The organism is Candidatus Kaelpia imicola (assembly GCA_030765505.1).
GTDB lineage: Bacteria > Omnitrophota > Gorgyraeia > Kaelpiales > Kaelpiaceae > Kaelpia > Kaelpia imicola.
The window spans coordinates 1-57,671 of the sequence record JAVCCL010000018.1 but is presented as its reverse complement, the minus strand read 5'-3'; the positions used below and the strand labels follow the sequence as shown (position 1 = coordinate 57,671).

59 protein-coding genes and 1 pseudogene (1 of these 60 running past the window's edge) are annotated in these 57,671 nt (G+C 39.0%); 4 read left to right on the top strand and 56 right to left on the bottom strand.

The annotated features are described in order from the left end of the window. The 5 genes from P9L98_02875 to P9L98_02855 all read right to left on the bottom strand — a co-directional run. On the bottom strand, positions 1-600 hold the beginning of the coding sequence (locus tag P9L98_02875) for a ShlB/FhaC/HecB family hemolysin secretion/activation protein (GenBank protein ID MDP8216251.1). The gene continues 1,170 nt to the left of window position 1, outside the view; only the first 600 of its 1,770 coding nucleotides appear in the window; the start codon lies at positions 598-600; the stop codon falls past the left edge of the window. Beyond that, positions 601-3,042, bottom strand: a complete 2,442-nt coding sequence (locus P9L98_02870; GenBank protein ID MDP8216250.1) for a hypothetical protein — start codon at positions 3,040-3,042, stop codon at positions 601-603. It lies immediately after the preceding gene. 199 nt (positions 3,043-3,241) lie between these two features. Continuing rightward, the gene (locus tag P9L98_02865; GenBank protein ID MDP8216249.1) at positions 3,242-3,430 is read right to left on the bottom strand and encodes a DUF378 domain-containing protein; all 189 of its coding nucleotides are present in this window, start codon (positions 3,428-3,430) and stop codon (positions 3,242-3,244) included. A gap of 46 nt (positions 3,431-3,476) precedes the next feature. After that, complete coding sequence (locus P9L98_02860; protein MDP8216248.1) at positions 3,477-3,821, bottom strand: hypothetical protein; 345 nt, start codon at positions 3,819-3,821, stop codon at positions 3,477-3,479. Continuing rightward, entirely contained in the window at positions 3,821-4,180 is a 360-nt protein-coding gene (locus P9L98_02855) for a hypothetical protein (GenBank protein MDP8216247.1), read from the bottom strand. Before P9L98_02855 ends, P9L98_02860 begins: the two co-directional genes overlap by 1 nt. 192 nt (positions 4,181-4,372) lie before the next feature. On the opposite strand from P9L98_02855, the gene P9L98_02850 reads away from it, so the two are divergent. Further along, positions 4,373-5,392, top strand: coding sequence for a DUF4325 domain-containing protein (locus P9L98_02850; GenBank protein MDP8216246.1), 1,020 nt, complete (start codon positions 4,373-4,375; stop codon positions 5,390-5,392). Positions 5,393-5,413: 21 nt separating this feature from the next. Here P9L98_02850 and P9L98_02845 read toward each other — a convergent pair whose 3' ends face one another. The 37 genes and pseudogenes from P9L98_02845 to P9L98_02665 form a co-directional block, all read right to left on the bottom strand. Beyond that, positions 5,414-5,752 carry an OsmC family protein gene (locus tag P9L98_02845; GenBank protein MDP8216245.1) on the bottom strand — a complete coding sequence of 113 codons (339 nt, stop codon included), beginning with the start codon at positions 5,750-5,752 and terminating at the stop codon, positions 5,414-5,416. A gap of 129 nt (positions 5,753-5,881) precedes the next feature. Next, positions 5,882-6,841 carry an L-lactate dehydrogenase gene (locus tag P9L98_02840; GenBank protein MDP8216244.1) on the bottom strand — a complete coding sequence of 320 codons (960 nt, stop codon included), beginning with the start codon at positions 6,839-6,841 and terminating at the stop codon, positions 5,882-5,884. 81 nt (positions 6,842-6,922) lie between these two features. Next, positions 6,923-7,399, bottom strand: a complete 477-nt coding sequence (locus P9L98_02835) for a hypothetical protein (GenBank protein ID MDP8216243.1) — start codon at positions 7,397-7,399, stop codon at positions 6,923-6,925. Positions 7,400-7,473: 74 nt separating this feature from the next. Beyond that, positions 7,474-7,608 (bottom strand): hypothetical protein, encoded by a 135-nt coding sequence (locus P9L98_02830; GenBank protein ID MDP8216242.1) that lies wholly within the window; start codon positions 7,606-7,608, stop codon positions 7,474-7,476. 441 nt (positions 7,609-8,049) lie between these two features. Further along, positions 8,050-8,271 carry a NifU family protein gene (locus tag P9L98_02825; GenBank protein ID MDP8216241.1) on the bottom strand — a complete coding sequence of 74 codons (222 nt, stop codon included), beginning with the start codon at positions 8,269-8,271 and terminating at the stop codon, positions 8,050-8,052. Between the two features lie 43 nt (positions 8,272-8,314). Continuing rightward, positions 8,315-9,415, bottom strand: coding sequence for a SufD family Fe-S cluster assembly protein (locus P9L98_02820; GenBank protein ID MDP8216240.1), 1,101 nt, complete (start codon positions 9,413-9,415; stop codon positions 8,315-8,317). Continuing rightward, complete coding sequence (locus P9L98_02815) at positions 9,400-10,149, bottom strand: ATP-binding cassette domain-containing protein (protein MDP8216239.1); 750 nt, start codon at positions 10,147-10,149, stop codon at positions 9,400-9,402. Before P9L98_02815 ends, P9L98_02820 begins: the two co-directional genes overlap by 16 nt. Next, positions 10,109-10,540 (bottom strand): Fur family transcriptional regulator, encoded by a 432-nt coding sequence (locus P9L98_02810; GenBank protein ID MDP8216238.1) that lies wholly within the window; start codon positions 10,538-10,540, stop codon positions 10,109-10,111. The genes P9L98_02815 and P9L98_02810 overlap by 41 nt, the downstream gene beginning before the upstream one ends. Positions 10,541-10,667: 127 nt before the next feature. Further along, positions 10,668-11,237, bottom strand: coding sequence for a DUF4143 domain-containing protein (locus P9L98_02805; protein MDP8216237.1), 570 nt, complete (start codon positions 11,235-11,237; stop codon positions 10,668-10,670). A gap of 189 nt (positions 11,238-11,426) precedes the next feature. After that, positions 11,427-11,690: pseudogene (locus P9L98_02800) on the bottom strand (AAA family ATPase). 210 nt (positions 11,691-11,900) lie between these two features. After that, complete coding sequence (nadA, locus tag P9L98_02795; GenBank protein MDP8216236.1) at positions 11,901-12,806, bottom strand: quinolinate synthase NadA; 906 nt, start codon at positions 12,804-12,806, stop codon at positions 11,901-11,903. Then, entirely contained in the window at positions 12,803-13,858 is a 1,056-nt protein-coding gene (mnmA, locus tag P9L98_02790) for a tRNA 2-thiouridine(34) synthase MnmA (protein MDP8216235.1), read from the bottom strand. Before mnmA ends, nadA begins: the two co-directional genes overlap by 4 nt. 24 nt (positions 13,859-13,882) lie before the next feature. After that, the gene (locus tag P9L98_02785) at positions 13,883-15,085 is read right to left on the bottom strand and encodes a homocysteine biosynthesis protein (GenBank protein MDP8216234.1); all 1,203 of its coding nucleotides are present in this window, start codon (positions 15,083-15,085) and stop codon (positions 13,883-13,885) included. 12 nt (positions 15,086-15,097) lie between these two features. Further along, positions 15,098-16,018, bottom strand: a complete 921-nt coding sequence (cysK, locus tag P9L98_02780) for a cysteine synthase A (GenBank protein MDP8216233.1) — start codon at positions 16,016-16,018, stop codon at positions 15,098-15,100. A gap of 73 nt (positions 16,019-16,091) precedes the next feature. After that, on the bottom strand, positions 16,092-18,506 hold the full coding sequence (locus P9L98_02775) for a glycosyl hydrolase family 65 protein (protein ID MDP8216232.1): 2,415 nt from the start codon (positions 18,504-18,506) through the stop codon (positions 16,092-16,094). A gap of 1 nt (position 18,507) precedes the next feature. After that, positions 18,508-20,127, bottom strand: a complete 1,620-nt coding sequence (gene otsB / locus P9L98_02770; GenBank protein MDP8216231.1) for a trehalose-phosphatase — start codon at positions 20,125-20,127, stop codon at positions 18,508-18,510. A gap of 87 nt (positions 20,128-20,214) precedes the next feature. Further along, positions 20,215-21,003, bottom strand: a complete 789-nt coding sequence (locus tag P9L98_02765; protein MDP8216230.1) for a hypothetical protein — start codon at positions 21,001-21,003, stop codon at positions 20,215-20,217. Positions 21,004-21,057: 54 nt separating this feature from the next. Continuing rightward, positions 21,058-21,204, bottom strand: a complete 147-nt coding sequence (locus tag P9L98_02760) for a hypothetical protein (protein ID MDP8216229.1) — start codon at positions 21,202-21,204, stop codon at positions 21,058-21,060. A 20-nt stretch (positions 21,205-21,224) separates the two neighbouring features. Then, entirely contained in the window at positions 21,225-21,470 is a 246-nt protein-coding gene (locus P9L98_02755) for a hypothetical protein (protein ID MDP8216228.1), read from the bottom strand. A gap of 282 nt (positions 21,471-21,752) precedes the next feature. Then, complete coding sequence (locus P9L98_02750; GenBank protein ID MDP8216227.1) at positions 21,753-22,904, bottom strand: ATP-binding protein; 1,152 nt, start codon at positions 22,902-22,904, stop codon at positions 21,753-21,755. Positions 22,905-23,072: 168 nt separating this feature from the next. Beyond that, a complete protein-coding gene (locus tag P9L98_02745; GenBank protein MDP8216226.1) occupies positions 23,073-24,761 on the bottom strand; it encodes a cation:proton antiporter in 1,689 nt (562 codons plus the stop codon). 70 nt (positions 24,762-24,831) lie between these two features. Next, complete coding sequence (gene lipA, locus P9L98_02740; protein ID MDP8216225.1) at positions 24,832-25,692, bottom strand: lipoyl synthase; 861 nt, start codon at positions 25,690-25,692, stop codon at positions 24,832-24,834. Further along, on the bottom strand, positions 25,661-26,494 hold the full coding sequence (locus P9L98_02735; protein MDP8216224.1) for a biotin/lipoate A/B protein ligase family protein: 834 nt from the start codon (positions 26,492-26,494) through the stop codon (positions 25,661-25,663). Before P9L98_02735 ends, lipA begins: the two co-directional genes overlap by 32 nt. Beyond that, positions 26,479-27,930, bottom strand: coding sequence for an aminomethyl-transferring glycine dehydrogenase subunit GcvPB (gene gcvPB / locus P9L98_02730; GenBank protein ID MDP8216223.1), 1,452 nt, complete (start codon positions 27,928-27,930; stop codon positions 26,479-26,481). Before gcvPB ends, P9L98_02735 begins: the two co-directional genes overlap by 16 nt. Next, positions 27,921-29,258 (bottom strand): aminomethyl-transferring glycine dehydrogenase subunit GcvPA, encoded by a 1,338-nt coding sequence (gene gcvPA / locus P9L98_02725; protein ID MDP8216222.1) that lies wholly within the window; start codon positions 29,256-29,258, stop codon positions 27,921-27,923. The genes gcvPB and gcvPA overlap by 10 nt, the downstream gene beginning before the upstream one ends. Further along, on the bottom strand, positions 29,255-29,644 hold the full coding sequence (gcvH, locus tag P9L98_02720; GenBank protein MDP8216221.1) for a glycine cleavage system protein GcvH: 390 nt from the start codon (positions 29,642-29,644) through the stop codon (positions 29,255-29,257). The genes gcvPA and gcvH overlap by 4 nt, the downstream gene beginning before the upstream one ends. Beyond that, a complete protein-coding gene (gene gcvT, locus P9L98_02715) occupies positions 29,631-30,740 on the bottom strand; it encodes a glycine cleavage system aminomethyltransferase GcvT (GenBank protein ID MDP8216220.1) in 1,110 nt (369 codons plus the stop codon). The genes gcvH and gcvT overlap by 14 nt, the downstream gene beginning before the upstream one ends. 112 nt (positions 30,741-30,852) lie before the next feature. Then, on the bottom strand, positions 30,853-31,194 hold the full coding sequence (locus P9L98_02710; protein ID MDP8216219.1) for a carboxymuconolactone decarboxylase family protein: 342 nt from the start codon (positions 31,192-31,194) through the stop codon (positions 30,853-30,855). Positions 31,195-31,218: 24 nt separating this feature from the next. Continuing rightward, complete coding sequence (locus tag P9L98_02705) at positions 31,219-33,141, bottom strand: NADH-dependent [FeFe] hydrogenase, group A6 (GenBank protein MDP8216218.1); 1,923 nt, start codon at positions 33,139-33,141, stop codon at positions 31,219-31,221. Beyond that, positions 33,134-34,336, bottom strand: a complete 1,203-nt coding sequence (locus P9L98_02700) for an NADH-ubiquinone oxidoreductase-F iron-sulfur binding region domain-containing protein (GenBank protein ID MDP8216217.1) — start codon at positions 34,334-34,336, stop codon at positions 33,134-33,136. Before P9L98_02700 ends, P9L98_02705 begins: the two co-directional genes overlap by 8 nt. Next, positions 34,333-34,812 carry an NAD(P)H-dependent oxidoreductase subunit E gene (locus P9L98_02695; GenBank protein ID MDP8216216.1) on the bottom strand — a complete coding sequence of 160 codons (480 nt, stop codon included), beginning with the start codon at positions 34,810-34,812 and terminating at the stop codon, positions 34,333-34,335. Before P9L98_02695 ends, P9L98_02700 begins: the two co-directional genes overlap by 4 nt. Positions 34,813-34,826: 14 nt before the next feature. Next, entirely contained in the window at positions 34,827-35,195 is a 369-nt protein-coding gene (locus P9L98_02690) for a response regulator (protein ID MDP8216215.1), read from the bottom strand. A 2-nt stretch (positions 35,196-35,197) separates the two neighbouring features. Further along, positions 35,198-35,863 carry a redox-sensing transcriptional repressor Rex gene (locus tag P9L98_02685; GenBank protein ID MDP8216214.1) on the bottom strand — a complete coding sequence of 222 codons (666 nt, stop codon included), beginning with the start codon at positions 35,861-35,863 and terminating at the stop codon, positions 35,198-35,200. 52 nt (positions 35,864-35,915) lie between these two features. Further along, positions 35,916-36,881 carry an NAD(P)-dependent oxidoreductase gene (locus P9L98_02680; GenBank protein MDP8216213.1) on the bottom strand — a complete coding sequence of 322 codons (966 nt, stop codon included), beginning with the start codon at positions 36,879-36,881 and terminating at the stop codon, positions 35,916-35,918. 10 nt (positions 36,882-36,891) lie between these two features. Continuing rightward, entirely contained in the window at positions 36,892-37,284 is a 393-nt protein-coding gene (locus P9L98_02675) for a hypothetical protein (protein MDP8216212.1), read from the bottom strand. Between the two features lie 24 nt (positions 37,285-37,308). Further along, positions 37,309-37,734 (bottom strand): flavodoxin family protein, encoded by a 426-nt coding sequence (locus P9L98_02670; protein ID MDP8216211.1) that lies wholly within the window; start codon positions 37,732-37,734, stop codon positions 37,309-37,311. A gap of 124 nt (positions 37,735-37,858) precedes the next feature. Beyond that, positions 37,859-39,439 (bottom strand): DEAD/DEAH box helicase, encoded by a 1,581-nt coding sequence (locus P9L98_02665; protein ID MDP8216210.1) that lies wholly within the window; start codon positions 39,437-39,439, stop codon positions 37,859-37,861. A gap of 216 nt (positions 39,440-39,655) precedes the next feature. Here P9L98_02665 and hflK point away from each other — a divergent pair, with 216 nt between their 5' ends. Beyond that, a complete protein-coding gene (gene hflK, locus P9L98_02660) occupies positions 39,656-40,651 on the top strand; it encodes an FtsH protease activity modulator HflK (GenBank protein ID MDP8216209.1) in 996 nt (331 codons plus the stop codon). Next, on the top strand, positions 40,651-41,601 hold the full coding sequence (hflC, locus tag P9L98_02655) for a protease modulator HflC (protein MDP8216208.1): 951 nt from the start codon (positions 40,651-40,653) through the stop codon (positions 41,599-41,601). Before hflK ends, hflC begins: the two co-directional genes overlap by 1 nt. A 45-nt stretch (positions 41,602-41,646) precedes the next feature. Here the strand turns inward: hflC and ychF are convergent, their stop codons facing one another. The 14 genes from ychF to P9L98_02585 form a co-directional block, all read right to left on the bottom strand. Beyond that, complete coding sequence (gene ychF / locus P9L98_02650) at positions 41,647-42,708, bottom strand: redox-regulated ATPase YchF (GenBank protein ID MDP8216207.1); 1,062 nt, start codon at positions 42,706-42,708, stop codon at positions 41,647-41,649. A 217-nt stretch (positions 42,709-42,925) separates the two neighbouring features. Beyond that, positions 42,926-43,258, bottom strand: a complete 333-nt coding sequence (locus P9L98_02645; protein MDP8216206.1) for a hypothetical protein — start codon at positions 43,256-43,258, stop codon at positions 42,926-42,928. Next, positions 43,255-43,596, bottom strand: coding sequence for a DUF5674 family protein (locus P9L98_02640; protein ID MDP8216205.1), 342 nt, complete (start codon positions 43,594-43,596; stop codon positions 43,255-43,257). Before P9L98_02640 ends, P9L98_02645 begins: the two co-directional genes overlap by 4 nt. A gap of 172 nt (positions 43,597-43,768) precedes the next feature. After that, positions 43,769-45,112 (bottom strand): tetratricopeptide repeat protein, encoded by a 1,344-nt coding sequence (locus P9L98_02635; protein ID MDP8216204.1) that lies wholly within the window; start codon positions 45,110-45,112, stop codon positions 43,769-43,771. A gap of 253 nt (positions 45,113-45,365) precedes the next feature. Continuing rightward, on the bottom strand, positions 45,366-46,160 hold the full coding sequence (locus P9L98_02630) for an alpha/beta hydrolase (protein MDP8216203.1): 795 nt from the start codon (positions 46,158-46,160) through the stop codon (positions 45,366-45,368). A gap of 34 nt (positions 46,161-46,194) precedes the next feature. Beyond that, positions 46,195-47,220, bottom strand: a complete 1,026-nt coding sequence (gene pyk / locus P9L98_02625; protein ID MDP8216202.1) for a pyruvate kinase — start codon at positions 47,218-47,220, stop codon at positions 46,195-46,197. Between the two features lie 18 nt (positions 47,221-47,238). Further along, positions 47,239-48,423: a glycosyltransferase family 4 protein gene (locus P9L98_02620; GenBank protein ID MDP8216201.1), complete on the bottom strand. Its 1,185-nt coding sequence runs from the start codon at positions 48,421-48,423 to the stop codon at positions 47,239-47,241. Then, positions 48,423-50,765: a glycosyl hydrolase family 65 protein gene (locus P9L98_02615; protein MDP8216200.1), complete on the bottom strand. Its 2,343-nt coding sequence runs from the start codon at positions 50,763-50,765 to the stop codon at positions 48,423-48,425. The genes P9L98_02620 and P9L98_02615 overlap by 1 nt, the downstream gene beginning before the upstream one ends. A 216-nt stretch (positions 50,766-50,981) precedes the next feature. Then, positions 50,982-53,123 (bottom strand): hypothetical protein, encoded by a 2,142-nt coding sequence (locus tag P9L98_02610; GenBank protein ID MDP8216199.1) that lies wholly within the window; start codon positions 53,121-53,123, stop codon positions 50,982-50,984. Between the two features lie 212 nt (positions 53,124-53,335). Next, positions 53,336-54,187 (bottom strand): patatin-like phospholipase family protein, encoded by an 852-nt coding sequence (locus P9L98_02605; protein ID MDP8216198.1) that lies wholly within the window; start codon positions 54,185-54,187, stop codon positions 53,336-53,338. A 140-nt stretch (positions 54,188-54,327) separates the two neighbouring features. Next, entirely contained in the window at positions 54,328-54,960 is a 633-nt protein-coding gene (locus P9L98_02600) for a site-2 protease family protein (GenBank protein MDP8216197.1), read from the bottom strand. Between the two features lie 74 nt (positions 54,961-55,034). Beyond that, the gene (locus P9L98_02595) at positions 55,035-55,604 is read right to left on the bottom strand and encodes a LemA family protein (protein MDP8216196.1); all 570 of its coding nucleotides are present in this window, start codon (positions 55,602-55,604) and stop codon (positions 55,035-55,037) included. A 28-nt stretch (positions 55,605-55,632) separates the two neighbouring features. Next, positions 55,633-56,415, bottom strand: coding sequence for a TPM domain-containing protein (locus P9L98_02590; GenBank protein ID MDP8216195.1), 783 nt, complete (start codon positions 56,413-56,415; stop codon positions 55,633-55,635). Between the two features lie 8 nt (positions 56,416-56,423). Beyond that, positions 56,424-57,173: a hypothetical protein gene (locus tag P9L98_02585; protein MDP8216194.1), complete on the bottom strand. Its 750-nt coding sequence runs from the start codon at positions 57,171-57,173 to the stop codon at positions 56,424-56,426. A 422-nt stretch (positions 57,174-57,595) separates the two neighbouring features. On the opposite strand from P9L98_02585, the gene P9L98_02580 reads away from it, so the two are divergent. After that, positions 57,596-57,671, top strand: a 76-nt coding sequence (locus P9L98_02580) for a cold shock domain-containing protein (protein MDP8216193.1), incomplete at its 3' end; no start/stop codon positions are given.

Below are 57,671 nucleotides of genomic sequence, written 5' to 3'. Positions count from 1 at the left end.
TCTTACATCACGCTGAAGTCTTTCATAATTAAGGACCTGACCCTCTTCAATCGTAATTCTCTTGGCCATTGTCTCTTTCTTAAAGTACTCTCCGCCTTCCAATTCAATATTACCTACTCTACCCTCTATTACCCTAAACTCAACAGTCTCATTCTCAATCTCCTGAGTCGGAGCATAGGCAAGAGATGTAATATAACCTTTAGAACGGTAGAACGCTGTTAACTCATCGGATATAGTCTTTAAGTCGCTTATTCCTAACTCTTTACTCCTGTACTTCTTAAGTACAGGCTCAAAGTCTATCGGATCAAAGAGATTTACACCGCTTAAGACAAAATTACTGACAACAACCTTAGGCTCAGGCGGTGCCATAGCTTTCTTAACCTCCGGTACCATCTCACCTAATTTATCCAGAGCCTGATTCTGCCTCTTAATCACTTCATCCTGCTCTTTGACCTTACTCTCAAGTTGAGTTACCTTACCCTGAAGCTGGTCCAATCTATCAAGAATCTGCTGCATATCCCCCGCACTAGCTGCTTCATCCGCATAGACCGGGACACTCAATATAAGAGCATAGGCAATAAGCAAGTTAATAAACTTCATCTATTTTATATCTCCCTGAATTTCCTCTTCTTTTTCCTGCTTCTTCTCTTCTCTTTCAGCTTTAATGCGAGCCTTCTCAGCTTCTTTATCAGCTAACCTCTTTTCTTTCTCTAATTTCTTAGCCTGTTTTTGAGCCTCTTTTTCAGCACGCTTCTTCTCTCTCTCTAACTTCGCTGTTTCTTTTTGAGCCTCTCTCTCTGCTATCTCAGCCTGCTTCTTAGCCTCTCTATCAGCACGGCTCTTCTCTTCTATTTTATCTTTACGTAATTTAGTTTTATTTTCTAAATTCTCAAGCTGCTCTTTTCTTGCAGGAATCTTAACGTCTATAAACTTCCTGGCTCTTTTTTCATCAGGTGAGAATCCTAAGATCTCATTAAACTTAGCCTCTGCTTCATCAAACTTATTATCATAATATAATGAAAGCGCTTCTCTATAGAGGTCGTTTATCTTTCTACTATTCTCTTTCTTTTGAGTACGCTGCTCTCTCTTAGCCTCTATCTTGGCACGATGAGTCTCATGCTTTTTCTTCACTTCCTGCTTATACTCGTCTCTTGCCTTCTGCTTATCTTTCTTCTTTATCGCCTTTAAAGCAGCTCTCTTCTTAAGCGCAATCTCTTTCCTGATTGATTTATCTTTTGTTACATCTAACGCGTAGTTATATAGAGCGATAGACTCTTCTTCTCTTTTAGCCTCAACAAAAGCATCTGCATCCTGAACCAAGCCAGGCGTAGTAACAACTCTGTTTATAGTAATGAAATCGCTCTGCGTAGCTGCAATACGGGCTTCTTCTTCAACTCTTATTTTATCTTCTCTTGTCTTAATTTTCTCAGCTTTCTTATCTTCCAGCTTCCCTTTTTTCTTGGCAAGCTTTGCTTCCCTGGCCTCTCTTTTCTTTCTAAGCTTCTCTTCTACCTCTGCTTTTCTCTTAAGCTTATCTTCACTGATTACTCGAGGAGCCTTCTCTTTTTTCTCTCTTACCTCTTTAACTTCCTCCTCTACTCCTTCTGCTTTTGCAAGTTTCTTAGCTTCTTTCTTAGCTATTTTTGCCTGTTTTCTGGCTTCTTTCTCTGCTATCTTAGCCTGCTTCTTAGCTTCTTTTTCAGCCAACCTCTTCTCTTTTTCTAACCTTGCTGTCTCTCTCTTAGTATCTATACTGGCGCTTTTTTGCTCTATCTCTAACTTTTTAGATTCCTTTTGAGCCTCTCTCTCTGCTATCTCAGCCTGCTTCTTAGCCTCTTTTCCAGCCAACCTCTTCTCTCTCTCTAATTTCTTAGCCTGTTTTTGAGCCTCTTTTTCAGCGCGCTTCTTCTCTCTCTCTAACTTCGCTGTTTCTTTTTGAGCCTTTTTCTCTGCTATCTCAGCCTGCTTCTTAGCCTCTTTTCCAGCCAACCTCTTCTCTTTTTCTATTCTCTTGGCATGCTTCTCGGCTTCAGCCTCAGCAAGCTTCTTCTCTCTCTCTATTCTCTTGGCCTGCTTCCCGGCTATAGCTTCAGCAAGCTTCTTCTCTTTGGCCAGCTCTCTCTCTTGAGCTTGAGCCTCTTTTTGGGCTCTCTCTTTTAATTTAGATAGTTCTTTCTCTTTCTCTACTCTCTGACTCTCTCTTTCGCGCTCTGCAATCTCATTAAGGCGCTCTCTCTTAGCAGGAATCTTATTATTTAAGTAGCTCTCTGCTCTCTTATTATCCGGATCTAATTTAAGAACCTGCTGGAATGAATTTATAGACTGGTCTATATTACCTTCTTTGTAATAAGATAGTGCTTCTTCACAAATCTCACCTACTCTATCCTGCCTTGCTCTTTTAGCTTCTTTCTCTGCGCGTTTTCTCTCTAATTCTGCTTCCTTATCAGCACGCTTCCTCTCTCTCTCTGCTGTCTTAGCCTGCTTCTCTTCCTCTATGCTCTGTCTCTCTCTTATACGCTCTGCTTCACGCTGGGCACGTTCTCTCTCAAGCTCTGCCTTTTTCTGGTCACGCTCCTGCTCTTCTATCTGTCTCTTAGCCTCTCTCTCTGCCCTGGCTCTTAAACGCTTAAGCTCCTCTTCCCTCTTCTTTGCTTCTCTCTCTGCCTCTCTCTGTTTTAACTCTACTAACTTTTCAGATCTTGCAGGAATCTTACTCTCTATAAAACTATTTGCTTTTTTCTCATCCGGAGCTATAAGGAGAATCAATTCAAATGTCTCCTGAGCTGCTCTTAGATTATCTTCGTAATAGAAAGAGAGTGCTTCTTTATAAAGGCTGTTTATTCTGGCCTGCTTCTCACGCCTATCTTCCTTCTCTTCCTGCTGGATTAACTTCTGAGCCTTTGCTCTCTCCTCTTCAATGGAAGAGTCTCTACCGGCAGCATATAATGCAGGGCTTAAGGAAGTTAGTAAGAGAGCTGCTAAAAGAAAAACCAGAAGTCTCTTTGCTTCTGGTCTATATTGTAAGCTTGTTTTTTTTCTCATATATTAAGATTACTAATATGTTTATATATAACTGTTAAGATAATAATTTAAATTATGCTACTACGTCAAGAAAAAAAATCATCTTCTAAAACTTTTTTTCATTCTTTTGACCGCTTAAAATCTGACTCAAAACTAAACTCGTCTCTTATACTGTATATATAAAGGAAGGAAACTCTCTGAAGAACAAAAATCACTTAAATTAATTTACCTTTCTCTTAAGTGAAATAATAACCAGGTGAAGTGCTGAGAGGCCTATAAGGGCATAGATAACCCTCGATACCGTTGAGAACCCGCCGAAGATTCTGGCAACAAGGTCTAGATTGAAAAAACCAACCAGCCCCCAGTTTAAACCTCCGACTACTACTAAAAACTGAGCCAGCTTTTTCATCTCTATACCTCCTTTTTAACCTATTCAAATCTAACCTATTTAAAGATTATTCTACAGTCAAATTTTCAATTAGCTCTCCCCCTCTATTACAAAAGGCCATAACATCTATAAAATCTCCTTTTTTCAAAGGGGGAAGACTAAGCCTTACAATCTGGAGATCGTCTGTTTGAGTAGAAAACTCCATGTCCGCATGTCTGATGCCATTTAAGTATACATCTATTCTCTCTATATAATGCTCTTCAGGGTCAGCCACCTCATGATATACAGTTACCTCTATATCTTTACCCCGGGTCTCTATTGTTATCTTCCAGGGAGGATGGGCAAAACTAACAGTTAAGAGCAAGGAGGATAAGCAGAAGACCAAAACCGTAATCTTTCTTATTCTAATCATCAATTCGGAGCTATTATTGATTTATCTATTCTTCCCTTTCTACTGCAATGGGCTATTACCAGAAGTACATCTTTGGCTTTTAAGTCCGGGATATTAAAGACCGCCTCTTGATAACTGTCATACTGCTGGGAGAAGAAACGCTGCTTAGCAACCCACTTCCCATTTACATATACGTTAATATATTTTACATAATGCATATTTGTATTTCCCACGCTATGGTATACCTTAATTTTAAGCAGGCTGCCTACGAATTTAATCTCTACCCGTTCGGGGGAATGTGCAGAAGATACTTCATTAAAAATAAACGATAGGCAGCAAAAGATTAAAAACAAAGAGATAAAAACCTTGCCATTTCTCATAATACTTCTCTCTCCTCTCTTTAAATCAAATCCTATCTCTACTATCCAATACTCTCATATGTAAAATACTCCTAAGCAACCATCAAAACAAGTAAAATCTCATCTTATAGAATCTGTATATACATCAAGGAGTTGACAATAATATTTAATGCAAGGTTGACAATAAGTTTACAATATGTTAAAATTATTACCGTGAATATTAAAAATAGAATTTTAAGCAGGTTGGGACAACAAGAATATATTACAATAGAAGAGATAGCTAAAGCTACGGGGTTAACTAGACAAGGAATACATAAACATATCAAACGACTAATCGCTGAAGGGGTAATAAAAAAAATCGGCACCACTAGGGGCGTAAAGTATGCACTAAAAGATAAAAAAACAGACAACTTAACGATAGAGCTAAGTAGAGATTGTTTACTTCATAATTTAAAAGAAGATAGAGTTTTTAATAAAATCAATGTTCAATATGATTTAAAACATCTACTGAGAAAAAATATATTTGATATCCTATCCTATGCCTTTACAGAAATACTTAATAATGCAATCGACCATTCTAAATCAAAAAGATCCAAAGTTAAATTAAAAGTTGATAACTATAATATAAACTTTGTAATAAACGACCAAGGGATAGGAATATTTGAAAACATTAAAAAAAAATTCGGCTTAGAGGATGAGTACGAAGCTTTACAAGAATTGATCAAAGGCAAAACTACTACGGCAAAAAAATACCATTCCGGAGAAGGATTGTTTTTTACATCAAAAGCATCTAATAAGCTTCTCATAAAGAGCCATAACATAGAGGTTACCTTTGATAACATAAAAAATGATCTATTTACACAAAAGATAAAATACAAAAGAGGAACTTCAGTCAATTTCACAATCAGCAAAAACTCCAAAAAGAGATTAAAAACTATTTTTGATGAGTATAGTAACGAAAAATACGATTATAAATTTTCTAAAACCGCTGTAACTATAAATCTTTTCACTAAGGAGAAAGACTCCTATCTCTCCCGCTCTGAGGCTAAAAGATTATTATTCAATTTAAAAAAGTTTAAAGAGATAAGACTTAACTTTAAAGGAGTTAGAGGCATAGGACAAGGTTTTGCAGATGAGATATTTAGAGTTTTTAAAAATAACTATCCAAGTATTGAAATAGAGACCATAAATACCAATAAAGCTATTGATGCAATGATAAAACATATTGGTTGACAATAATATTAGACCGAATGTTTACAATAAGTTTACAATTGATTTCAATAAATAAGATAGTCTAATCAAAAACCAGAGAGTCTGCTGCTCTTTTAAGACAATATCTATTTTATCTGTATTTAAAATAGTATTATCTATCGGGCATCTGTGCATGAACCTTAAGAGAGCTTCTCTGCGGTCTGCTAATTCCGCGTCGGTATCTAAAGATACAACTATATTATCCAGCTTCGTACTTCCTTCCTGTATTAGGCTAGGCTTAACATTAATATTCAATCTATTAAAATTAATCTTTGCTCCTTTAAAATATTTAACCGCAAATACTCCCAGGCAGGATGCAAGTGAAGATAGAAATAGTTCCAGTGGATTAGGTTTACTCTAATTCTCTTTTCTAAAACCGATTTTAAAACTTACTCCGCTGCTCTTTGACTTAACATCAAACTCCTCTTCCTTCAATTTAAGATCAAGATCTAAATACATAAAACTCTCTTTTTAAAATCCTACTTTAACTAAATTCTCTTTTATAACCTTTGCAGAGTTCTTTAATAACTTCTGCTCTTCCTGATCAAGTTCTATATTAAGTATAAAGTCTAAACCTTCTCCGTTAACGACGGCGGGCAAGCTTAGATAGAGATCCTTAAGTCCAAGATAGCCCTGAATAAGAGATGATACAGGAAGTATCGCATTCTCATTATTCAGAATCGCTTCTGTTATTCTGACCAAAGCAAGGCCGATACCGTAGGAGGTCTCACCTTTTTTCTCTATTATCTTATAAGCAGAGTTCTTTACCTCTTTAGATATCTTACCCAGCTCTTCTTTATGGTTGCAGTATTCACCTCTCCTGCAGCACTTAAGGCAATAATCTTTAAACAGAACTCCCCCAACCATAGCCTTACTCCAGACAGGAAATTCGCTATCGCCATGTTCACCTAAGATATAGGCATGTACATTTCTAGTATCGACTCCAACATGATGAGCAAGTAAATTTCTGAACCTTGCGGTATCTAAGACAGTACCTGAACCTATAACCTCATTTGATAGTTTAGATGAAAGTTTATAACTTACATAGCTTAGCAAGTCAACCGGATTTGTAACATTTAAAAACACTGCTTCCGGAGTATACTTCATAAGAAGCGGTATTATTTTTTTAAATAATCCCACATTGGCTTTAATGAGCTCAAGCCGGCTCTGTCCAGCTCTCTGCTTCGCTCCGGCAGTAATAACAACCAGATCAGAACCGGCAGTATCTGAGTAGTCTCCTCCAATAATCTCAACAGGAGATACGTATGGTGCTGTATGAGATAGGTCCATGACTTCACCGCTGAGCCTCTCCTTATCAAGGTCAACTATAACGATCTCTCTGGCTAAACCTTTTATTGTAAGAGCATAGGCATAGCGCATGCCTACATTACCAGCACCTATAATAGATATCTTCGGATTTAAGCTATTCATCATCTACTATCTCCTAATTAATAACGATTATTTTATAATAATTATTATTCTAAAGAGTATAGAAGTCAAGCAAAAACTGTGCTATTTAAACAGCTGCGATGCCATAATGCCCAGATAGTGACTCAAAATGAGAACAACAGCTGCAACAGATAAATGTTCAGTTATTGTCCTTAAGGGTGATATCTTCTGCTTAAGCGCCAGATAATGACTAAAGAGTGTAAGTATCAAAAAACCTAATCCGATACTTACATAGACGGCAGTCTGAATCGAAAAGAAGATAACCGGAATTATAAAGATAGAAGCGAAGAGAGCTTTAGCGAAGAATGTTGATATAGTAGCCAGCCATACTTCAAGAGGACTATGTTTTACCTCAGACTCCTCAGACATATGTATCCCTAAGGCATCTGAGAATGCATCCGCAACTGCAATTATCATTACCCCTCCTGCTACTGCAATCTTGGAATGGGTTGTAGAGTTTAATCCTACCATAACGCCTAGAGTCGTTATGACTCCAGAGGTAAGACCGAAACTTATCCCTGTTTTAAGAGAGTGTTTTATATCCATATGACCCTAAAAGAGCAAAGGAGGCTTTAAAGCCTCCTTTAACCCTATTCTATCTTGATACTAAAATCCTATTTTTTCTTCTTAGCAACTTTCTTCTTTGGTGCAGCTTTCTTCTTAGCTACTTTCTTCTTTGGTGCAGCTTTCTTCTTTGGTGCAGCTTTCTTCTTAGCCGGCTTCTTTGCTGCTTTCTTCTTTACTGCCATGATTCACCTCCTTTTTCAGGATTTTTTTATCCTAGGAAATTTATAACCCATTTAAGAAAACTTTGCAACAAAAAAATAAAAAATAAATTATGTTAATAGAGAAAAAAGAATGGTTAACTAATAACTTTAGAATAAAAACCAAAGATTAAACTTTGACACCAAAAACTTTTCTTATAACAGCCGCAATAGATATCCAGCTATTTAAGAAGACTTTAATTCGACAATCTTCTTCTCTATCATCTTCTTATCTCTCTTAAGCGCAATCTCTAATGCTTCAATAGGAATCATAGTTAACCTCTAAAAATTTAAAGTTTTATATCAACACTGCCATGGATATTACAATAGGATGCCGCAATAAGAGAATCCGGACACTCTCTTGGAGCTTAACAATGCTTCAAAGCTGCTGTATCTCAGACTCTCTATACTTATGCTTCACCCCTTTTAAACAGATACTACCTTTCTTATCTCGGGAACCTCTTCTTTCAGTCTCTGCTCTATTCCAAGCTTTAAAGTATAGCTGCTCATAGGGCAGGACCCGCAGGCACCTTTAAGTCTTACTTTTACAACTCCGTCATCAGTTACATCAACAAGCTCAACATCACCGCCGTCAGCCTGAAGCATAGGCCTGATATTATTAAGTGCCTCTTCGACTCTCTCTTTCATCCCTCTCTCCTTTTTTAACCTCTTGTTCTTTTATAAAATCCGCCTAGAGACTCCCCTGGAGGGTCTTATCTTCAAGCTCTCTTATCTCTCTCTTTAAAATATCCGGCAAAGCCAGTATCTCAATATCCATAAAACCTCTTACAATAATAGATTGAGCCTCTTCATGGCTAAAGCCGCGGGAACAGAGATACTCTATCTCCTCTCTGCTTATCTTCCCAATTGCAGCTTCATGAGAGATCTCTACATCTCTAAACTCTGTCTCTATCTCCGGTACCGCACGAATAATGCCGCACTCATTTATTATCAATCCACGGCATTCAAGATGAGCCTTTACATCTTTAGCCTCGGCTTTAAGATTGCCTCTTACAATAACCTTTCCGCCTAAACTCACAACCCGGGACGTTATCTCAGCTGACGTATTAGAAGATTTAAGTACAACACGGCTGCCTATATCCTGAATAGTTCCGGGGTGCGAGAGAATAAGAGAGTTAAAAGAGGCTCTGCTGCCGGAACCTTTAAGGATAGCCGTTGGATACATGGAGATATCCTTAACAGGCCGCAGAGAGACATAATTGGATATAAAGCTGCCGCTCTCTTCTACTATAGCTGCGCTGATAGGTTTTACGCTGATATCTTTATGCCAGGAATGTATCATGCTGAAATTAAGGTAGCCGTTCTTCTTAACATAGAACTCTGATACCCCCAGATGTTCTGCCTCGCTGGTTGCTTTTGATGCCGCGCAGCCTGTTATAAGGTGAGCACTGGCTCCCTCTTCAATGATTATTATGTTATGTACTCTCTGTTTGAAATTCTTCTTCTTTAGATATAGACATGCCTGAATAGGCAGCTCTACTCTCTTGCCTCTCTCTACTCTTATAAAATAGCCGCCCTCTGTATCCTTGGGAAACTCCTTGTCAAGATAACCGAAAGCTGAACCATGAAGCTCTCTAACCTCCGGGTACTTATCTAAAGCCTCTTCTATGCTCAATATCTCAACACCTTTAAAGAGACTATGAGATATAAGCAGTTCATTATCCTGCTGGATAAAACTGCCTCCACGGTTCTCTTCGTTCTTATCCAGCCCCGAGAGAGACATATTATCCAGATCTTCCTTAGCTATCTTTCTATCTATTGACTCGGACATTTACACTCCCTGCATCTCTCATAACCATGTTCCTGTATAAATTTAAATATATCCCGAGGCTTTCCTGAACATGATATCTGACCATCGACCATAACAGATGACTTAACAACATCTATATAATCCAAGATATATCCGGTATGGGTTATAATCAAAGCCTGAGCATGGCTCTCCTTAAGATAGCTGTTAATAGCCTTACCCATTATAGAGATATTCTCTATATCCACCCCGGACTCAGGCTCATCCAGAAGAAGAAGAGATGGGCGCTGAAGCAGAATCTGAAAAAGCTCAGCCCTCTTCATCTCACCGCCTGAGAAGCCCATATTTATCTCACGTTCAAGATGCTGATCTAATGACAGCTCTCTAGAGAGCTCAGCTATTCTATCCTTATCAGAAGATAGATACTCTGCTAACCGGCCTAATCTTACTCCCCGTATCTGAGGAGGATGCTGATACATTATCCCTATTCCAAGCTTCACTCTTTTATCTATTGAAAGAGACTTAAGGTCTTTAGAATCAAATATTATCTCTCCGCCTTTAAGCTTATAGCCGCTAAAACCCATTATTGTCTTAATAAGTGTACTCTTACCGCTGCCGTTTGGGCCAAAGAGGATCATCACGTCATCCTGCTCTAAAAAGAGGGATACGTTTTTAATGATATCTTTATCTTCAATGCTAACTTTAAGGTTTTTGATCTCAAGCATCTCTCTTACTCCTGCACTCTTTACATAGCCCATAGAAATAACCCTGAAAACTCTCGATATAAAGGCCGGCTGCTTTCATCTTCTTAAGAGCACTGCATGGCGGTATATCGATATCAAAAATATTTCTGCACTCTTTACACATAAAATGGTGGTGAGAATCAGTCCTGATCTCAAAGGTAGACCTTTCAAAATCTATCCTGCTCTCTGATATCAGCCCCTTGCTCTTGAAGAACTGCAGTATCGTATAGACCGTAGCAAAGGATATCGAAGGAGACCGCTTTTTTACTCTCTTGTATATAAAGTCGGCTCTGGAATGGCTGCCTTCATTTAAGACCTTATATACCGCAAGCCTCTGAGGGGTTATCCTGATCCCGGCTCCATTTAAAGACTTAAGGCTCTCTCCCATAGGCAAGAATACTACCATAAGAACATTTTTTGTCAACAATAATAATTATTAAAAAATAATTGTTTTTATTAAGAATCAGCTCACTATAAAAGAGGCATCCTTATCAAAAAGGCTGCCTCTCATAGCAAGTGAGAAGAGGCCTCCGTTACCTAAACAGCCCCTCCATCCCGCCTAAAATCTCATTAAACGGCACAACATCAATCTGCCTGTGAATAGAATAGTGCCGATTCCCGGGATAGATGACGGCAATGCGCTTGAGTTTTAAATCTTCTAGAGCAATACGCATTGATGGTGTCATAACCGGTGCATCAGCACGTTTGATCTCAACACCATACATTCGCCCGCCCTTGTTAAATATTAAATCAATCTCCGCCCCTTGATGTGTCCTCCAAAAATAAACCTCATGAAGCTTAACTGAATTAATAATCTCTTCCATGACAAAACCCTCCCAAGAAGCACCGTACTTTGGGTGAGCCGATAGATCATTCTTCGTCCCTATTCCTAGAAGAGAATGCAAAATACCCGTATCATAAAAATAAATCTTTGGAGATTTTACTTGGCGCTTTTTAATATTTCCAAACCATGGCTGTACCTGCCTAATCATAAAAACACCTGTCAATACATCCAGATAACGTTTAACTGTCATCACGCTTATCCCTAAAGAACGAGCTATTTCGCTGGCATTGAAAACTTGCCCATGATAATGCGCCAGCATAGTCCAAAACCGCAACAGCGTCATAGGCGGTAAAGAGAGCCCATGCAATGGAAGGTCTCTCTCTACAAAACTCTGCGTATACTCTTTCAGCCAAATAAAACTTTCATCATCTGTATCAGCAAGAAACGGCCGGGGCAGCCTTCCGCGCAGCCAAAGAGATTCAAAGTTTTCCTCACCAATCTCATCTAAAGAGAACCCTCCTATCTGAATGCGCTCTACTCTCCCGGCTAATGATTCAGAAGAGCCTTTGACCAGATCGGGCGATGCACTGCCGAGAATAAGAAACTTAGCAGGCAATGGAGCTCTATCCGCCAAAACCCGCAAAAGAGGAAACAACTCCGGCTGATGCTGAATCTCGTCTATAACAACCGTTCCTTTAAGGTTCTCTAAAACATTTTTAGGCTCTATCATCTTTGCACTGTCAACAGGATCCTCAAGATCAAAGTACAGAGATGATCCTGGTTGTGCAAAATATCAAGCTAGAGTTGTTTTTCCACACTGGCGAGGTCCCAGCAATGAGACTATCCGCCCCCTGTTTAAAGCTCCGGTAATACGATCTATAACCTTCTTCCGTTCAATCATATTATTAATACACCATGAAATTTAACTATTGCAAGTTAATATTTCATGGTATATAACTACAAAACACCCTATTAAAACATACTATCTATATTTTAACATCCTGTCGATACTGCCTTTTGCTCTCTCTACTATCTCTACTTCCAATTCTATACTCCCCGACTCATCTTCTAAAGAGCTGAGCAGTCTCTCTAAGGTAATCTTTTTCATATCCAGACATACCGCCTTCTCCGATAAAGGATAGAACTCCTTCTGAGGATTATCCTCTTTTAATCTATACAGCATTCCTACTTCAGTACCGATAATAAAGCTTTCTTTATCTGATTCTTTCACATATCTTGACATGCCGGACGTAGAGTAGACTCCGTCTGCTAAATCTATCACTTCGGGGCTGCATTCAGGGTGAACAATTAAATCAGCATCCGGATGTTCTCTCCTGGCTCTCTCTACATTCTCTTCAGTTATATCTGCGTGGATAGGACAATATCCATCCCAAATGATAAAGTCACGCCCGGTCTCTCTTTTAGTATATAAAGCAAGATTCTTATCCGGGACAAATATCACCTCATCCTCTTTTAGAAAAGCCTTCCTGACTATCTTAACAGAGTTTGCGGATGTACAGCAGATATCGGAGTAGGCTTTTACCTCCGCAGAGGTATTTACGTAACAGAGTACTTTAGCATCCGGGTGAGTAAACTTAAGAGTTTCTAACTCAGAAGCTGTTATCATATCAGCCATAGGGCAGCCGGCATCGATATCGGGTAAGAGAACTAATTTATCGGGAGATAACATCTTGGCTGTCTGAGCCATGAACTTAACCCCGCAGAAGACTATAATATCAGCATCTGTTTCAGAGGCCTTGATGCTTAAACCTAAAGAGTCGCCCAGATAGTCTGCAGCATCCTGAATCTCAGGCAGCTGGTAGTTATGGGCAAGTATTACCGCTCTCTTCTGCTTTTTTAACTCTCTTATTCTCTCTACTAAATTCACCTTACAGCCTCCTCTATAACTCCTCCGCCTAAGAGATAGTCATCTCTATAAAAGACAACAGCCTGTCCGGGAGTGACCGCAAACTGCCTTTGGGAGAATAAAACCTTAACTCTCCCGGATTCAATTTTGCATATTGTACACCTTACAGGCCGATGATTGTAGCGAATCTTAGCAAAAACTTCAGCCTCTAAATCAGAATCAAACATATTTAAAGAGCGGGCAATGAGACCTTCTGCTTCTAAATCTTCTCTCTCTCCAACAGTAATCCTATTATTGGCCGGATCAATGCTATAGACATAGAGCGGGGTACCTTTACTAATACCTAAACCTTCACGCTGGCCCACCGTATAAAGGGCTAACCCTTTATGTCTGCCTAAAATATTACCATCTAAATCCGCAATATCACCCTCTTCCTGACTTAGATAACCTTTTATGAAGTTACGATAATTATTATCCGGAATAAAGCAGATATCCTGACTGGACCTCTTCCTACAGAGAGGGATACTCTCTCTCTCTGCAATACTCAAAAGCTCTTCCTTGCTATAATCAGAGAGAGGAAATAATATCTTAGAGAGAGACTCTCTATCTACGGCATAGAGAAAATAACTCTGGTCCCTGGATCTATCCTTCGCTTTTCTTAAGAAGAGTCTGCCTTTTGCTTCTTTAATAGCTGCAAAGTGGCCCGTAGCAAGATAATCAAAACCCTCTCCCATTGCCCAATCGAACAGATAACCGAACTTAAATATACTATTGCAGTAGATGCAGGGATTGGGGGTTTTGGCACTAAGATATTCAGATATAAAGTAAGCTACAATCTTCTCTTTAAACTCTTTTGACAGCTCTAATACTCTATGCTCTATGCCCAGATAGTCTGCAACCTGTTTAGCATCTTTAAGCGACTCACTGCCTCCGGGCTTAGAATCAAGAGAGGGGTCACTATTTAAAAGCATGGTTACCCCTTCTACTCTATAGCCGTCTCTCTTTAGTAGGAATGCTGCTAAAGATGAATCAAGACCGCCGCTCATTGCAACTAACACAGAAGGAGTTTTCATAACTTAAATTAAAATAGAAGAGTATCAGAACCTCTTAATCTTAAGACTCTTATAACTATAACCGGAGTTCTCATCCGGAAAAGCCTGAACTCTCTCTGTGAGCAAAAATCTCTTCTTCTCTATTCTATCTTTTAAAGTCAGGGCAATCTCTTTAGCCTTACTATAACTTGAGAGCGAAGCTGTAGGAACATCTTTATTGTTTATCTTTATCTTACCGGACCTTAGCTGAGCATAGTTTACTCTCTCAAGGAAACCGCTGATTCCTTTAGGATAGGCCTTACTGTAATCTATAACCTTAGTCCAGATATCTTTATCTGAGATTGATGTATAACGCGCGATATCTGTATTTAAAACAGGTATCGGTATACCAATGCCTACCGCAAGAGATGCGCCGTAACCGAGCATACTAATACCTTTAATCCATTTTGGACTCATCTTCTTCAGGTCCCCTATAACGGCAATAGTAGCAGCAGGAGATACCGGTATTCCTTTTTTACTTCTCTTAACTGTCGGGTTATGCTGAGTACCCCAGAAAGATATATAACCCTCTCCGCCGCCTAAGAATATTCTGGTACCTATCCCTATGGTCTTATAGTAAGGGTCGTTCAACAGAGGTGAGAGCTCTCCGGCACTGCAGTAATTTGCATTGCCCAGAGAAGGCTTTAGAACACCCATATATGTATAGATAATATCTTTGGAGAGATTTACAGCAACGTTATAGTTCTGATAACAGTTGCGGGGGTTAAAGAGTACAGCTTCGTTTAGATCCTTCAATCTTATCTTTATTGCCAGCTCTCTCCTTGGATAACAGTCAGTCCCATAGGCAGATGCCTCTAGTTTTATCTCCTCTCTCCTCACTAGATCTTCAATAAGATGGCCGCCGCCGTATTTAAACTCACCAGGATAGACTTTATTCCTGGGATCATCGCTGGGTAACGCATTGGCTCCAAGAGATATATCGGCCGCCGCTAAAGCCGCATAAGCCTCTACTCCGTTTAGATAGACCTTTCCCCCGCCAAGTTTTATCTTCGGCGCCGGCTGAGGCAGATTAAGATAGATGCTGGATGAACACATCGGAGCAAATGTTCCTGTTGTCACAACATCTATATCAGCTGCAGCCTTTCTAAGGCCTCTCTCCTTAACAATAGATATCATCTCATCAGCCGTTACAACAACAGCCTTGCCCTTCTTTATCCTCTTATTGATATCCGTTATCGTCTTAACCATCTAGCTCTCCTTTTACTCTCTCTTAAATTCTGAAATATATCTCTCAATACTATCAGGAAAAATAACAACTATTCTTTTACCCTTACTGCTCTCTCTCTTCGCAACTTCAAGAGCAGCTGCTAAGGCCGCTCCGGAAGAGGGCCCGGCTAATACTCCTTCACGCTTTGCAAGTTCGGCAACCATCAAAAATGCATCTCCATCACTGACTTTAATTATCTCATCTATCAACTCTCTTTTTAAAATATCAGGAATAAAACCTGCTCCTATTCCTTCTATGCTGTGAGCTCCAGGGCTAGTACCTGATAATACAGCAGAACTCTCCGGCTCAACAGCTATAATCTTAATATCTTTGACTCTCTCTTTCAAGCACTCACCAATCCCTGTAATGGTACCGCCTGTCCCAACACCGGCAACCAGAATATCCAGCTTAGAATCCAAATCTTTTAATATCTCCTCTGCAGTATTTTTGTAATGGGCTTCCGGATTGGCAGCATTTTTAAACTGGTTTATGAAAAAAGAGTTCTCAATCTCAGAAGAGATATCCTCCGCCTTTCTAATCGCGCCCCGGATACCTTCCTCGGATAGCGTAAGCACTAATTCCGCCCCCAAAAGCTCTAAAAGATATTTGCGCTCATCCGACATATTTTCAGGCATAACAAGAATCAGCTTATAACCACACCAGGCAGCTATAGAAGCCAGGGCGATACCGGTATTTCCGCTGCTAGCCTCAACAATAGTCGTATCTCTATCTATAAGTCCTTCTTCCCGGGCTCTATCTATCATAGAGAGAGCAGCTCTATCTTTAATGCTCAGAGTAGGATTACGGTATTCAAGTTTGGCAACTATCTCCAGATCTAAACCGTTTGAGATATTAGACAATCTCAAAAGCGGTGTTCCTCCAACAGTCTCTGAAATATTGTTGAATACAGCCATCCCTTATTCCTTTATATTATATATGCTACATTATATGACTATTTCGTTTTTTATACAGCTATTTTAGCTAAGATTAATTCTTAATAGTAAATCTAGAGCGTTTTCCATAGATAACACTGTAAGTCTTAGAACCAATCTCAATAGCTGTAGGAAAGATCTTATTCTTAGGCCCCTGAACAAAGACAATAACCTGCCTATTTGTTACAGAGAAAGTTATCCAGCTGCCTCTGTAGTTAATCCTAAATTTTATCCTCTGCCATCGCCTTGGAATACGGGGGTTGAGTTTAATTCTATCCTTCAAAACACTTAAACCTATAAAACCGCGCAATACAATATCTATAGAGCCGCCCATAACACCGATATGTATTCCCTCAGAGGTTGTACCGCTCTGAATATCAAAGATATCGGACTCCAGCACCTCATTGAACCATCTCCAGGTCTCTTTAGGTTTATTCAAAAGGTGAGCAATATAACAGTGTACTACTTTGCTTAAGGTAGAACCATGAGAAGTACGCTTAACATAATATTTATAGTTTTTATTCAGAGTATCTTTACTGAATTCATAACCCAGATTATTAAATATCTCTTTTACCTCTGCCAAATTCAATAGATAGAAAAACATCAGAAGATCAGCCTGTTTAGTTACTTTATAATCATCAGGAGACTTACCTTCGGCTTTAAGAATCCTGTCCAGACGCTCTATGCTCTCATAGCTTTCACGATACTTATCCCAATCAAGCTCCTTAAGCCCGAAGTAGCCATCGAACTGCGCAATAATACCATCTTCATTTATGATAACATTCATCTTCTGGGTAATATCTTCCCAAAGCGCAAGCTCTTCTTTCTTAAAACCTATCTTGCGTGATATTCGGCGTCTATCTTGAGATGAGAGGATACTTAATGTCTCCTTTGCTCTTATAAGCAGCCAGACAGTCATAAGATTCGTATAGGCATTATCTTTTAAACCCGCTTCTTCTGAATCTGAATACTTCTCATGGAATTCATCCGGGCCCATAACACCCTCAATATGGTACCTGCCGTCTTCCTGATCAAACTTAGATATCGAGGCAAAGAACCTGGCAATAGAGAGTATCAGCTCAGCTCCGTAATCTGCAAGAAAGCCGGCATCCTTTGTCTTCATATAATGACGCCAAACGTTATAGGCAATTGCAAGTGAGACATGGCGCTGGTTACGGCTGTAGTCCGGGCCCCACTCACCCGATAAGGGATTGAGGTGGACAATCTGGGTCTCCTCTTCTCCCGTTGAGCCGCTCTGCCAGGGAAACATTGCTCCTTTGGCCTTCTCTCTTCTGGCATACTTTCTAGCCCAATCCAATCTCCTGTAGCGATAGAGCAGGAGAGACTCAGATATCTCAGGCAGATGAAGGTCATACAGCGCCATCGCAAATATCCCGTCCCAGAAGATATGACCCCTATATGCCTCGCCATGTAAACCTCTAGCAGGAAGGCCGGCATCTATCTTTGTGATATGAGCTGAGGCCGACTGAAGAAGGTGGAAGATGTGGAGCCTTAATACTTTCTGAGAGAAGATATCGCTATCAATCTGAATATCAAACTTCCTCCACAGATCATCCCAGAGACTCTCGTGGGGTTTTAGAACGCTCTCAAACTTTGATACTCTCCTAACCAAGTGAATTGCAGAATCCAGAGGCTCCTCTATTCCCTGATCTTTAGATGTATAGACCGCTACTACCTTCTCTATCTCATAACACCTGCCCTGCTTTAGATATAACCTGAATACCTGATCTATCCTCTCCTTACCTCTGCTGATATGTTTTATATTGACTCTCTTCTCAGCACTAGAAGTAAAGACACGGACTTTTGAGGCTTGAGCAATTGTAATCTTAGATTGAGAGGTCTTCATTACAAGATAGACACCATTAGAGCTGAACTTTCCTAAAGATACAGGAATCAGATGTTTTGAGTTAAGCTGTCTATAGCGCTCAACACCTGCATTTATAACCGCACCGTCAAGCATAGTCCTGACAGTAATCCAGCCGCTGTAATTTTCCGGGGTTATAATATATTTATAGCTTATTAGATGGGGATTGGCCATACTTACAACTCTAAGACTCTCTATATGTGTCTTATGTCCCAGCCGGTTCTGGAACCTTATATCCCTCTTTAAGACCCCGCGCCTGATATCAAGCTCCTGACGATAAAATCTTATCTTGGCTCTTGAAGGAGAGAACCAGTCACTACCTGCAATCTTAAACGTTATAGGCAGGCAGTTTGGAATATTGACAAGGTCTTCATTGTATACAGTCCTTCCCGCAATATTGGTAGGGAGCTTATTATAACCTCCCCCGAGATAAGACCCGGGATAATGGATACGCGAAGCACCGGACTCATAAGCAGCTCCTCTTACCCCGATATAGCCGTTTGCAAGAGTGCAGATCGATTCCCGAAGAGACTCTTCTTCAGGATCAAATCCGTTATAGACTACTTTCCAGCTGGAATCTACCATATTAATCTTTCAATTCAATCAGTCTCTTAAATAGCTTTTTAACACTATCAGGATTCCTGACCCAAAAATCAGCAGCTGAAGAACGCAGCTCTTCCGCTACCAGAATACCGCAGCCTCTAGAACGGATAACCCTAAAAGCATCTTCATCTGTTGTATCATCACCTATATATACAATTGAATTGTCTTTAAAAGAGAGACTGAGTATATCGACTATCCATCTTATCACGCAGCCCTTGTTCCAGTAAATATTGGGCAAGATCTCAAAGACCTTCTTACCATGCATAAGACGTAAAGAGTCCTCTCTATCTACTACCTTCTTAACCTCATCTTCAATAACTCTCAGATATCTATCCTCAGCTACAAGCCTATAATGGACAGCAACCGAAAACTTCTTCTCCTCTACCAATAGACCATCAATAGATGAGAGCCTATTTTTTAAATAATCTACTGCTTCTTTAACTGCGGGAATTACGCGTTCTGCGTCAGGCTGAACCATGGAGAGGGAAGGGCCTTTGATATCAAAACCATGGTTACCGGCATAGAATATACCTTTAATATCTACAAGGTTCTCAACATCCTCTCTCCCTCTCCCGCTTACAATAGCTACGGTATACTTCCCAATCAGCTCTTTGATTACCTCCCGCATATCACTTGAGAGCAGAGCAAGCTCAGGTCTATCCACTATCGGAGTAAGAGTACCGTCATAATCAAGAAATATGACAGGCCTCCTATCCTTGAATAGATCTAAACCAGAAGAGAGATAGAGAGGGTTTATCTTTACATTAGAACTACTATCTATAAGCTCTCCATCAATATCTATAGCACTATCGCTCTTATCCCAATTATTGAAGAGTTCTCTGGGTCTCTTCTTAAACCAATTATCGACCCAGTCAACAGATATATCAGCCATGTCGGAAACAACAATATCAGCACCGTTATCAAGCAAGTCTTCAATACGGCCCTCACGCGCAATACCAAGGACCAGACCAAATCCGCCGTTACGTCCCGCCATAACACCGCTCGTTGCATCTTCAACAACAACTGAACGCGACGGCTCTGCACCTATATCAGAGGCTGCTTTCAGGAATATATCGGCTTCGGGTTTACCTTTTAAATCTAACTCTACAGATACTACTCCGTCAACGCGGGTTTGGAACACATTTTCGATACCAACAGACTCAAGAATAGTCTTACAGTTTTTAGATGATGAAGCAACTCCTGTCTTGATACCTCTTCTCTGCAGCTCCTTAATAAACTCAATCGTTGACTGAAAGACCTCTGCACCCTCAGCTTTAAGATGCTTGACGAACTGTTCGTTCTTCTTATTACCCAACCCGCATATAGTCTCTCTCTCTGCTTCATCACCTGAGTCCCCAAATGGAAGCTCAATACCGCGTGAAGCAAGAAAACTCTTAACCCCTTCATAGCGCGGCTTACCGTCTACATAGGGAAGGTAGTCGCCTTTATGGGTAAACTCGCGGAACTTTTCACCCCCTCGGGCTTCCAGTTTCTTAAGATAGTCGTCAAAAATATCCTTCCAGGATTCAACATGCAGGACGGCAGTATCGGTAATAACCCCGTCAAGATCAAATATTACAGCATCAAAATTAGGCTCACTCATTATTCCTCCTAAAAAATTATGTTGTCAATGAGGTTATATTATATATTAAGAAATGATTTTAGTCAAAAAGGCTAAAGCTTTCTAAAATCAAAGATGTTGATTAAAAAATACTATTATATCCTCTCTATTAACTTTAAATCCATATGGTGTTTCTAGAATAGCTATAGGGGTAGATTCTTTAGAGTTGATAAGCATATAGAAAGGAAAGATGCTGGGTATAGTCTCACAGTGAAGCTTTTCAAGGATAATATCGAGATAGTTGCTATTATAATCTCTTAAGAGGGCTTTAAAATCATCAGTTACATAGATAAGAAGGTTTGCAATAGCAGCACCTCCTGAATGAGCTAAAATACCAATCTTATTACTATCAACCTCTTCAAGATACTTAAGATATTTAAGGGTAAGCAGGGATTCATAGACTCTAAGACCCATCAGGGTAAACCCATTACATAACAGATGTTTACTTACTGCATGATCGGACTCCCAATCCATCATAGCCCGCATAAATGGTATTATAACTATAAAGCCGGCTCTTGCTAGATCACCAGCATGGTAGTTTTCTATAAAATCTTGATTCCATGTACCATGGCCGGGAAGGCCTAAAATAGCAAAATAACTATCTCTCTCTTCATGAGGAATAAGCAATGTAACAAAAAAAGTACCTACATTCTGATCTTCAAATAGCAGCTCTCTTTCATGATAACCATCCCTCTCTTTATCTGATATCGTAGTTACTCTTAACTCTCTAGAGTCTACGTCCTTAAGAAGGAATCTTATGTTTAAACCATCTATTATAATATCTTTTAAAGAGGTACTCTTATCGTCAAAATATTCCTGCTCTAGGAATACTTCTGATTGGGTAATTATACTCTTCAATTCATCCTCTGATATAATCCGGGAATACTCCCTGTAAAGATTGGGAAAACTATACTAAGGTTTAAGGTTCTCTTCAGATAAAAGATCATAACTTAAGGTATAGTCGGTCAACTCAACTATATTGTAATTCTCTCTTTGATTAAGAATGAAAATAGAACCTGATAGAATAAAAAAAACTAATAAAACAACTAATATTCTCATCTATGTTAGATAAATTACTTTCAACCTGTTCTATATATTCTTATAACAACTAAAAGCATAGAGAGAGTTGCTATAAAGAATAGGCCATAGAGAAGAGACTGATTGATACTATAATGAGTAAACTTTGCAATATCATAAAATACGTATATCCCATAAGTAAGAGCAACACCCAAACCTATAATCCTCTTCTTGAATAACAGTATTGCCAACCCGATCAAAACAATGATAACCTCTGCCGCTATAGACAATGTATGGATACTAAGCATCTCTCCTCCTTTTAAGGTTTAACCGCCGCTTCAACCTTTACCTAATGCTCTATATTATCAAATCCCCTAATATCTCTCTATTCAATAATCACGAAAGAATATATTGTCATATTGCTGTTATCTTTGAGATTTACACTTTAAGCCTAGAGCCATTTTCTTGGGGCAAGAATATCGTATAATACCAATCTCTTACCATAAGATAATCAACAAATTGGTATAATAGTAAAGAGTTTAACCCAAATATCACTTAAAAATAGCACTGTTAATTTAAACTCCGTACAATTATCCCAATAACCCCTTCATTCCGCCTAAAATTTCATCAAATGGCACGACCTCAATCTGTTTATGAATCGAATATCGTTTTTTACCAGGATAGATAACAGCAATGCGTCTGAGTTTTAAATCCTTTAGTGCATTCTTCATAGATAGAGTTATCGTCGGAGCATCCGCTCGTTTAATCTCAATGCCATACATAGCCCCGCCTTTGTTAAATACCAGATCAATCTCTGCTCCTTGATGTGTTGCCCAGAAATACGGATGGTCAATCTCAAGAATATAAATCAATTGTTCGATTACAAAACCTTCCCAAGATGCTCCGCATATTTGGTGACGCAAAACTTCTGCTTCCGTTTTTAATTCCAAAAAAGAATTCAATATTCCCGTATCACGAAAATATAATTTTGGTGATTTAACTTGACGCTTTTTAATATTTACATGCCATGGCTGAAGTTGACGCACCATAAACACACCTGTAAGAATATCCAAATATTTTCTGACTGTCGGCTCTGAAATACCTAATGAAGAAGCAATTGGAGCTGCATTCCATATCTGCCCATGACTGTTGGCAAGCATAGCCCAAAAACGATATAATGTCACAGACGGCAGTTCAATTCCCTGTTCACGCAAATCACGTTCTAAAAATGTTTTAATAAAACTTTTTCGCCAAGCAAAACTATCTGCGTCACTTTTAGCTAAAAACGATAACGGAAACCCCCCTCTTAACCATAACCGTAAGACTTTTTTTTCACCAATCTCAGCAAGATTAAACCCGCCCATTTCAATCAATTCCAAACGTCCTGCAAGAGACTCTGATGATTGCCGTAAAAAATCAGGAGATGCGCTTCCGAGAATAAGGAAATTTGCAGGCAAAGGTTTTCGATCTAAGAGAACACGTAAAACGGAGAAAAGTTCAGGCCGCTGCTGAACTTCATCAATAACAACCAGACCTTTCAGCGGCTCAAGTACACCTTTGGGGTTAACCAAAGCAATAAGACTGCTTTGATCTTCAAGATCAAAATAATTAGGGGAACGGACGTCAATGAGATTCTGTGCTAGTGTAGTTTTACCGCATTGACGAGGACCTAAAAGAGCAGCCGCCCGACTTCTCTTAAGTACCTTTTTAATGGAATCAATATATCTTTTTCGCTCTATCATATTTTAAATATACCATGAAATACTAAATTGTCAACTTCTTATTTCATGGTATAACTTTCAATAAAAACCACTCTGATTATAAGACAAAACGAGATTATTTCTCTTTCAATAATAGCTTGACCAACTAAATTGCTCTTATTCTGTATCTATGTAAATTAAAATCTAAGATCAACCCAAAGACTCAGTCTGCTTTTGAAGCTCAATCATACGAGTAGATATGAACCTCTCAAATCCACTTCTCTCAATAAAACCAAGCAAATATCTCTTTTCATCTACAACCGGAAGGAAGTCCAGATTATACATATCGATAGTCTCTTTTATCTCTATCATCTCCATCTCAGGATGGGTAAGAATAACTTCTGTATCCATGAGATCATAAGCTAAGACAAGTGGACCTAAATCAACACTTGCCATGCTTCTTTTAATATTATCTATTGTAATTATACCCTTCAGTTTTCTCTCTCCATCTACTACCGGATAGTAAAGATTGTTGCTCTTACTAAATACATCCAGAATATCCACCAGACTCATATTCTCATATATAAGAGGAGGGTTTTTATCCATGATATCATCGGCATGGCTCTGGAGCATGATATCCTCTTCTGTTATATTTAAACCTACCTCGCCTGCTCTCTTTAAGGCTAACTTTGTAAGAGGAGGACCTATTATTTGAGTTATAAAAGTTGTCGTTGTTATTATTATAATAAGTGTATTACCGATCTCGCCGGGAAAATAGTTTGATGCAAGAATAGATAGACCTATTGCAACCCCTGCCTGAGGAAATAGTGCTAAAGGCAGATATCTTCTGACACTATCTGTTGCATGCGATATCTTTGCTCCGAACCTGGCACCTAAGATTTTACCTCCCATAGTTCCAAATAGATATATGATTACAAGCACTATTATAGGCAGAGTTAGATTCCTTAGATCCAGTCTTGCTCCAACCAGCACGAAGAAGAGCACGTATATAGGAGGAGTAAACCCTTCTACAAGCTTAAAAACCTCTTTGCTCTTACGGGGTGTAGAGTTAACCACTATGATTCCAAGCGTCATCGTCGCAAGAAGCATATCGATACGGGCAGCAAGGGCTATACCGCTAACTAAAAGAACCATGCCTATTGCAAATGCCAATATTCTTGCAGCTTCAGAGTAGTGACGAATAATCTTATTGAGTATAAATCCTGATGTCAGGCCGAGTACTATAGCACCTCCAATCTCATATAAGGGATAGATAAAAGTATTTAGAAGGGAGGAACTGCCCTGGCCTATCAGTCTTCCTGCAACAGAAGAGGCTAAGACAAAGAGCATAAGCGCAAGACCGTCATCTAAAGCAACTATTCCAAGTACTGTTGAACTTAACGGTCCTCTGGCTCGATACTCTTTTAAAACATTCGTAGTCGTAGCAGGGTCAGTTGCTGATGCAATAGCCCCGACCAATATAGCCAATGCCCAAGCAGACTGAGCATTACCGAATATAACCGTACAGGTGAAACCCATAAAGAGAGTAACAAGTACAAAAGGAGCTATACCCTCACAGAGAAGAATATAGATTAGCTGCTTTCCATACTTCTGAAAGATCTCACGTTTTAGTTCTCCTCCAACCATAAAGCCTATCAATCCAAGTGCAAAATAACTGAATGGCTGAAGAGAGTGAATTACCTCCAGATTAACAAGCTTAAATCCGGTCCTGCCTATAAGAACGCCGATTATAATATAGCCTACGACTTTGGGAATCTTGAGACGCTCAAACACTCTTCCGCCAACTGTACCGCCAAATAGTGCCAGACCCAAGAGCAGAAGCACATTAAGATGAGCAACTGATATCTTTGAAAGTATATCTTCTAACTGTTCTAACATAAAAATACCTTATCAATTCAATATTAAAGAAGTTTAGAAAATTATACTCCTAAAGATAAATTAGCTACAACTAAAATTTAACCCTGTTTCTTAAATACTCTCCAGCCCGGTAGGAACTCCGTACATAAGGGGCGCTCATAACATAGGAGAACCCTCTCTTGATAGCCTGCTCTTTATACTCTCTGAACTTCTTAGGTTCGACATAATCAGATATTGGATAGTGTTTAAGCGTTGGAGCCAGATACTGACCGATGCTCAGGAAATCACAGGCTACAGCTCTCAGGTCATCAAAGACTTCTAAGATCTCCTCCTCTCTCTCCCCTAATCCCAGCATTAGCCCGGACTTTGTAAATATATCTCTATCTGTCCTCTTTATTATATCAAGCACCTCTAAAGACCTCTCGTAATCTGCCTGAGGCCTCACCTCTGAATATAACCTGCCGACAGTCTCAAGATTATGGGCTATAATATCAGGCTTTGAATCTATAACAATATTTAAAGACTCTCTATTAAGCTGAAAGTCCGGTATCAATACTTCAATTATTAGATCCTGTGTATTCTCTTTTATATTTCTCACTGTACTGGCAAATACCCCTGCTCCGCCATCAGACAAGTCATCTCTTGTAACTGAAGTTATAACAACATGTTTAAGGTTAAGCTCTCTGACCGCCTCTGCTATCCTGCGCGGTTCATCATGGTCAACACTCTCAGGCTCTAAGTTGTCTATATTACAGAAGCTGCAGTTCCTGCTGCAATACTTGCCCAAAATTATAAATGCTGCCTCACCTTCTGCAAAGCACTCTCCTATATTGGGACAGGCTGCAGACTGACATACAGTATTTAACTTGAACTTATTAAGCAGAGCCTGCATCTGGGTCATCTTATTGAAACTGATCTTCTTATTTAACCAAACTGGATGTCTCTTTAGCATAATCTCTCCTTTCTAAATTCCAATCCTTGGTTGAATACTTATTCTTATCTAAAAACTCAATCTTTAACAGCTCTTCATCTAGAAGGCTGGACTCTTTAAACTCTACCTCAAAGGTATCTTTAAAAGCTCCCGCTAAAAGAGCTTCAGCCTCTCTAAAACCTATCTCCCTATTTAATGCTCTATTTAAAGAGATGCTCTTCGCTTCACTCCTCCTGCTGCTCTCTTTTAAAAGCATCAGCAATTCAGAGCTGCTGTCCTTTAAAGATATTGAACCATGCTGAAAAAGAACATCTCCTCTCCTTCTCTGTGCATTGCCCCCTATCTTAAGACCTTTATATATTACATCATATCTCTCCTTAAAAAAAGAGCAGACTCCTGAATCAATACCGCTATCTTTATTTTCGGCATACTCTACTTTTAAACCCAGGCTCTCGTAGAACCGGATTAGAAAAGAGTTTATAGTTTTATAAGAGTCCAGCACCCCGCCTCTAATACATAGATCCTCTCTCTTTGATATAACGCTATATGAGATATCATCTCTATGTAAGATAACACTACCCCCTGTCATCCTGCGGACATAAGGAACATTCTTGGCATCGCATCTCTCTAGATCAAGAACAGTCTCAATCTTCTGAGTGAAACCGAACGAGACCCCATACGGTCTCCAGCCATAGACTCTAAATATAGGAGGGCTGTCTAAATTAGATACTGAACTTATAAGCGCCTGGTCAAACGCCATGTTGCAATAAGGGTGAGAGCAGCCGGAGAGAATAAGGCGGAATCTTCTTAAGCTTTTTGCCATCTTAAATTTAAATCTCTCGCTGCTTTTGTCTCATCAAGCCTGCCGACAGGCATATTCTCCGGTGCTCTATGGAGCCTCTGGGGATCTTCTTTACTTAACCTTGCTGCTTCTATCATAACATCAATAAAGTTATCCAGTGTCTCCATGGACTCTGTTTCAGTAGGCTCAATCATCATCGCCTCTTTGACAATTAACGGAAAATATACTGTTGGAGGGTGTATCCCATTATCTATCAAATACTTTGCAATATCTATCGCCCTGACTCCGCACTCGGCCTGCTCTTGAGCGGATAAGACAAACTCATGCATGCAGACTCTATCATAGGGAATATTAAAATAATCTTTAAGTTTTACCCTAATATAGTTTGCATTTAAGACAGCTTTCTCAGATACATCTATCAATCCGGACTTACCAAGATAGACCATATAAGCATAGGCTTTAAGTAAGACAGAGAAGTTGCCGTAAAAAGGCGCAATATAACCAATTGAATCAGAATGTTCATAATCTAGAGCAAAGCTTCCATCTTTTCTCTTAGCAACCCTTGGAATAGGTAAGAACTTAACCAGCTCCTCTCTAACTCCAACCGGACCTGAACCGGGACCGCCTCCGCCGTGAGGAGTAGAGAATGACTTGTGGAGATTTAAATGCAGGATATCAAAACCTAAGTCTCCGGGTCTTGCCTTACCAATTATAGCGTTAAGATTAGCTCCGTCATAATACATTAAAGCACCAACTTTATGAGCCAGATCCGTTATCTCTTTTATCTTAGGATTAAAAAGTCCAAGTGTGTTGGGGCAGGTCAGCATAACACCTGCAAGATCTTCGTTTAAATATTCTTTAAACTTATCTATATCCATACAGCCTTGTTCATCTGTCGGGACAACAACAACCTCATAACCTGCTATCGCAGCAGAGGCTGGATTCGTACCATGAGATGAGTCAGGAATAACTATATACTTACGCCTATTGCCGCAGAATTTATGATAGGCAGCCGTAATCATAACACCTGTTAACTCTCCATGAGCACCTGCCATAGGCTGGGTGGTAAATGCACTCATACCTGTTATCTCAGAGAGCAGCTCTTCAGTCCTGTATATCACCTCAAGTGAACCCTGAGCAAGCAGCCCCCCGCCCAACAGCTGAGGTATTAAAGGGTGCAGCTCTGCAAAACCGGGAAGCCTTGCTATTTTTTCTGTAAATTTAGGATTATACTTCATGGTGCATGACCCCAGGGGATAGAAATTAGTATCGACAGAAAAGTTCATTCTGGAGAGATTAGAGTAGTGCCTCACAACATCAAGCTCTGATACCTGAGGCAGCTCTGCATCTTCTTCTCTTCTGTACTCTTTAGGAAAAGGAGTATCTAAGGGAGAATCTTTTTTAGGTATCTTAAAACCGCGTCTTCCTTCTATGCTCTTCTGAAATATCAATCGCATAATACAGCCTCCAGAGACTCTGCCAACTTAACAATCTCTTCTTTACTCCTCTTCTCAGTCACCGCAATTAAAAGGTAATCATCCATACCTTTATAGAACCTGCCCAAGGGAAAACCGGAGGCATAACCTTTGGCAACCATCTTACTCACAACCTCATCAGCATTCTTAGGCAGTAAGACTGTAAACTCATTAAAAGTAGGAGAGCTTCTCTTTACTTCTACCCCCGGAATCTTATCAATCACTGACTTTGCAAACTCTGATTTCTGATAGTTTAACTCCGCAAGCTCTTTAAAACCGACTTTGCCTATCAGAGAGAGGTATACTACCGCTCGCAAAGCGCAGAGCGCCTCATTGGAACAGATATTAGACGTCGCTCTCTCGCGTCTGATATGCTGCTCTCTTGTCTGAAGGGTTAATACGTAACCAGCCCTATTTTTTTTATCGACTGTCTTACCTACAATTCTACCCGGCATCTTACGCAGATACTCTCTCTTTGTCGCCATAAAACCAAGGTATGGCCCGCCGAATGATAAGGGAAGACCCAAGCTCTGACCCTCTCCGGTTGCAATATCACAATCCATCTCAGAAGGTGTTTTTAATATCCCAAGCGCTAAAGGATAGACCGATTGAATTAGTAGAGCACCGCGGGCATGCGCCTCTTTAACGATATCTGAATGGTCATCTATCGCACCGAAGAAATTAGGGTTCTGGACTATGACAGCAGCGGTCTTATCATCTAAGTGTTTATATATCTCTCTACGCGAGCTCTGTCCGTGGACAACAGAGGTCTCAATAAACTCAATATTTAAATTAGAGGTATAGGTATAGAGTATAGCGCGATAGGTCATATTGACACCGCTGTCCATAACAATTTTGTTTCTTCCGGTTATCCGTATCGCCATCATGCAGGCCTCATAGAGCGCTGTCCCGCCATCATAGAGCGAAGCATTACTAACATCCATCCCGGTCAATTGACATACTGCAGTCTGATACTCGTATATAGACTGCAGCCAGCCCTGGGAACACTCCGGCTGATAAGGGGTATAGGCGGTATAGAACTCACTGCGGGAGGAGATCTCATCCACTGCAGCCGGAATATAATGGTCATAGAATCCGGCCCCTAAAAAGTTAATCAGAGAGGTCGCATTTTTGAAAGATAATCCTTTTAGATATTCTATGACCTCAAACTCCGACTTGCCTTCCGGAATATTAAAAGATTTAGGCTTTAAATCCTCAGGTATATCGCTGAATAACTCGTCGATAGAACTGACGCCGATAGTATCCAGCATGCTCTTTACCTCAAGAGGGGAGTGAGGAACAAAACTCAACCAGAGACCTCCTCTAAATAACTTTTGTAAGCTGCAGTATCCATAAGATTATCTTTCTCGCTTTGATTTTTGATCTCAACTACTACGACCCAGCCGTCTATATAGGGAGATGAGTTCAAAAGCTCAGGAGAAGAGCTTAAAACCTCATTTACCAAGAGAACCTCTCCGCTTAAAGGACAGAAGATATCAGTTGCCGCTTTAACAGATTCAACGGAAGAGAAAGGCTTAAACTGCTCCAGAGTATCTCCTGCTTTAGGAAGCTCAATAAAAGTAATATCGCCCAATAACTCTTGAGCATAATCTGTTATCCCTATCCGTGCTCTACTACCTTCAATCTTTACCCACTCATGCTTTTTTGTATAGAGCAAATCTTCAGCTATATTCACGAGAGACCTCCTTATTAAATGTACCCTCAGCATAGATCGGCCTCTTAACTATTTTAGCCTCTATCTGAATATTATTAGACTTTATAATGACCTCTAAACCTACCCTGCTATATTCAGGGTTGATATACCCAAGAGCTATGCCGGAGCCCAGAGATGGAGAGAAAGAACCGCTGGTTACATAACCCACTTCTCTATCTGAAGAGAATATTTTATAACCCTCTCTGGGTGAACGCCTTCCGTCAGCAATTAAAGCAACTAATCTCTTACTCAAGACTCTCTTTTTCTGCTTAATGAGCGCATCTTTTCCTATGAAATCTTTATCCATCTCAACGAATCTCATAAGAGAAGCCTCAAGGGGTGTTATCTCTTCATTTAACTCATGTCCGTATAAAGGGTATCCCATCTCAAGTCTTAATATATCCCTTGAGCCAAGACCGGCAGGCTTAACTCTCTTATCTTCTAAAAAGACTTTCCAGAGACTCTCTGCGCGGGAAGCCGCTGCATAGATTTCATAGCCAAGCTCTCCGGTATAACCGGTCCTGCTTATAAGGTACTCCTCACCTTCAATCATAAAGTCATCAAACGTATAGTAACAGAGCTTTGTTATGGTCTCACCTGCAGCACTCTTAAGAACATCTAAAGATAGAGGGCCCTGAAGGTCGAGCTTTGCAATATTAGAAGATATATTTTTAAAATGAGAGTCCCAGCTTAAATTCTTCTTTATATTCTCCTCGTCCTTCCCAACGGTTGCAGCATTTATAACTATCATCCACTCTTCCTGTTCAACTCTATAGACTATCAAATCATCTATTACTCCGCCTCTGGGGTTTAGCATAAAGCCGTACCTGCAGGATTGAATCGGCATCTCTTTGAGATTGACTGTCACTATCTTATCCAATCCGCTCCTAAGATAGTCGCCCTGAATTATAAACTCACCCATATGGCAGATATCAAAGAGTGAACAGCTGCTTCTTGTCCAATTATGCTCGGCTATTATACCCTGATACTGAATAGGCATTAAGAATCCGCCAAAAGGAGCCATCTTTGCCCCTAACTCTTTATGAATATTACTAATGGGAGTATTCTTTAAATCCATTGCATTAAATTTTTCAGAAATTTAAAGACAAACATCCTTCAAGATAATTTAATCATTTTAACAAAGGTGTTAAAAAAGCAATTCCTATATATTAAAACCGTTTAAACAATTTCTATCCTGAAAACTCTTCTATCGCCTTATCTACTAAGGTGACATAAGTCATAACGCTTGAGCCGCCGACTAAGACAGCAACCATGCAGGCTTCAAGCATCTCCTCTTTAGAATATCCTGCATCGAGACAGTGCTTTACAGCTCTTGGAATACAGACAGGGCATTTTGCTGTAACAGCAGATACAAGAAGCAAGAGCCGCTTCTCTTTCTCCGGCAATTTTCCGGATGAGGTAATCTGATCTTTCTCCTGAATAAATGCCTGATACTCCTTAGGTACTGTATTTTTGATATCCGTCATCAGACGGTTAAACTCATTCAGAGTCTCTTTAGGATCATACTGCATAGAACACCTCCTTAAAAGACTATCTTAAACCGCTATAAGTCGCTTGGCAACTTTTTTCTTACCGATCCACTTGCCCCTGGGGGTATATTTAGTATGGAGCAGCTTATGACTTAAATCTCCGCAAGGCCCTTCTTTTAAGAACTCCTTATAGATAAGCTTTATGAACGGATTCTCGTGAGACTTTCTATAAGGCAGGCCTTCCTCTTCCTTATATATTGCCTTTGCACGGGCCTCTCTTATTTCAGGGCTTGTTGGAATAGGCTGACCTCCTCCTCCAAGACACCCGCCGGGACAGGCCATAATCTCAATAAAGTGGTAACCGCTTAACTCACCTCGGCAGAGCATATCCATAATCTTTTTGGCATTTGCAGTACCGTGGCCGACCATAACCTTTAGAGTCACTCCTTCTAAAAACTTCCACTCTTTTTTTGCTTTTTTAACCGGAAGCGCCGCCTCTCTTATGCCTTCAGTACCTCTTACAGGGGTTACGCGCAGCTTATTGAACGGCACCTCTTCTCCTGTAACTATCTCATATACAGTCCTTATAGCAGCTTCCATAACACCGCCTGTTGTGCCGAATATAAGAGCCGCGCCTGTTCCTGTACCCAGGGGATTATCGAACTCTGATTTAGGTAAGTTGGGTAAGTCCATCCCGCATTCCTTTATCATACCTGCAAGCTCACGGGTAGTAAGTGCAAAATCAACATCTTTAAACCCGGAATCATCCATCTCAGGCCTCTCACATTCAAACTTCTTCGCAGAGCAGGGCATCAGAGATACACTTACAATATCAGCCGGGTCTATCCCTTCTCTTTCAGCATACCAGGTCTTAACAATAGCTCCGAACATCTGCTGAGGACTCTTGGCAGTTGAAACATGTCCTAATTTATCAGGATAGAAATGTTCAATATATTTGACCCAGCCCGGAGAACAGGATGTAAATTGAGGCAGAGCAATTTTCTTTTTATTAACCAATACATCTCTAAGTTTTAAAAGTAACTCTGTACCTTCCTCCATGATAGTTAGATCAGCTGTAAAGTTAGTATCGAAAACTTTATCAAAACCCATGCGTCTTAGTGCTGTATTGAGCTGCTTTGTAACGCTTGTTCCGGGAGCCAGACCAAACTCCTCTCCTATTGCAGCACGCGGTGAGGGAGCAGTCTGGATAATGACATGCTTAGCTGGATCATCTATTGCAGCCCAAACCTCCTCAGCCGGGTCTTTCGCTTTTAAAGCTCCGGTGGGGCATCTATTGATACACTGTCCGCAGTTAATACATATAACGTCATTGAGGGGTTTATCAAGATAAGTTGCTATCCTTGTTTCAGCCCCCTTCTCTACTGCTTCAAGTACTCCTACTTCTTGTAAATCTATACAGGTTCTTACGCACCTGCGGCATAAGACACATTTATTCATATCACGCTCAACAGAGTAGCTTGAATTATCCTGCTCATATCTGGGCTCCTCAATATGACCAAAAGTATAGGACTTAACCCCATACTCTTTAGCCAGAGACTGCAGTTCACAGTTATTGTTTTTAGAGCAAGAGTAACACTCTCCATAATGGTTACGAAGTAACAGCTGAATAATATTTCTTCTCCCCCGGCGTACTTTTGGAGAATAAGTCTTAACCTTTATAGGTACGGTTATAGGATAAGCACAGGACGCCTGAAGAGTCTTCTGATCCTCAACCTCAACAATGCAGACCCTGCATACTCCGGCAAGACAGAGATCGTCATGCTGACAGAGCGTAGGAATATTGACGTTTATTGACTTTGCCGCCTCTAAAATAGTAGTACCCATTGGAACATGCAGCTCTATATCATCTATTATAACTTTAACCGTTGCGCCAAGTGCACCTTTAGCAGTTTTTTCAAAACTCTGAGGCCTCTGACTAACAGGGGCCCTAGAAGTCTTCTCCGAAAATGGTCTCTTTTTCTTATCCATTGAATGCTATCTCCTCTCTTTTTTTACTGGACAGTCTATACTCTTTTTTAAAATCATTTATCACCGAGACAAAGATATTAGGTGCAGACTGGCCCAGGCCGCACTTTGAAGCCAACTGCATTGTCTCGGAGAGCGACAGAAGACTCTTAAGATAGGATTCATTACACTCTCCTCTCTTAATCATATTAACACCTTCAATTAAAACAGGAATACCTTCTCTGCAAGGAGTGCATTGCCCGCAGGACTCATCCTTAAAGAACTCTAAAAAGTTCTCAACAACATCCATGAGACTCCTCTTATTATTAAAGACCATGATAGAACCGCCTGTTGGTAAGTCCTCAAACCCTACTCTACGATTAAACTGATCCTTTCCAATGCAAAGACCTGATGCACCGCCAACCACAACAGCCTTTATATCAGAGGCATCGACCAATTTTAATATTTTATTTATTGAAGTACCAAACGGTACCTCATATACTCCAGGCTTCTTACAGTCACCAGAGACGCTTATTATTTTAGATCCTGCTGAGGCCTCAGTCCCAATACTCTTAAACCACTCCGGCCCCTTTAATATTATAGGGGCTATATTTGAGAGCGTCTCAACATTGTTTACGACTGTCGGATGACCGTTATAACCGGTATAGACAGGGAAGGGAGGCCTATTCCTCGGTTCACCTCTATGACCTTCGAGTGACTCAATGAGAGCAGTCTCTTCACCGCAGACATAGGCTCCAAAACCAAGCCTTATCTCAATATCAAAGCTGAAATCTTTATTTCCAAGTATCTTATCTCCAAGCAGGTTCTTAGCTCTGATATCTTTTAAGACTCTCTTAAGCTTAGGCAAGAGCAGCTTATACTCTCCTCTAAGATAGAGAAACCCCTTCTCTGCCCCTATTGCATAGGCTGCTATAATCATGCCTTCAAATAGGAGCTTAGGATACTCTGTTAAAAGAATCCTGTCTTTAAAAGTACCGGGTTCACCTTCATCGGCATTAGTAACAATATATTTTTTGTTATCGGATGATGTTGCAGCAAGATTCCATTTAACACCTGTTGGAAAACCGGCTCCTCCCCGTCCCTTTAAATTGGAGTCACGCACAACATCCAAAACCTCAAGACGGCCGATCTTAAGAGCCTTCTTTAGAGCCTCACCTAGCTTTATATCGCTAAATATTATTACTCCTTCTCTTTTCATCTCTTAAGCTCCTTTACTATATCTTTTACTTTCTGAGTTGTTACTCTTCCCACTAATTGACTATCCACCATAACAGCAGGAGCCAGATCGCACATTCCGATACAGCTTATCTCCTTAAGAGTTATCTTCTTATCTCTTGTCGTTTCGCCAATATTTATTCCAAGCTCCTTCTCAAACTCTCTGACTATTCTTTTACTTCCTTTCATAACAGAAGAGATGCAATTGCTTACCCGTATCGTATGCTTGCCTGCCTTCTCAGAATTTAAAAAAGAGTAGAATGTAACTACAGAATAGACCTCAACAGGGTGTATTCCCAGCCTATCGGCAATCTGCTGCATATCCTTATCCGATATATAACCCCGCTTATCCTGAATCTTCTCTAAGATAGGGAGAAGTTCAGAGCGGGACTCATCGCAAATATTATACTCTTTACTGTCTTTATCAGCTCTCTTTCCAACAGCGCAGTATTTTGCCATTTTAAACTCCTCTCCTATTTAACGTATTTATTAACCTTCTCTATTAAATCCTGGGGTGTAATCGGTTTTTCAAGAAAATCATTACAAGGTAATACCTCATCACATTTGCCATACTCAAAACCTGTGACCTTACCAACAGCACTAAGCATAATAATGGAGCCCTGAAACCCCTCTCTTCTCAACTTATGAGCAAGAGCTATTCCATCATCAGCCTCTTCTATCATGATATCAAGCAGCACAAGGTCAGGCTCTTCATCCTTAACAGAACTCTCAGCATCTTTAATATTGTTTAAAGTCTTAACCTTATTGCCTGCTCCCTCTAAAACCCTCTTGCTTGCTTCCAAAAATTCTAAATCATCATCTACCATTAATATCTTTGCCATCTCTACCTCCTGGAGATTACCTCTTTTCTATCCTTAGCTCTTCTTCCATCCGCCATATAAGCATCACAATAGAGAGACAAGAACTCTATTGTAAAATCCATATCTTTTACGAATACCCCGCTAGGAATATTTATCATAATGGGCGAGAAATTTACTATCCCCTTAAGCCCGGAATCAACTGCAATATCAGCCACCCCCTGAGCTGACTCTTCAGGAACAGCAATGATAGCAATATCTATACTCTTCTCTTTTATGACTCCTTTGGCGCTAGCTGCAGAGAAGACCTCTACACCATTTATGGTTTTGCCGATCTTATTATCGGACCTATCAAAAGCAGCAACTATCCTTATCCGTTCTTTGTAAAAAGAGGGGTACCTAAGAATAGCCGTACCAAGATTGCCGACACCAAAAAGGACAGCAGAGACAACATGATCCTTTAAAACAAAATCTACAAGGGTATCTCTTAACTCAACTGTATTATAACCTATTCCAGGAATCCCTACTTTTCCGAAATTGGATATATCTTTTCTGACCTGAACATCGCTTGAGCCTGCAAAACCTGCAAGCTGCTTACTGGATATACTGGAATTCTTTTTTTTAATTAATCCCTCCAGTATCCTTATATAGAGGAAGACCCGGGATATTGTATTATGTGATAACCTATTCATGATAACTTCGTGAAATTAATAACGAGTTAGTTGAAATTATACACCCCTCTCTTCAGTTGTCAAGTTTAAAGGAAAACAGCATAAAAGAGGGTTTAGAGGACGGCTTCCTGCATGAGGTGATAAGACTATCTCTTACGTTATATCTATATTTAAAACCTGTCGAGAGAAGTCTATCGATACTGAACCATCTATCCCGCAAGAGCAGCTTAAACTTAGCACCCAAGATAGGAAGATTGACTAATAGAGGAGTCAAACACTTAGGCAAAACAAAAGGACGAGACGCGCTTATTGAATCAGCCATAATATTCATAACCTCTTTATAACTCAAGACTTCTTTATCGGCTATAAAGACCGGCTCTTGAGTAAAAAATTCATTAACTGCTGCGTAAATCATAGAGTCAACAACGCTCTCTACATAGACAAGATGAAACTTATTCTCTCCACTGCCTATAATAGGATAGAGACGGTATTTAAGTAAGAAGAGCAATCTTCTTAAGAGATGCGGCTCATCTTCTCCGTAGACCATGCAAGGCCTAAGTATTCCAACTCTCAAACCCCCATCTCTATAATTTAAGACTATTCTTTCTGCCTCAATCTTGGACTCTCCATATGGATTTGATGCTTTATAGCCCAGCTCCTCTTTAAGAGGTACTTCGTTATTAGCGCTAACAACAGCAACAGAGCTTAGATAGACCAGTTTTTTTATTTTAAGCTCTAATGATAACCTGCAAATATTTTCAGTTCCTAAGATATTTACCTCATAGAGTTTCCGGCTATCTCTATTTGAGACATAACCTGCACAATGAAACATAATATCGATAGGTATATCTATCTTCTTCTTCAATCGATCATAATCTCTTATATCCTGATAGATCAAATTGACATTAGAAGGAAGATACTTCTGAGCTCTCTTCCTGCTGCGCAATAGGCAATATACATTATTGCTGTTATCCTTAGCCAATCTATCGACTAAATGCCGGCCAATAAATCCGGTTGAACCTGTTATAAGAATATTCATAAAAAAATATTTAAACAGCTAAGAGATATCCAAATATAGTTAGAGTTATACCGAGAGCAAGGATTAAAACAGAATGAATTTTTAATAAAATACTATTGTTTTTATAAATCTGCATAAATTTAGATACCGATCCGGGGAACAAAATTAACCAGATACCTTTAACCAAGCCGCTCCAACCAAAGATTGTTATTATTACTGTCCAATTTCTAACCCATAGGTTGTGAAATAGTACAACGAGAAGACCGAAGAGAAGTGCAAACAAACCTCCAAAATATATAGAGGCAGAGCTTTTGGTAAAATCCTCCATCATCTTTTGGTAAAATTTTGGATTGAAGATAATACCTAATGCTATAATACTAAAACAGGGTCCAAGAAGCTTTGCAATGAATACTGAAATATTCATACTTATCTCCTTTTTTTTATTACACTAAATACTTCTGCCTAACCTATAGGCTTTCTTTAATATTTTACTACAAGATTTAGAATCAAAATCTTCCATTCCGGCAGCAGCAACTGTTTTGATCTTTAGATTCATAAACTTAAAAAATAATTTCATGGCCCGCATGCAGCCGCTGGCAAAACCAAGAATATGAGAAAAAGGAAACGGAGCTCCGCAGCTTGTAATTAAGATTGCCTTACTTGGTCTATCAGAGAGACGTCTAGGCCCAAGTTTGGTCATCTCAAAGAACCTGATGCTTCTATCCATGAATGCTTTGGCAACAGAAGTTACATTGCTAACGTAAGTAGGAGAAGCAAAGATTACTATATCTGATTTATCCATCTTATCTAAAACCGTCTGATGGTCATCTTTTATAATACACTCTTTACTCTTACGGCAATTACCGCAGCCCAAACACGGTTTTATATTTATATCTTCTCGGTCTCAATCTGTTGTTCACTGATACCTTTAAGTACTGCATCAGCGATATGATCGGTGACCTGGCCCTTACGGGGTCCTGCTATTAAAGCCAGCGCTTTCATTCCTTCTTTCTCTTTTTTGCTTTCTCAATAAATATCTCTGATCTATTCTTACCTCTCTTAAAATAGGCTAAAACTTTTTCAGCTTCATTGAAAGGCAGGGTAATAAAAGAGAATCCGTCTAATATCTGTATATCCTGTATCCTGTTATCTGAAATATTACATCTCTCTCTTATTATCTTTGCCAGTTTTTTGGCATTAAATCCATCCTGTCTGCCTTTACCTACAAAGAGGCGCGTCTTACCTTTCTTATCAACAAAAGCAACATCTCCTATTTCAACATATCTCTTCTCATCCAACTCATCTTTAAAAGAGACCTCAAGGAGAGCTGCAAGAAGATCTTCAGGGTTATTATTTTCAAGTAAATCTCTAGAGATATTAAGATATTCATCTTTAATACCCGACATTACAACACTCTCTAATTGAGTTTTAATCCTGTTCTTCTTTCTCTCTATAACATCTTTTACCTTTGGTAGTCTCTGTCTGCGGATATCGGTCTGAGCTTTCATTTTGATAAATTTCAGCTTCCTATACTCTTCAGAAGTAATAAAAGTTATAGCATTACCATCTTTGCCCGCTCTGCCTGTACGGCCAATCCTATGAATATATGATTCGGGGTCCTGGGGAATAGAGTAGTTTATAACATGGGTTAAATCCTGCACATCTATACCTCTTGCTGCAACATCAGTCGCCACTAAGATAGTTACCAGGCGTCTTTTGAACTTATTAAGGATCTTCTCCCGCAATGATTGAGACATATCTCCATGCAGAGCATCTGCATCATATCCGCGCTCCATCAACTTGTTGGCAACCATATCTACATTGACCTTTGTCCTGCAAAATACAAGGGCATAAAACTCTTCTTCGACATCTATAATTCTGCATAGCGCCTCAAACTTATCTCCGGCTGATACCTCAAAATAGATCTGATCGGTCTGACTAACTGTAAGCCGGCCCTCTACTGTCTTCAAGACTTCGTATCCTGCCATATATTTTTTGGCAATCTGCATTATCTCATTCGGCATCGTCGCTGAAAAAAGCAGAACCCGCTTACTGGAGCTAGTCTTATCCATTATCTCTTTAACATCATCAATAAATCCCATATTCAACATCTCATCTGCTTCATCTAAGATAAAATACGAGACCCTATCAATCTTTAAGGTCTTGCGTTTTATATGGTCGATAACCCTGCCGGGAGTACCGACAACTATATCTACACCTTTCTTAAGACGCTTGAGCTGCAAATCTATGGATTGACCTCCATAGATAGGCACAATGCTTAAATCTCTCTTCCCTTTTAACGAGTTTAATTCTTCAGCAACCTGAATAGCCAGCTCTCTTGTAGGAGTAAGGACCAAAACACTAACAAAACCCGCCCTCTCTTTAAGCAGTTCAATAATAGGCAGACCAAAAGCAGCGGTCTTACCGGTGCCAGTCTGAGCCTGCCCAACTACATCGTTATTGCTGTTGAATATAACAGGAATGACCTTCTCTTGAATAAGCGTAGGTTTTTCAAAACCTTTTCTTTTTAAAACTTCAATCGTCTGCTCTGATAACCCTAATTTTTTAAACTCTTCCATATCTCCACCTTCCCTCTTTATTGTGATTGAAAATTACGAAAACCCCTATTAAGACTGACTTATTCTACCACATAAAATAGATAGAGTGTGGGTTTTATATAATAGTTCAATTTAGACCGCCTAAAGAATCGCCTTGCTAATGGTATCTCCCGGTGGTATCGTATCTTGAAAATGGTTATACTTTATTAGGATTAACTTATTAAAAGGAGTGTCAATATGGATTTTACGACTCCAGAAGAGCTTTTTGGTAAAGCCAAGCAGGATTTCAAGAATATCAAAAGGTCGATTCTGCCGATACTGCCCATAGCTGCCGGAATATTTTTGCTGATTATGCTTAAAGGTATGATCTACTCTATTAACCCGGAAGAGGTGGGAGTCGTGCAGCGTTTTGGTAAATATATCACAACTACTTCCCCGGGTCTGCATTTCAAACTTCCTCCTATAATAGAGCGGGTCCAGAAAGTAAAAGTAAAGAGAGTATACAAAGAAGAGTTTGGATTTAGAACGATGCAGTCAGGCGTAAAGACAAGATACTCTCAGAGAAATTATAACGATGAATCTATTATGCTTACGGGTGACCTAAATATTCTGGATGTACGCTGGGTTGTTCAATACCAGATAAAAGACCCGGTAAAATTTCTTTTCGCAACCAGAGACCCAAGAAAAAATGTTCAGGATATCTCTGAGATTATTATCAGGCGTTTAGTCGGAGACTATAGAGTAGATGAGATACTGACTATAAAGAGAGAGGAGATAAACCACCTGGCGCAACTTCAGATGCAGGAGCTATTGGATAATTATAACAGCGGTATACAGATTGTGACCGTAAAACTGCTGGATGTCAACCCTCCTCAAGAAGTAAAAGCGGCTTTTAATGAAGTCAATGAAGCAAAACAGGAGAAAGAGCGTCTTATAAACCAAGCCTGGGAAGCATATAATAAGGCTGTGCCCCGGGCAAAGGGTGAAGCAGAAAAAACAATCAGCAAATCCGAGGGTTATCTTTTAGATAAAGTGAACCGCGCTCAAGGTGATGCTGAACGATTCACCGCGCTGCTTAAAGAATACAAAAAAGCTCCGCTGGTTACTAAAAAGAGGCTGTACCTAGAGGCAATGACGGATATTCTGCCTAAAGTAAAAGAGAAATATATAATTGATTCCGAGCAGTCATCGCTGCTGCCATTGTTTAATATAAGAAAGGAAGGAGGCCAGTAATGGTAAAGATAATGACAAAGGTGCTTATCTCGATTGTTGTCTTAGTAATAATAATGTTCATCTCCGGAGTTGTTTATACTGTTGATGAGACTAAACAGGTTGTAATTACCCAGTTTGGCAGACCTATAGCCGAAATAGTAGATGCAGGGCTATATTTTAAAAAACCTTTTATTCAACAGGCACGCTACTTCGAAAAGAGAATCCTGGAATGGGATGGTGACGCCAACCAGATTCCAACTAAAGATAAAAGATATATCTGGGTAGATACAACAGCCCGCTGGAGAATAAATAATCCTTTAAAATTCTTAGAGTCGGTAGGCAGTGAGAGCCTTGCCCATGCAAGACTTGATGATATTATTAACTCCGCCACTAGAGATGCTGTAACAGGCCATCTTCTGGTAGAGACGGTCCGTAACTCCAATACCATCATAGATAACCTCATCAAAGATGAAGATGTGACAAAGAGCAAAGAGGTTATTGAAAGAATAGAGCTTGGCCGTAGAAACCTAGAAAATATAATATTCCAAAAGGCAAAACCTACAGTCGTTCAGTATGGCATTGAACTTATAGACCTGCGCATCAAACGCGTAAACTATGTAACCGAAGTCAGAAAAAAAGTCTATGACAGGATGATCGCAGAGAGAAAGCGTGCCGCCGAACAGTACCGCTCTGAAGGACGAGGCCAACGCGCAAAGGTTGAAGGATTGATGGAAAAAGAACTTAAGAAGATAGGATCTGAAGCCTACCGCGAAGCACAGAAGATCAAAGGTCAGGCTGATGCTGAATCAACAAAGATCTATGCCCAGGCTTACGAAGAAGATCCGGAGTTCTACGCCTTCATTAAGACATTAGACACATATAAGAATACTATAGACGAAAATACCATAATGCTCTTAACAACGGAAAGCGAATATTATCAACTACTCAAAAAATCAGAACCTAAAAAATAGTCTTCTACAACGGGTAGGAACATATACTGGAAGAACCTGTAATCTCTAGATATTAAACCTTATATCTACTATATCACCGTCTTTGATAATATAATCTTTACCTTTTAGATATATCTTGCCTTCTTGCCTAAGCTCTGCTTCGGTGCCTAAAGAATAAATATCATCGTATTTCATGACTTCGGCACGAATAAAACCTTTCTCTAGGTCGCTATGTATCAGACCTGCTGCTTGAGGCGCTAAATACCCTTTGCGTAATAACCACTGCCTGACCTCATCAGAACCAACAGTAAAGAATGATATCAAATCTAATGCCTTTATACATAACCTGGTGAGAGAGTCCACCGCCAGCTCTTTAACTCCAAGGGCTCCCAAAAACTCCTCTCTTTCAGCTTCGGAGTCCAGAGCGGCAATCTCAGACTCAACCTTAGCAGATACCTGCATAATGTCAATATAGTCTTGCTGCAGTTTCTCGATATTAGACTCATCGCTAAGATTATCTTCAGAGATATTTAGAACGACTATCATCTTTTTCAGTGTAATAAACGGATAGCTTGAGATTAGACCTAATTCTTGTTCGGTTAAATCAAATAACCGCAAGGGCAGCTCTCTCTCTAAATGGTCTTTAAGTTTTAGCAGCAGCTCTCTCTCTTTTAATGCTCTCTCATCTTTAACTCTCTTTGCAGCTTCATCAATACGCTCGATTCTTTTTTCAATAAAGAGAAGATCGTGCAGCACTAACTCAGAATTGATATTCTCAATATCACGTCTTGGATCCGCCGAACCATCTATATGATAGACAGAGTCGTCTTTAAATGCTCTAACTATATGACAGACAGCATCAAACTCAGCAATATTTTCAAATATATCGCCCTGCCTAATAGAGTCTGGATCTACCCTGGATAGTAATTCAATATCAATCTTTGCCCTTACTTGTTTTTTAGGTTTATACAGATTGGACAGAAAATCAAATCTGGGATCTCTTATCTGAGTAAAACCTTTTATAACTTTATTGACTGTTAAATCTTTCTCAGAAAATTTATACCCTGTTAATAGTTTAAATATAGTCTTCTTTCCTGCTTGAGGTAAGCCGATGATTCCTATTTTCATATGAAAGATACTCCCTTTTAGTAACAGCTCTTCTTTAATATTTATTTTAATACTAATATTTATAAGTTCAGTATTATAATCATCTTAACACTGAATAGATATAAAAAACCTCTCCTGATAAAGAGACTATTTTAAAAGTTGCAATTATAACTCTTTGTATAGAACTATCTCTAATTAAGAATAAATCTTTACTAACTTAATTATGGATAGAGAGATATTAACGGCCTCTACGTGCAGCATAAGTAAAAGCTAAAAAATATTTCCTCCATGATGCTTCAGTAGACATAAACTGATTCGTCCCATAAAAATAATCCACAATTGCTTCACGTAAACGAGCAACTTCTTTAAGACGAGTAAAAATCGCGCTATTGTCTAAAGTCAAATCTATTAATTCAAGGGCTCGTTCAAAAGCCTGCCTGCAATATTCGGTATTATGTTTCACTTGCCAATTTAGAGCACGTTCTACCTCACTTCCGATATTTGCCATCTGTTCAAAAAATGACAATTGTTTCCAACCCCCGGAAGCAAGTTTTTTATGTTGGATATTCATTTTTTAATCCACCTGCCAACAATTTCAATTATCTTTTGACGGACTATTTCATCTTTTACCCCTCGAATTACATTGCCCTGAGATGGACGAATATTAATCATAGAATCAAATTCAATAAAATCATCCCCTTCTATCTCTAGATAAAAATTGATCCCCCAAAGACTCTTCTGTTTTGAACCATCTTTAATGAGCAATGCTTCTAAATCAGAATGAAGTTCAGCATCAACAGCAATAGATTCTTTATCGACATCAACAACAGCCTTCACTAAATTTCCAAACATGGTATCGGCCATCTGTTTAAGATCATCTATTGATAATACTCTTGTTATTATTTTCATTTCTACATATTACAACATTATAAAGATTTAACCAAGTTTATATCTTATATTTGCTATCAGCAGAAGAAGTTTAATAAAAAAACTTACCGATATATAGCTTCCCAGGTTGAATAAGTTTTGCAACTGGCTCTCTATTGAAGAAACTGATGAGTTATATAAAACTTATATTTTTTTAAAATAATTCCTTTAATATAACCTTTGCAATATTTTCTGCCAACAGCTTATTGCCTTTAACCGTACAATGACCAAAATCTCCAGCAAAGCTATCTGTAAAATATTCATCATATCCTTCTTCTTCTGTTGCATTTTTAAAAAGCATCTCATTGTCAACAAAAATAATTCCTTCATTAGGCCTAAGCATCTTTTTTAATGATTCTATATTCATCATAGGATATTGTACGCATATAAAATACACACCTTTCCCGGCAAGAATAATTTTTAACTTATTATAGTTCAAGTATGTTACAGGATTATATGTCTGTCTTCTTACTACGTACGACTGTTTTTTATGTTCTTCTGAGAGTCTCTCCTGTCCCAAATTATAATAACAATCGGCTAAAGAGCTGTAAAATCTATCATTATTGGGAAAATCAATAATCGCTTGTTTAAACAATTTTGACGCCTCTTCATATTTTTTCTGATTAATATAACACATCCCCAACGCAAAATATGCTTCTGCACCGCAAGAAGGCAGATCAACAGACTCTCTTAATAGCTCTTCTGCTTCTTTATGCTTTCCTTGATTTAATAAACACCATCCTAAAGTCACAAAGCCTGTTTTGTTCATAGGATTAATCTCTATTGCTTTTCGAGCTACAGTTTCCCCTTCTTCCATCCTACCCTCGTGCAGATAGCAAGAGCTTAACGCAGCATATGCCATATCATTTTTAGGACCAAGTTCGATACTTTTTTTCAGCATTCTTTCTGCATCTCCTGACCTTCCGTCTCTCCAATAATAATAACCTAATTCGGCATAGGTGTTGTAGCTAAGCGGATATTGAGCAATTTTCCCCTTAAGCCTCTCTTCTTCGTTTATCTGCCCATCAAAATTAAAGGTATATCTAATATATTTCAATAACAGATCTACTAACTTGTATACTTTAAGTTGTTTAAGAAAAAATAGAGGCTTTGAAGCAGCTCTATTATTTTCGACAATCGCAGTTCCATCGTTTATTCCCATCATTGTAACTACTATATCGGGGTTATAAATATTCAAATATTCTTCTAAACGAGCTGCAATGAGTCTTGTGTTTACCGCAGTCATTCCTTTATCTACTATTTTAAACGTTACGCCAGTATTTTGATTATTCAAAATCTCTCCAAGAAACACCGGCCATTGCCTATCCGTAGTAGACTCTCCTAAGCAGAGAACACAATAATCGGCTTTTTTCAAAAAAGCTTTTTTATTCTTATACTCTTTAATCGATGTTATTAAAAATCCTCCTGTATACAATAATATTTCAAGAAAGAATAGAGACAATATAACGCCAAAAATAATAAATCCTATTTTTTGCATGAACCCTGTTTTTCTTTGAACTTTTTTCATCATAAATAATTTACCTATCATAAACAGAGGTGTTTTTGACTTATCTTATAGGGTTTTCTCTTACTCTCTAATTTTATCCCAAACAAAAACCAGTTGCAACCTTCTCAATTACAACTGGTTAAATCAATTAGCTCTCCACGCAAATATTTGCTATAGTATTATCTCCAAATACTAGGTCTATAAATAGGCATCGACTGTTATTTGTTCTTCTATTTATTATCTTTCACAAATCATCTAAAAAAACTTTTATGCCTTCGACAAATTGCTCCTCCGAGTCTAAAAAAGCTGTATTGTGAAAACCTCTTATTTTAAGAAATTTCTTTGGCGATTTCGCAGCATCAGACAATCTCTCTCCTAAATAAAATGGTACAATCTCATCATCTATGCTATGAATAATTAATTTCAAACACTTAACTTCCCTTATTTTAGAAATAGAATTAAAGCTGCTTGAAAATATAAAATAAGGAAGAAATGGATATGTTATTTTGGCCATATCTCTGATTGATGTAAATGTCCCTTCTGTAATCAACGCCCGTACTCTAACTCTATGTGCCAGATTAATAGCAATGGCTCCGCCGAGAGACTCTCCATAAAGAATGATATTATCTTCTGAAATTCTACGTTCCTTAACCAGGTAACTATAGGCAGCGACTGCATCTTTATATAAACCTGGCTCACAAGGTGAACCCTGGCTTTTTCCATAACCCCGATAATCAAAAATAAATATATTGAGGCCTAATTTATGTAATAACCCTATCTTCTCTATTCTATGGCTGATATTACCTGCGTTGCCATGGCAAAAAATAACTGTGAATTTTGCCTCATCATTAGGGATGAACCAGCTATTTAATCGTTTATTATCAACTGTCTGAAAATAAATCTCTTGATACGGCAATCCAATTATCTCTGGTGAAGTAAAAATCTCTCTTACAGGAAAATATATATCACGTCTTTCAATATATCTGATACCTATTAAGAAAATGATAATAAAAAGAACCGCCCCTAAAAGGATTTTCACTTTTTATTCCTTAGTTCTGCCAAAACCTTTCTCACTAACAATCTTTCAATCTATTTTTGTAACTCTCTGTATATTTGATAACTTTATTCATCATATTAATCACCCTATGGGGGTGTTTACCTACGGCTGTCTCGCCTGAAAGAAGCAGATGCGTCGCTCCATCTAAAATAGCATTTGCAACATCGCTTACCTCGGCTCTTGTAGGAAGACGCTCTTCGGTCATGCTTTCAAGCATCTGCGTAGCTACAATCACCGGCTTTCCTTTTAGGCAGCACATCTCTATAATCTTTTTCTGAACTACAGGAACTTGATAGATAGGAATGCAAATTCCTAAATCGCCGCGTGCAACCATAATACCGTCAGCTTCAGCTATTATCTCTTCTATGTTGGCAAGAGCCTCCCTGCTTTCCACTTTGGCAAATATTTTACATTGGGCATGCCTTGGTTTAACAATACTTTTGAGTAATTTTATGTCGTGAGCTCCCCTTACAAACGACTGGGCAAGATAATCAAACTTATGTATTATTGCAATCTCCAGATCCCTCTTGTCTTTTTGAGTCAGTGACTCAAAATCTAATTTTACATCAGGAATGTTTACCCCTTTATGCTCCCTAAGTATACCTGAGAGAAGAACTTTTACCTTGAGACGTCTTTTTTCAATAGATTTAACTTCCAGTGTTATTTTACCGTCATCAACATAAATTAAAGTACCTATCTTAATTAATTTTAATGAACCTTGATAATCGAATGGTACCTCTTTCTCATTACCCATAATATCTTCCTGGGTGAAATAAAACTGTTCTCTCCTCTTTAACTGAAGCGGCTCAATCAACTTCCCCACTCGTATGCGGTACCCCTCTAAATCCTGCATTATTTTTATCGCCCGCTTCATTTTTTTATTGAGGGCACGAATAAGTTTGACCTTTTCTAAATGATCGGAGTGCGTAGCGTGGGAAAAATTCAAACGTGCTACATCAAGACCGCTGGTAAACATTTTTCTTAATATTGTCTCAGAACTGCTTGCCGGACCTAAGGTAGCAATAATTTTTGTTCTTACCATACCATCCTAAAGCTGTTTCTAGTTTACAGTGTTTAATGCTTTCTTATAGATTGAAAGCGTCTCCTGTGTTACCTTCTCTTTTGTATACCGAGCTTCGACTATCTGTCTTCCGGTATAGCCAAATCTTTTTTTTAATTTTACATTTTTCAGCAATTGATACGTTTTTGCAGCCAGAGCCTCAAAATCTCTCACAGGAACAACAAATCCATTTATTCCATCATCAATAATTTCCGGCATACCACCCATTTCGGTAACAACTATCGGCTTTGCCATTGCCATAGCTTCCAGCATAGTCAACCCAAAAGGCTCTGAAGCTGTAGAAGGGTAAAGGCAGACATCGCTTATCTCATACAGCTCTTTTACTTCATCCAAGGTATACATATCTATCAAAACACTCTCTTCAATATTAAAATGCTTGATAAGATTCACCAGGTAAGCAATATCTTTCTGCTGAGTTCCTCCCCAGTCAACAATATTCTTTGAACCAGCCAAAACCAACATCACATCCGAGACCATATCTTTAAGAATATTGACTGCCTTGATACTGGTATCACACCCCTTAGCTAGACCGATTCTGGCCGGATGAAATATAATTTTTTTACCCTTCAATTGCGGATATTTCTCTAATATATTTGTCGTATCCACACCGGATTTGAACTTATCTTGATCTATCCCATGATGCACAACTGTAATTTTAGTATCATCCACTCCTATTCCGATAAGCTCTTTTTTAATAAAATGGCTCACTGCAATTATATGCGACCAGTCAATTTTATGGCAAAGCTCTAAAAACAGAAGCTCATCCCAAACGTTATGCGCAGTGAGAATAAGAGGAATACCCCTCTCTTTACTTGAACGCTCTATTAACTTTATATGAATCGAACTGAAATAATGCATATTATGCACATGAATAATATCCGGCTGCGATTCGTCGAAAAAAGCAGTAAAAGCTTTATTGATTTCCTCCTCCAGTCCGCTTAAACCTCTCTTATAAAGCCAGTTTAAATCCATAAGAGGATCGCGGTAAATATCCACACCTTGATATTTATATCTTCCTTCAACCCCTTCGACCGAACCCGTAAGTAGACTCACACAATGACCTAATTTTACCATCTGAGGTAAAATAATCGTAAGATGAGTCTCTACCCCGCCAATAATAGGAGGAAACCCCCAATGGAACTGCGCAATATTCAATTTCTTCATCAGTAATAATCCTCTTTTTTATAACCCTCAATAGAACGTTTGAAAGTATAGACTCTATTAGTTCTAAAGGAACCTAATTTATCAAAAATACCTATCTCTATATCTTTGAGCCGGGAAGAAGAAACTTTTATTTTGATTATCTCATTAGTCATTTCTAAATTAATCAAACTTCCTCTCCAGGCCAGATGAAAATTTAACTTCTGCCATGAACGCGGCAGGTAAGGATTGATAAATAATTTCTCTCTTTTAATCTTAACTCCGGCAAAACCAAACACTATCGCCTGCCAGCTTCCTCCCAGAGAAGCAGCATGAATTCCCTCGGAAGTATTACCGTAAAGATTGCTTATATCCGTATTTAAAGCAACATTGAACAGCTCATTGGCCCTATGTAGATCCCTGACTTCACAGGCGTTTATAACATGTGTCGCAACACTTAAGGAGGAACGATGCACTGTCCTGGGAAGATAAAATTTATAATTCGCTAATTTTGTTTTTTTGCTGAAAATATCGTTCAAAAGCGTAATAAGCATCAATACGTCAGCCTGTTTTATTATCTGAGTCTTCCCAAAATCTTTCGCTTTTAATTTAGCAGGTATCAGAGGAATTCCATTTTCGTCAAACCTGGATAAAATAATCTTTTTTAATTTGAAAAAACCACCAAACTGCTCAATGACATTTTTTTTGTTGCTGAGGACACATATTTTAGAAGCAATTTTCTTCCATGACTTTACTTCCTGCTCTTTAAGATTCAGTTTGGCTTTCAATAAGGTATAGAAATCAGAATCTTTCTTAAGCATATTGCACGTTTTATAGGCACTGAGCAAATTCCACTTTGCCATCATATTGGTAAAAGCATTATTATTAACGTCGATATGAAACTCATCGGGACCGATAACATGCCTGATTTCATATCTCTGTTTTTTCTCATTCCACTGAACACGCGAGGCCCAAAACCGCGCCGTCTCTACAAGCATTTCACAGCCATATTTCTCGATAAATTTTACATCTCCTGTTGCAATATAATATCTGTAAACAGCATAGGATATATCGGCGTTGATGTGATGTTCCATTTCATGGGTATGAATCTTGATAATTGTTCTGTCGATATCTCTAGCCCATTCGGGAGTCTCTTCTTCCCCTGTTCCTGCCGATTCCCAGGGAAATTGAGCTCCTTGAAAACCTCCTCTTTTGGCAATTGCCCGCGCCTGATCAAGCCTTTGATAGCGGTAGAGCAGCATATTTTTCGCTACTTGAGGAAAAGTGAATAGATAGAAAGGGAGAAGAAAGATTTCCGCATCCCAAAAGATATGTCCGCGGTAACCCTCTCCGCTTAAGGTCCGCGCTCCAATACTCGAAAACCCCTGGTTGCAATGAGCGCAGATAAGCATATGATAAATATTGAAGCGCAGTTTTTGCTGAATATTTGCTCTTCCTTCAATAACAATATCCGCTCTCCTCCATAACCGTTCCCAGGCAGTTATATGGTTTTTCAACAAGATATTGAATCCAGTCCGAAAAGCGGTATAAAAAATTTCAAAGGCATCATTCTTCTGGGCAGTATAATCATTGTTGTGATTAAAATGTTTAATGCAAAAAATTTTGGTAAATACAACAGTCTGATTTTTTTTAACCTTCAAACGAAATATATTATCTCTGGCAATTATTTTTCTACCATTAACTTGATAGTACAATCCAGACCAATAGACTATCGAATATTTTTTCTCCAAAGCCTCTGCGACAAGATACTCAGTCCCTCGATGCTGACCCAGTTCTTTAACCCGGAAATGCTTCCGTCTCCCCTCAGCTACCGCACCTACATTAGTAACAGCGGTATCGATACTCGTACTGATATCAACCTCACACCCTGCATTAAGAGGGGTGAATGCAACCTGTATAACACCGATATTTTTATCCAGCTGGGAAACAAAACGTAACGATTGATAGTCAAAATTCTTACCTTTACTATTTTTATATATAGTATGTCTGAGTAATACCCCCTTTTTCATATTAAGAGTTCTTTTGTGCCTAAGAACATCCATGGCAATAACATCGAGTTTCTCCCCCTTCACGGTAAGTTTAAAACTAATAGGATTGGGTAAATTAACTATTTTCGAAACCTGGGCAGCCATCTTATCGTAAATTCCGGCAATATAAGTACCGGGATGGCAATCATAAGGAATCTCTTCATAAATCCCCCTGATACCCAAATAACCGTTCCCCAGAGTAAACTGGGCTTCCCGTATACTTTGCAGCTTTCTTGCCCATTTACTCTCTTCTATTAACCAAAGAATATTCTGGGTATAGTCCGAATAAAGGTTTCTCATTTCTAAATATTGTAACATAAATAACACAGAACATCTGCATTAGATAGATATTTAAAACCAACTGATGGTTTTCGATAATCTAAAATCATACAAAAGATATTCTAATATTTTAAGAAAAAAAGGGGAGGGATGATAAAAGCAACAAATATTATTTTAAAAAATTTTCAAACGAAATATTGAACCCCACCTTTACTGAAGCGGTATATCTTACCCTCTTCTATTGGGACAAATCCACTACTTAAAAATGTTAAATAATGACTTTGGTTCAGAATATGTACCCAGAAACAATATCAAGCAAAGGATAATAAAAGTAATAATTAAAACTATCATAAACAACTTTTTTGGGTAGAAGGAAGTATAACCAAGCTTTTTTACAAACTGTACCGCTACATCTCTTCGTTCTCTAGATGTACCTTTCGGCAAACATGGCGTATGGGTGAAAAGCCGCCCTAAGGTAGTATTTAACCGCATCTGTACATTTACCGCCCAACCCGATGCTTCCAAAAGAACACTCATATCCCGTTTGCATATCTTGGTGAAACCTATAATCATACCCGGCAATAAGATAATACCCCCTACCCCCGCTAACATACCCAAAATATGAACCAGTTTGACCTGAGAAAGTACATTAGTAATATAAGCAAATGCCGAACCAAGAACTGCAATAGCCACACCTCCGCCTAATAAGAGATCGCGTACTATACCTGACCCTCCAGGAGAAGAGATGGCTGTTTCCAATTTATCTTGACGGGATTTACTGAATTTATCTATCTGTTTTTTCACCAGATTAGTAATTTGCTTAAAAGGTGCTCTCACTGATTCCCAGAGACTGATAGGGTTTTCCACAACATCTACTACCTCAGCATCCCACTCTATACCGTCTATGGTAAAAAAGATACCGCGTTTACCGATACGCAATCGGCCTGTGCTCCCAGAAGTTACCGCAATCACAATCTCAAATTTAATATCTTTCTCCTGACGGCCGGTAATCTCCAAATAGAGCAGGTAGATAAAGCTGTTTTTTGCTATTTTTTTATGGGAGAGTCTATCCTGAACTTTCATTGTAAAAGTCATCTCCCTGCCATCAATTACTAATCTCCCCATTTCAAGGAGGGAACGATGTTGAGGAGAATAAAAATTTGTAAAACTGACAAAATTGTTCGCCAGTTCCATTAACCATCTCTGATAAAGAATCAGTTTTTCCAAATTATGTAGCTGGTTTAAATCATCAGCCGCAGCCAGATCCTTTGCAATCAACTCACTCGCCTCTCGCCTGTACGGTCCCTTAAGATAGGTACGCAGTCTCTCTTGACCCAGCTTTTCTACTTTCACACCCTGCTTACTTTTTAACCATATTCTATATGGAATAAAAATATCTTTTACCTTATTCCACTGTTTTTCAGTAAACTGCTTAACCGGCTCTCCAAGGGCGTGCTTTAGAACCTTCTCCCTAAATTCAAACAGGCACTCAACATATTCGGGATTGATCATCGCCTCTAAATCCAGAATACCTTCTGGATTCGGTAAAGCCAGAGGAGCGTCTTTAAGCTGGGATTCCATTATTGACTTATCCCTAAAATCGATTTCCTCAAGCTCCTTCTGGCGAAGCTGCATCTGGACTATCGCCCGTTTATCGAACTTGACCATTGCACACTGTGCAAAATATTGGTCAAGCTTCCATTCTAAGTTAACCATCGACTCATAAGCTTGCGGCGTTTCGGTTCCCCAAAACATAATCTCTGTAGTTTTATCTCCTTTAGGAATCTCTCCCCTTTTTTGCCATGCAAGATAACTTTCAGCCTCCTGGAAGAATATCTCAAGCTGCTCTTGGTTAATCCCCGGCTTACCGCAGATATCTAAAGTAGAACCTGCAGTCTCCATGACCGAGGTGATGAATTGAGACAGATCAAAGTCAGTTGTGACTTCAGGAGGAATAATACCATCACCATTATTCGCCATGTTAGCCATAATGCTTTGTACATCCCGTACCTGAGCTAAGCTAATCTCCTGTGTGTTTAGAGAGTTAAGATTGGTTAAAATTAACTCTGCTGAAGCTTTTAATTTTTGACCTTGGAGGTGACTAATATCAATATCCTCTAAGTTTAGTATCTCAGTGCCTTCGGAGAGATGACTGCGATTGGCAAGAAATCGAAATAACCATACTAAAGCCGCCCTAAGCTCGTTAGTCCTTATGCGGCCATTTTTATCTGTATCTACATAAGAGGCAAATGCACAATCGCAATTGAGACTGTCAATTGGAATGCTGGTAGCTGCCCAATGCGCATCATCAAGAACCTGAATCTTCTCCAAATCCTGAGCATTTTGAATTCTAAGCTGGTAGCTGCCGCCGTAATTTTTAAATATCAATTTAGACATTAAAAACCTCCTTGCTTAATGCCGTCTTTTGCCTCTTTGCCTTAAAACTCCCAATTATGAGAACTCTCTTTCTCTCCTTACAAAACTTTACTGTCTAAAGGTAAATGATACTCCTTGGAATAAAAACCATCAATTTAAAAATCCTGCGTAGAATTAAAGATTTCTATATCCAGTATGTTTTATTCTCAATAAACAACATAGATGGACTATAACTATACTTTGAGACGGTTTCCAGAGATAGCATCCCTTGCCGCTTTATATCCTTTTGCTATTGCTTCTCTTCCTCGATAGAAATCCAATACGGCAATCTGTTGTACGTCAGGAGTTATTATTATATCCGCTTCTTTTATTTTTGCCTTTGCTATTTCATATTCCATAGCATAAATCGCCTGAATTATAACCTTAAATACATTGGGAGTATTCAGGTCTATTTTTTGCACCCTCTTATGAATTTTAGATTTAAAAACATCTACCGATTTTTTATTCTCCTGAATAAATCTATTGATTTTATCGTGAAATATCACTAAAGTCTCATTTTTAGTTTCTGGTTTGAAAATTGATGTAGATAGTTTTCGCTTTTTTACAGAATCAAGCGTTTTGCTTCTTTGAAGCTTACGGATTACATTACAAGCAATGACAATCTCTGCACCCATATTCTTAGCCACATTCACCGGAATAGGATTTACCACTCCTCCATCTATCAAAAATCTATCTTTAAATTTTACAGGCATAAACACAACAGGCATGGAAATACTTGCTCTTACCGCCTCAATTACAGAACCTTTTTTTATTACTACCTCCTCTCCTGTATTAACATCCGTAGTAACTACTGCTAATGGAATTTTTAAATCTTTAAAATCTATATCTCCAATAATGGTCAGTAGAAGCTCTTTAACCTTTTCGCCATGGATAAATCCTTTAAGCATAAATGCTAAATTAGGATCTGCCAATCGAACTAATTTCTTCCAATCAGTCTTTAGTATTATCTCCTCAAGGCTTGCTATCTCTCCCTTCCCTGCATAACAGGCTCCGACAAGCGCTCCTATGCTTGAGCCTGCTATCATATCTATAGATACATTTTATTCTATCAGCGCCTTTAACACTCCTATATGTGCTAAGCCTCTTGCTGCGCCACTGCCTAATGCTAAACCAATTTTTGTTTTTTCCTTATTAAAAAGCTTCATCACTCTTTTCCAATTTTTGATTATCTGATAAAACTCAATAGCATCCCGATTAATCCAAGAATAATGCTTTGAATAAATGTAATTACAGGGCTTAACATTCCCGTCCAAAGCAAAATAATAATTATGAAAAACCCGTAGGGTTCAAGCCTGGCAAGTTTATACCTGACGTTAAGGGGAAGAAATTCCATAAGCACCCGGGACCCATCCAAAGGAGGAATAGGAATCAAGTTGAACGCTCCCAATATAATGTTTATTCTTGCGGTAATTAAAAGCGCCGGCGCAAAGAAATGATTTGCTTGAAAGATTTGAAACTGAAGCAAAAATATCGCAACAGTTGCAATAAGTATGTTCGTCACGCACCCTGCCAAAGAGACAGCAATAATAGCCCGGCGGGAACTATTCAGGTTTCTATAGTCAACAGGCACCGGCTTTGCCCAGCCAAACCCTACAATAAAAAGCGCAAGCATCCCCATTGGATCAATATGAGACTTTGGGTTGAACGATAATCTACCGGAATACTTTGCCGTATTATCGCCAAACAGCGAAGCAATCCAACCGTGCGCCACCTCATGAGCAATAACCGAATAAAGAAGCAGCGGAACTAACAAAAAAAACGCTATTGGATCTCTAAATAAAAGCGATAGCAATCCCATATATTTATCCCTTTCTCCGTCAATGGTGTTGAGGCGATTAACAAAACATACCAGCTCATCAAATACAGTGCAGTTTAATCGAACTTGACCACAGGAACTTCAGAAGCAGATTCCTCAGCTTCAAAGTATACTGCTGGCTCAGTAACGCCGGCTTGCGCGGAAAAAAACCGGCCAAAGAATAAACGTTGAAACCGATTGAAATCTTTGACCGCACGATTGTAACGCATGCGCTCAACAGCAATTCTATTCTCCGTACCTTCTAACTGCGCCTGCAGCGCCAAAAAGTTCTCGTTTGATTTTAATTGAGGATAGTTCTCGGCAACTAATAGAAGGCGTGACAGCGCTCCGCCCATTGCATTAGCATTTTCTATTTTGCTTTCAATAGAAGCAGACTTACCCCATTGACTTCTTAAGCGGGTCACTTCTGTAAAGATTTCTTTTTCCTGGGAAGCAAAACCTTTAACAGTATTTATAAGATTGGGGATTAAATCATTTCTTCTTTGCAGCTGGTTTTCAATTTGTGCCCAAGCTGATTTTACCTCTTCATCTTTGGCAATAGCCTGATTATAACCATTCCTATACCAGCTAAAAAGCATAACAGCTAAAACTGCGAGAACGCCTAAGACAATCCAAATCTTTTTCATTTCATCACTCCTTTAAATTATTTATTGGTTACCAGCCGCCGCCTCCGCCTCCTCCTCCGGTCATACCGCCTCCAAAACCTCCAAAACCTCCGCTAAACCCTCCACCAGAACCGCCCAATCCAGCCCCATGCCAATAACCGCCTCGTCTACGTCCCCCTATCATTGAACCTATCAGAAAATACCCCAGAAGCCCAGAGCGCATGCTTATAACGAAAAGAAGAAGCAATATTGTGAAGATAACTTCTAAACCACTTTTCTTACGATGTACCGTCTGATAGACCTGTGTTTCCTGCCCGGTTATTTCAGCATCATATTCTTTGGCAACAAGACTAATAATAGCAACCGCACCCTTTGTAATACCTTCGGAATATTGCCCGCGCTTAAAATAAGGAATCATTACATCCCGAACAATTTTATTGGCAATTAGATCCGGAATTGCTCCCTCGAGGCCATAACCTGTTGTAATCCACGCTTTACGGTCATCAACCGCCATCAAAAGCAATATCCCGTTATCCTCCCCTTTTTGTCCAATTTTCCATTGGTCAAAAAGTCTTACAGAAAAACCTTGTATGGTTTCTGGTTTGGCTGTTTTAATAGTTACAACAGCTATCTGTGCTGTAGTTTTTTTCTCCAACTCAGCAGCAAACCTGGCTATAGTAACTTTATCAGAATAATTTAGTAGTCCCGCAAAATCATTTACATAATCCTGTCCACGGGATGGAATAGACACCGCATCTCCCGCAAAGCTCATAAAAGAAAACAACATGTAGAAAAAAATAGGAACCAAAACGTATTTAGAAATTTTACCCATATCTTCTATTACAACTTATCTACTATGCCTGTTAATTTTTCAATCTGGCTTAAATACTTTTCCAAAAAAACAACTACATCCTGCTTGGCTATCTTTTCATCATTTGCAGAATCCTTATAGATTGGTAAAAACACATTTTCATCAAGCCCAAATATCTGACAAAGCTGCCCGATAATCTCTGCTTTATCAATTGGAGGCTGTTTCTCTTTTAATCGAATTAAATTTCTGAAAATAGGAATCAGTGAATTAAGAGATTCTTTTAATAAAGCCTCTAAACCTTTTCTCTTAAGACCTATCTCTAAATATGCCTGACGAATTCTGATTAATTTTCCTTTGATTTGCTGTTCGCAGAAAAGACGGATATGCTCACCTTTAATCTCCAACCCAGAGAGAATATCCTCACCGTGTAAGAGAATATGATTTTCTTTCATATCCAGGAATTCTATTGGAAAAACGTCTAAAGAAGAGTTAATATAGTCTTTGGTCAGAAATAAAGGCGCAGCTATTTTTTTAAAAATTCCTTTAGAAACTACATTCAGACTATTTTTAAATATCGAGAACTTAAGATCTTTAAATACAAAAGCTGAATTAATGTCAGAAACTTTAGGAATATAATTTCCCCCTGCAGCAGAGCCATATACAAATGCAGAAATTAAATTACCCCCATGAATACCAAGCATTGCCTTAAGATAAGGAATAAATTTTTTCTGTACTTCAATATGCAATTTTTTTTCATTAATAACATTCTCTTTGTCCATTCTCTCCCTCCTGATTCAAGACAATTTACTTAAATAATAATCTCTAAAACATACCTATTGTACATACCAAACCACAAAAGTTCAACGTTTTCCAGCAGTATCAAAAGAGAAGGACTTTTATTTTCTTGTTTTTAATAAACACTATACGTAAGAGGTTCGGCAACTACTATCTATAGAGTTTTATCTTGCCTAAGGATAGGAGAACGGACGAATAGATAAATTTCTTGGTAAAAACTATAACTATCTCTAATTGGTTTGACACAGAATAACAAATACCTTGACTAACTATGACTAATACTGTAGAATCCCAACTGTAGTGATGAGGAGAGTAAAATATCAGTCCGCAAGGTGAGCATTCTATCTCCCTTGCGTTTTTTTATCCCTCTATTGACTGCAAATTTAAAAAAGGAGGTTTTACCAGTATGAAAGGAACAGTAAAGTGGTTCAGTAACGAAAAAGGTTATGGATTTATTACTCCCGAAGAAGGCAAAGATGTAT

What these genes read in the sequence shown, in the direction of transcription:
- hflK (MDP8216209.1), top strand. Translation starts at nt 39,656, where the DNA reads ATGGATTTTACGACTCCAGAAGAGCTTTTTGGTAAAGCCAAGCAGGAT.
- P9L98_02690 (MDP8216215.1), bottom strand. Translation starts at nt 35,195, where the DNA reads ATGGCAAAGATATTAATGGTAGATGATGATTTAGAATTTTTGGAAGCA.
- P9L98_02865 (MDP8216249.1), bottom strand. Translation starts at nt 3,430, where the DNA reads ATGAAAAAGCTGGCTCAGTTTTTAGTAGTAGTCGGAGGTTTAAACTGG.
- P9L98_02785 (MDP8216234.1), bottom strand. Translation starts at nt 15,085, where the DNA reads ATGGTTAAGACGATAACGGATATCAATAAGAGGATAAAGAAGGGCAAG.
- P9L98_02820 (MDP8216240.1), bottom strand. Translation starts at nt 9,415, where the DNA reads ATGTCCGAGTCAATAGATAGAAAGATAGCTAAGGAAGATCTGGATAAT.
- P9L98_02590 (MDP8216195.1), bottom strand. Translation starts at nt 56,415, where the DNA reads ATGGGTAAAATTTCTAAATACGTTTTGGTTCCTATTTTTTTCTACATG.
- P9L98_02585 (MDP8216194.1), bottom strand. Translation starts at nt 57,173, where the DNA reads ATGGACAAAGAGAATGTTATTAATGAAAAAAAATTGCATATTGAAGTA.
- P9L98_02700 (MDP8216217.1), bottom strand. Translation starts at nt 34,336, where the DNA reads ATGAAAAGAGAAGGAGTAATAATATTTAGCGATATAAAGCTAGGTGAG.
- P9L98_02665 (MDP8216210.1), bottom strand. Translation starts at nt 39,439, where the DNA reads ATGGAAGAGTTTAAAAAATTAGGGTTATCAGAGCAGACGATTGAAGTT.
- P9L98_02775 (MDP8216232.1), bottom strand. Translation starts at nt 18,506, where the DNA reads ATGGTAGATTCCAGCTGGAAAGTAGTCTATAACGGATTTGATCCTGAA.
- P9L98_02620 (MDP8216201.1), bottom strand. Translation starts at nt 48,423, where the DNA reads ATGAAGAAATTGAATATTGCGCAGTTCCATTGGGGGTTTCCTCCTATT.
- P9L98_02710 (MDP8216219.1), bottom strand. Translation starts at nt 31,194, where the DNA reads ATGCAGTATGATCCTAAAGAGACTCTGAATGAGTTTAACCGTCTGATG.
- P9L98_02675 (MDP8216212.1), bottom strand. Translation starts at nt 37,284, where the DNA reads ATGAATATTTCAGTATTCATTGCAAAGCTTCTTGGACCCTGTTTTAGT.
- P9L98_02595 (MDP8216196.1), bottom strand. Translation starts at nt 55,604, where the DNA reads ATGAAAAAGATTTGGATTGTCTTAGGCGTTCTCGCAGTTTTAGCTGTT.
- lipA (MDP8216225.1), bottom strand. Translation starts at nt 25,692, where the DNA reads ATGCTAAAGAGACATCCAGTTTGGTTAAATAAGAAGATCAGTTTCAAT.
- P9L98_02825 (MDP8216241.1), bottom strand. Translation starts at nt 8,271, where the DNA reads ATGAAAGAGAGAGTCGAAGAGGCACTTAATAATATCAGGCCTATGCTT.
- cysK (MDP8216233.1), bottom strand. Translation starts at nt 16,018, where the DNA reads ATGGCTGTATTCAACAATATTTCAGAGACTGTTGGAGGAACACCGCTT.
- P9L98_02870 (MDP8216250.1), bottom strand. Translation starts at nt 3,042, where the DNA reads ATGAGAAAAAAAACAAGCTTACAATATAGACCAGAAGCAAAGAGACTT.
- P9L98_02830 (MDP8216242.1), bottom strand. Translation starts at nt 7,608, where the DNA reads ATGGCAGTAAAGAAGAAAGCAGCAAAGAAGCCGGCTAAGAAGAAAGCT.
- P9L98_02645 (MDP8216206.1), bottom strand. Translation starts at nt 43,258, where the DNA reads ATGAATATCCAACATAAAAAACTTGCTTCCGGGGGTTGGAAACAATTG.
- mnmA (MDP8216235.1), bottom strand. Translation starts at nt 13,858, where the DNA reads ATGAAAACTCCTTCTGTGTTAGTTGCAATGAGCGGCGGTCTTGATTCA.
- P9L98_02755 (MDP8216228.1), bottom strand. Translation starts at nt 21,470, where the DNA reads ATGCTTAGTATCCATACATTGTCTATAGCGGCAGAGGTTATCATTGTT.
- gcvPB (MDP8216223.1), bottom strand. Translation starts at nt 27,930, where the DNA reads ATGCGATTGATATTTCAGAAGAGCATAGAAGGAAGACGCGGTTTTAAG.
- P9L98_02855 (MDP8216247.1), bottom strand. Translation starts at nt 4,180, where the DNA reads ATGAGAAATGGCAAGGTTTTTATCTCTTTGTTTTTAATCTTTTGCTGC.
- ychF (MDP8216207.1), bottom strand. Translation starts at nt 42,708, where the DNA reads ATGAAAATAGGAATCATCGGCTTACCTCAAGCAGGAAAGAAGACTATA.
- P9L98_02735 (MDP8216224.1), bottom strand. Translation starts at nt 26,494, where the DNA reads ATGGCAAAAAGCTTAAGAAGATTCCGCCTTATTCTCTCCGGCTGCTCT.
- gcvT (MDP8216220.1), bottom strand. Translation starts at nt 30,740, where the DNA reads ATGGATTTAAAGAATACTCCCATTAGTAATATTCATAAAGAGTTAGGG.
- P9L98_02680 (MDP8216213.1), bottom strand. Translation starts at nt 36,881, where the DNA reads ATGAATATTCTTATAACAGGTTCAACCGGATTTATTGGCCGGCATTTA.
- P9L98_02805 (MDP8216237.1), bottom strand. Translation starts at nt 11,237, where the DNA reads ATGCTGGCGCATTATCATGGGCAAGTTTTCAATGCCAGCGAAATAGCT.
- P9L98_02815 (MDP8216239.1), bottom strand. Translation starts at nt 10,149, where the DNA reads ATGGGCTATGTAAAGAGTGCAGGAGTAAGAGAGATGCTTGAGATCAAA.
- P9L98_02705 (MDP8216218.1), bottom strand. Translation starts at nt 33,141, where the DNA reads ATGGATAAGAAAAAGAGACCATTTTCGGAGAAGACTTCTAGGGCCCCT.
- P9L98_02605 (MDP8216198.1), bottom strand. Translation starts at nt 54,187, where the DNA reads ATGATAGCAGGCTCAAGCATAGGAGCGCTTGTCGGAGCCTGTTATGCA.
- P9L98_02635 (MDP8216204.1), bottom strand. Translation starts at nt 45,112, where the DNA reads ATGCAAAAAATAGGATTTATTATTTTTGGCGTTATATTGTCTCTATTC.
- P9L98_02840 (MDP8216244.1), bottom strand. Translation starts at nt 6,841, where the DNA reads ATGAATAGCTTAAATCCGAAGATATCTATTATAGGTGCTGGTAATGTA.
- P9L98_02685 (MDP8216214.1), bottom strand. Translation starts at nt 35,863, where the DNA reads ATGAATAGGTTATCACATAATACAATATCCCGGGTCTTCCTCTATATA.
- otsB (MDP8216231.1), bottom strand. Translation starts at nt 20,127, where the DNA reads ATGAGTGAGCCTAATTTTGATGCTGTAATATTTGATCTTGACGGGGTT.
- pyk (MDP8216202.1), bottom strand. Translation starts at nt 47,220, where the DNA reads ATGGTAAGAACAAAAATTATTGCTACCTTAGGTCCGGCAAGCAGTTCT.
- P9L98_02695 (MDP8216216.1), bottom strand. Translation starts at nt 34,812, where the DNA reads ATGGCAAAATACTGCGCTGTTGGAAAGAGAGCTGATAAAGACAGTAAA.
- P9L98_02760 (MDP8216229.1), bottom strand. Translation starts at nt 21,204, where the DNA reads ATGAGAATATTAGTTGTTTTATTAGTTTTTTTTATTCTATCAGGTTCT.
- P9L98_02640 (MDP8216205.1), bottom strand. Translation starts at nt 43,596, where the DNA reads ATGAAAATAATAACAAGAGTATTATCAATAGATGATCTTAAACAGATG.
- P9L98_02750 (MDP8216227.1), bottom strand. Translation starts at nt 22,904, where the DNA reads ATGATAGAGCGAAAAAGATATATTGATTCCATTAAAAAGGTACTTAAG.
- P9L98_02810 (MDP8216238.1), bottom strand. Translation starts at nt 10,540, where the DNA reads ATGGTAGTATTCTTGCCTATGGGAGAGAGCCTTAAGTCTTTAAATGGA.
- P9L98_02615 (MDP8216200.1), bottom strand. Translation starts at nt 50,765, where the DNA reads ATGTTACAATATTTAGAAATGAGAAACCTTTATTCGGACTATACCCAG.
- P9L98_02610 (MDP8216199.1), bottom strand. Translation starts at nt 53,123, where the DNA reads ATGTCTAAATTGATATTTAAAAATTACGGCGGCAGCTACCAGCTTAGA.
- P9L98_02745 (MDP8216226.1), bottom strand. Translation starts at nt 24,761, where the DNA reads ATGTTAGAACAGTTAGAAGATATACTTTCAAAGATATCAGTTGCTCAT.
- hflC (MDP8216208.1), top strand. Translation starts at nt 40,651, where the DNA reads ATGGTAAAGATAATGACAAAGGTGCTTATCTCGATTGTTGTCTTAGTA.
- P9L98_02600 (MDP8216197.1), bottom strand. Translation starts at nt 54,960, where the DNA reads ATGGGATTGCTATCGCTTTTATTTAGAGATCCAATAGCGTTTTTTTTG.
- P9L98_02860 (MDP8216248.1), bottom strand. Translation starts at nt 3,821, where the DNA reads ATGATTAGAATAAGAAAGATTACGGTTTTGGTCTTCTGCTTATCCTCC.